This is a genomic window from Atlanticothrix silvestris CENA357, from assembly GCF_016056295.1.
Taxonomy (GTDB): Bacteria; Cyanobacteriota; Cyanobacteriia; order Cyanobacteriales; family Nostocaceae; genus Atlanticothrix; species Atlanticothrix silvestris.
Window position 1 is genome coordinate 1 of record NZ_JAECZB010000024.1, and the last position, 57,671, is coordinate 57,671.

At 41.6% G+C, this 57,671-nt stretch carries 44 protein-coding genes (1 of these 44 running past the window's edge); 31 read left to right on the forward strand and 13 right to left on the reverse strand.

Features of this window, described 5'->3' with window-relative positions; all coding sequences use genetic code 11:
• Window positions 1-98: 98 nt before the first annotated feature.
• On the reverse strand, window positions 99-491 hold the full coding sequence (gene gcvH, locus I8751_RS11820) for a glycine cleavage system protein GcvH (protein WP_214439352.1): 393 nt from the start codon (window positions 489-491) through the stop codon (window positions 99-101).
• A 125-nt stretch (window positions 492-616) separates the two neighbouring features.
• Window positions 617-1,753: a glycine cleavage system aminomethyltransferase GcvT gene (gcvT, locus tag I8751_RS11825; protein ID WP_214439353.1), complete on the reverse strand. Its 1,137-nt coding sequence runs from the start codon at window positions 1,751-1,753 to the stop codon at window positions 617-619.
• A gap of 1,179 nt (window positions 1,754-2,932) precedes the next feature.
• Between gcvT and I8751_RS11830 the strand changes: the two genes are divergently transcribed.
• Together I8751_RS11830 and I8751_RS11835 are read left to right on the forward strand one after the other, a co-directional pair.
• Complete coding sequence (locus I8751_RS11830; RefSeq protein ID WP_214439354.1) at window positions 2,933-3,427, forward strand: pentapeptide repeat-containing protein; 495 nt, start codon at window positions 2,933-2,935, stop codon at window positions 3,425-3,427.
• A 154-nt stretch (window positions 3,428-3,581) separates the two neighbouring features.
• Entirely contained in the window at window positions 3,582-4,448 is an 867-nt protein-coding gene (locus tag I8751_RS11835) for an aldo/keto reductase (RefSeq protein ID WP_214439355.1), read from the forward strand.
• Window positions 4,449-4,529: 81 nt separating this feature from the next.
• Here I8751_RS11835 and I8751_RS11840 read toward each other — a convergent pair whose 3' ends face one another.
• Together I8751_RS11840 and hslO are read right to left on the reverse strand one after the other, a co-directional pair.
• Window positions 4,530-6,626 (reverse strand): chromosome segregation ATPase, encoded by a 2,097-nt coding sequence (locus I8751_RS11840; RefSeq protein WP_214439356.1) that lies wholly within the window; start codon window positions 6,624-6,626, stop codon window positions 4,530-4,532.
• Between the two features lie 154 nt (window positions 6,627-6,780).
• Window positions 6,781-7,686, reverse strand: coding sequence for an Hsp33 family molecular chaperone HslO (gene hslO / locus I8751_RS11845; protein ID WP_214439357.1), 906 nt, complete (start codon window positions 7,684-7,686; stop codon window positions 6,781-6,783).
• Window positions 7,687-7,840: 154 nt separating this feature from the next.
• Between hslO and I8751_RS11850 the strand changes: the two genes are divergently transcribed.
• The 4 genes from I8751_RS11850 to I8751_RS11865 all read left to right on the forward strand — a co-directional run bounded on the left by I8751_RS11850 (window position 7,841) and on the right by I8751_RS11865 (window position 11,570).
• Window positions 7,841-8,227, forward strand: a complete 387-nt coding sequence (locus tag I8751_RS11850; RefSeq protein ID WP_214439358.1) for a hypothetical protein — start codon at window positions 7,841-7,843, stop codon at window positions 8,225-8,227.
• Window positions 8,228-8,841: 614 nt separating this feature from the next.
• Complete coding sequence (locus I8751_RS11855; RefSeq protein ID WP_214439359.1) at window positions 8,842-9,312, forward strand: hypothetical protein; 471 nt, start codon at window positions 8,842-8,844, stop codon at window positions 9,310-9,312.
• 328 nt (window positions 9,313-9,640) lie between these two features.
• Window positions 9,641-9,961, forward strand: a complete 321-nt coding sequence (locus I8751_RS11860; protein ID WP_214439360.1) for a hypothetical protein — start codon at window positions 9,641-9,643, stop codon at window positions 9,959-9,961.
• Between the two features lie 490 nt (window positions 9,962-10,451).
• Complete coding sequence (locus tag I8751_RS11865) at window positions 10,452-11,570, forward strand: hypothetical protein (RefSeq protein WP_214439361.1); 1,119 nt, start codon at window positions 10,452-10,454, stop codon at window positions 11,568-11,570.
• An 88-nt stretch (window positions 11,571-11,658) separates the two neighbouring features.
• On the opposite strand, the gene I8751_RS11870 is transcribed toward I8751_RS11865, so the two are convergent.
• Together I8751_RS11870 and hisD are read right to left on the reverse strand one after the other, a co-directional pair.
• Window positions 11,659-12,084, reverse strand: a complete 426-nt coding sequence (locus tag I8751_RS11870) for a universal stress protein (RefSeq protein ID WP_214439362.1) — start codon at window positions 12,082-12,084, stop codon at window positions 11,659-11,661.
• Window positions 12,085-12,302: 218 nt separating this feature from the next.
• Entirely contained in the window at window positions 12,303-13,604 is a 1,302-nt protein-coding gene (gene hisD / locus I8751_RS11875) for a histidinol dehydrogenase (RefSeq protein ID WP_214439363.1), read from the reverse strand.
• A gap of 670 nt (window positions 13,605-14,274) precedes the next feature.
• Between hisD and rpsT the strand changes: the two genes are divergently transcribed.
• The 12 genes from rpsT (at window position 14,275) to I8751_RS11935 (ending at window position 31,787) form a co-directional block, all read left to right on the forward strand.
• Window positions 14,275-14,571: a 30S ribosomal protein S20 gene (gene rpsT, locus I8751_RS11880; RefSeq protein WP_214439364.1), complete on the forward strand. Its 297-nt coding sequence runs from the start codon at window positions 14,275-14,277 to the stop codon at window positions 14,569-14,571.
• Window positions 14,572-14,637: 66 nt separating this feature from the next.
• On the forward strand, window positions 14,638-15,423 hold the full coding sequence (locus I8751_RS11885) for a TatD family hydrolase (protein WP_214439365.1): 786 nt from the start codon (window positions 14,638-14,640) through the stop codon (window positions 15,421-15,423).
• A gap of 743 nt (window positions 15,424-16,166) precedes the next feature.
• Window positions 16,167-19,466, forward strand: a complete 3,300-nt coding sequence (gene rpoB / locus I8751_RS11890) for a DNA-directed RNA polymerase subunit beta (protein ID WP_214439366.1) — start codon at window positions 16,167-16,169, stop codon at window positions 19,464-19,466.
• Between the two features lie 137 nt (window positions 19,467-19,603).
• Window positions 19,604-21,481 (forward strand): DNA-directed RNA polymerase subunit gamma, encoded by a 1,878-nt coding sequence (locus tag I8751_RS11895; RefSeq protein ID WP_214439367.1) that lies wholly within the window; start codon window positions 19,604-19,606, stop codon window positions 21,479-21,481.
• A 110-nt stretch (window positions 21,482-21,591) separates the two neighbouring features.
• Complete coding sequence (locus tag I8751_RS11900) at window positions 21,592-25,734, forward strand: DNA-directed RNA polymerase subunit beta'' (protein ID WP_214439368.1); 4,143 nt, start codon at window positions 21,592-21,594, stop codon at window positions 25,732-25,734.
• A gap of 91 nt (window positions 25,735-25,825) precedes the next feature.
• Complete coding sequence (locus I8751_RS11905) at window positions 25,826-26,149, forward strand: hypothetical protein (RefSeq protein ID WP_214439369.1); 324 nt, start codon at window positions 25,826-25,828, stop codon at window positions 26,147-26,149.
• Window positions 26,150-26,213: 64 nt separating this feature from the next.
• Window positions 26,214-26,759 carry a GIY-YIG nuclease family protein gene (locus tag I8751_RS11910; RefSeq protein WP_214439370.1) on the forward strand — a complete coding sequence of 182 codons (546 nt, stop codon included), beginning with the start codon at window positions 26,214-26,216 and terminating at the stop codon, window positions 26,757-26,759.
• 184 nt (window positions 26,760-26,943) lie between these two features.
• Window positions 26,944-28,437, forward strand: coding sequence for a protein kinase domain-containing protein (locus I8751_RS11915; protein ID WP_214439371.1), 1,494 nt, complete (start codon window positions 26,944-26,946; stop codon window positions 28,435-28,437).
• Between the two features lie 158 nt (window positions 28,438-28,595).
• A complete protein-coding gene (locus tag I8751_RS11920) occupies window positions 28,596-29,207 on the forward strand; it encodes a Uma2 family endonuclease (protein ID WP_214439372.1) in 612 nt (203 codons plus the stop codon).
• 208 nt (window positions 29,208-29,415) lie between these two features.
• Window positions 29,416-29,616: a hypothetical protein gene (locus tag I8751_RS11925; RefSeq protein ID WP_214439373.1), complete on the forward strand. Its 201-nt coding sequence runs from the start codon at window positions 29,416-29,418 to the stop codon at window positions 29,614-29,616.
• Window positions 29,613-29,873, forward strand: coding sequence for a ParE family toxin-like protein (locus I8751_RS11930; RefSeq protein WP_214439374.1), 261 nt, complete (start codon window positions 29,613-29,615; stop codon window positions 29,871-29,873). Before I8751_RS11925 ends, I8751_RS11930 begins: the two co-directional genes overlap by 4 nt.
• A gap of 150 nt (window positions 29,874-30,023) precedes the next feature.
• Complete coding sequence (locus tag I8751_RS11935) at window positions 30,024-31,787, forward strand: serine/threonine-protein kinase (protein ID WP_214439375.1); 1,764 nt, start codon at window positions 30,024-30,026, stop codon at window positions 31,785-31,787.
• Between the two features lie 6 nt (window positions 31,788-31,793).
• Here I8751_RS11935 and I8751_RS11940 read toward each other — a convergent pair whose 3' ends face one another.
• Window positions 31,794-34,088 carry a hybrid sensor histidine kinase/response regulator gene (locus I8751_RS11940; protein ID WP_214439376.1) on the reverse strand — a complete coding sequence of 765 codons (2,295 nt, stop codon included), beginning with the start codon at window positions 34,086-34,088 and terminating at the stop codon, window positions 31,794-31,796.
• A 463-nt stretch (window positions 34,089-34,551) separates the two neighbouring features.
• Here I8751_RS11940 and I8751_RS11945 point away from each other — a divergent pair, with 463 nt between their 5' ends.
• The 5 genes from I8751_RS11945 to I8751_RS11965 all read left to right on the forward strand — a co-directional run bounded on the left by I8751_RS11945 (window position 34,552) and on the right by I8751_RS11965 (window position 38,609).
• Window positions 34,552-34,941 (forward strand): response regulator, encoded by a 390-nt coding sequence (locus tag I8751_RS11945; protein WP_214439377.1) that lies wholly within the window; start codon window positions 34,552-34,554, stop codon window positions 34,939-34,941.
• A gap of 238 nt (window positions 34,942-35,179) precedes the next feature.
• A complete protein-coding gene (locus I8751_RS11950) occupies window positions 35,180-36,151 on the forward strand; it encodes a phosphate/phosphite/phosphonate ABC transporter substrate-binding protein (protein ID WP_214439378.1) in 972 nt (323 codons plus the stop codon).
• Window positions 36,152-36,252: 101 nt separating this feature from the next.
• Window positions 36,253-36,987 carry a phosphonate ABC transporter ATP-binding protein gene (locus I8751_RS11955; protein ID WP_214439379.1) on the forward strand — a complete coding sequence of 245 codons (735 nt, stop codon included), beginning with the start codon at window positions 36,253-36,255 and terminating at the stop codon, window positions 36,985-36,987.
• Between the two features lie 76 nt (window positions 36,988-37,063).
• On the forward strand, window positions 37,064-37,858 hold the full coding sequence (phnE, locus tag I8751_RS11960; RefSeq protein WP_214439380.1) for a phosphonate ABC transporter, permease protein PhnE: 795 nt from the start codon (window positions 37,064-37,066) through the stop codon (window positions 37,856-37,858).
• Between the two features lie 13 nt (window positions 37,859-37,871).
• A complete protein-coding gene (locus I8751_RS11965) occupies window positions 37,872-38,609 on the forward strand; it encodes a class I SAM-dependent DNA methyltransferase (protein ID WP_214439381.1) in 738 nt (245 codons plus the stop codon).
• A 364-nt stretch (window positions 38,610-38,973) separates the two neighbouring features.
• Here the strand turns inward: I8751_RS11965 and I8751_RS11970 are convergent, their stop codons facing one another.
• The 4 genes from I8751_RS11970 to I8751_RS11985 form a co-directional block, all read right to left on the reverse strand.
• Complete coding sequence (locus I8751_RS11970; protein ID WP_214439382.1) at window positions 38,974-42,213, reverse strand: efflux RND transporter permease subunit; 3,240 nt, start codon at window positions 42,211-42,213, stop codon at window positions 38,974-38,976.
• Between the two features lie 42 nt (window positions 42,214-42,255).
• Window positions 42,256-43,707: an efflux RND transporter periplasmic adaptor subunit gene (locus I8751_RS11975; protein ID WP_214439383.1), complete on the reverse strand. Its 1,452-nt coding sequence runs from the start codon at window positions 43,705-43,707 to the stop codon at window positions 42,256-42,258.
• Between the two features lie 1,036 nt (window positions 43,708-44,743).
• A complete protein-coding gene (locus I8751_RS11980; protein ID WP_214439384.1) occupies window positions 44,744-45,175 on the reverse strand; it encodes a hypothetical protein in 432 nt (143 codons plus the stop codon).
• Between the two features lie 447 nt (window positions 45,176-45,622).
• The gene (locus tag I8751_RS11985; RefSeq protein ID WP_214439385.1) at window positions 45,623-46,585 is read right to left on the reverse strand and encodes a M48 family metallopeptidase; all 963 of its coding nucleotides are present in this window, start codon (window positions 46,583-46,585) and stop codon (window positions 45,623-45,625) included.
• Window positions 46,586-46,774: 189 nt separating this feature from the next.
• On the opposite strand from I8751_RS11985, the gene I8751_RS11990 reads away from it, so the two are divergent.
• The 3 genes from I8751_RS11990 (at window position 46,775) to I8751_RS12000 (ending at window position 50,638) form a co-directional block, all read left to right on the forward strand.
• Complete coding sequence (locus tag I8751_RS11990; protein ID WP_214439386.1) at window positions 46,775-48,358, forward strand: helicase C-terminal domain-containing protein; 1,584 nt, start codon at window positions 46,775-46,777, stop codon at window positions 48,356-48,358.
• Window positions 48,359-48,565: 207 nt separating this feature from the next.
• Window positions 48,566-48,778: a DUF2839 domain-containing protein gene (locus I8751_RS11995; RefSeq protein ID WP_214439387.1), complete on the forward strand. Its 213-nt coding sequence runs from the start codon at window positions 48,566-48,568 to the stop codon at window positions 48,776-48,778.
• A gap of 1,518 nt (window positions 48,779-50,296) precedes the next feature.
• Entirely contained in the window at window positions 50,297-50,638 is a 342-nt protein-coding gene (locus tag I8751_RS12000) for a DUF1815 family protein (protein WP_214439388.1), read from the forward strand.
• Window positions 50,639-51,222: 584 nt separating this feature from the next.
• Here I8751_RS12000 and I8751_RS12005 read toward each other — a convergent pair.
• Window positions 51,223-51,780 carry an SRPBCC family protein gene (locus I8751_RS12005; RefSeq protein WP_214439389.1) on the reverse strand — a complete coding sequence of 186 codons (558 nt, stop codon included), beginning with the start codon at window positions 51,778-51,780 and terminating at the stop codon, window positions 51,223-51,225.
• 460 nt (window positions 51,781-52,240) lie between these two features.
• Between I8751_RS12005 and I8751_RS12010 the strand changes: the two genes are divergently transcribed.
• The 4 genes from I8751_RS12010 to I8751_RS12025 all read left to right on the forward strand — a co-directional run bounded on the left by I8751_RS12010 (window position 52,241) and on the right by I8751_RS12025 (window position 55,149).
• On the forward strand, window positions 52,241-52,435 hold the full coding sequence (locus tag I8751_RS12010) for a hypothetical protein (RefSeq protein WP_214439390.1): 195 nt from the start codon (window positions 52,241-52,243) through the stop codon (window positions 52,433-52,435).
• A 224-nt stretch (window positions 52,436-52,659) separates the two neighbouring features.
• Window positions 52,660-52,824 (forward strand): rubredoxin, encoded by a 165-nt coding sequence (gene rd, locus I8751_RS12015; protein WP_214439391.1) that lies wholly within the window; start codon window positions 52,660-52,662, stop codon window positions 52,822-52,824.
• A gap of 163 nt (window positions 52,825-52,987) precedes the next feature.
• Window positions 52,988-54,223, forward strand: coding sequence for a BaiN/RdsA family NAD(P)/FAD-dependent oxidoreductase (locus I8751_RS12020; protein ID WP_214439429.1), 1,236 nt, complete (start codon window positions 52,988-52,990; stop codon window positions 54,221-54,223).
• A gap of 305 nt (window positions 54,224-54,528) precedes the next feature.
• Window positions 54,529-55,149: a Uma2 family endonuclease gene (locus I8751_RS12025; protein WP_214439392.1), complete on the forward strand. Its 621-nt coding sequence runs from the start codon at window positions 54,529-54,531 to the stop codon at window positions 55,147-55,149.
• A gap of 31 nt (window positions 55,150-55,180) precedes the next feature.
• Here I8751_RS12025 and I8751_RS12030 read toward each other — a convergent pair whose 3' ends face one another.
• Window positions 55,181-57,262 (reverse strand): CHAT domain-containing protein, encoded by a 2,082-nt coding sequence (locus tag I8751_RS12030; RefSeq protein WP_214439393.1) that lies wholly within the window; start codon window positions 57,260-57,262, stop codon window positions 55,181-55,183.
• A gap of 115 nt (window positions 57,263-57,377) precedes the next feature.
• Here I8751_RS12030 and I8751_RS12035 point away from each other — a divergent pair, with 115 nt between their 5' ends.
• Window positions 57,378-57,671, forward strand: the 5' portion of a protein-coding gene (locus tag I8751_RS12035; protein ID WP_214439394.1) for an acyl-CoA thioesterase. It continues 198 nt past the right edge of the window; only the first 294 of its 492 coding nucleotides appear in the window; its start codon is at window positions 57,378-57,380; the stop codon falls past the right edge of the window.

The window sequence follows — 57,671 nt, forward strand, 5'->3', positions numbered from 1 at the left end:
GGAAGGTGGGGCCCCCTTTGGGGATAAGGGGCAGGGTTAAAGGGTTTGCTTCTTCATCCTTTACCCTTTTCCCCCTCTTCTTGCCTCCCTGCCTCTTCCTACTCCCCTTCTACCAGGGCGCGATACTCATCAGCCGTCAAGCCGTCATTCACCTCATCAGGATCATTGACGCGTACTTTTAAGAGCCACCCCTCAGCGTATGGATCTTCTGCCACTTCTTCAGGAGAGTCAATCAAAGCCTCATTTCGCTCTATAACTGTGCCGGTTACTGGTGAACTCAGGTCTTCAACAGCTTTTACCGATTCAATTGAGCCAAAGGTTTCTCCCTTAGCCAGGGCATCGCCAATCTCTGGCAATTCTAAAAACACGACATCACCCAATTGGTCTACGGCAAACTCAGTGATGCCAATGGTGGCAATTTCACCATCTAGCCGCACATATTCATGAGTATCCAGGTATCTCAAATCCTGAGGATATTCAAAAGACGACATATCAATTTCCCTTCCAGATCAAACAAATTATCGCCCCAAAAGTCATCTAGGTCATGTTTGTTAATTAAACATAGTGTAGATCCAGTAACTTAAAACACATTATTCCTTAAAAATTGGGAAAGTTATCAGTTGGTAGCACGATTCTTTGAGCGATAAAAGGGACGTTTAACTACAACTGCTGGGTAAGCTTTGCGCCGAATTTCCACTTCTAGCTGTTGACCAACAGCTGCTAGGTTACTAGGAACGTAGGCTAAGGCAACAGGATAACCAAGGGTAGGAGATATAGTCCCACTAGTTACTTCTCCGACTACTTGGCCTGCTGATAAAACTTGGTAGCCATGACGGGCAATGTTGCGTCCTGACGTTTGTAAACCTACCAGTCGGCGCTCAACTCCAGCGGCTTTTTGCTGCACCAAAACTTCCCGACCAATAAAATCACCTTTGGTATCAAGATGAACTAGCCATCCTAAACCTGCTTCTAAAGGGGTGGTGGTGTCGTCGATATCTTGCCCATAGAGTGCCATGGCTGCTTCTAAGCGCAGGGTATCTCTCGCACCAAGTCCACAGGGAATCACCCCAGCATTATAAAGATTTTGCCACAATTCCACCCCGACTTCCGGATCTACCATCACCTCAAAACCATCTTCGCCGGTGTAACCTGTGCGGGCAATAAAGCCGGGTTTACCTAGTACTGTTGCTGTTAAATGTCCGAATGCTTTGATTGGTTGTAAGTCTTCTTGCACAAAGGGCTGGAGATATTGAATCGCTTTTGGCCCTTGCACAGCAATCAGGGCTTTTTCTGGTGAAAGGTCTTGGAATTGCACCTCATCTAAGTCAAGATGTTGCAATAACCACGCTTTGTCTTTAGTAGTGGTGGCTGCATTGACTATGATTAATACCCACTGTAGGCCAGTGGTATCTTCACCTTGATAGTAAACAATAATGTCGTCAATAACGCCACCTTGGGGATTTAACAAAACGGTATATTGCGCTTCACTAGGTTGCAACCGATTCAAGTCTGATGGAACTAGACGCTGGAGTTGAGGAATCAAGTCTTTCCCGTGGAGAGTAAATTTACCCATGTGGGATATATCGAACATCCCGGCTGCATTTCTAACAGCCTCGTGTTCACGACTAATACCAGTAAACTGCACGGGCATTTCCCAACCACCAAAGCTGGTAAAGCGTGCTTTGATTTCTACACCCAGTTGATATAAAGGAGTCCGCATCAGAGACGAGGCGATATCTTCTTGATTAGCCACAGATATTTTTGCGATCGCATTTCAACATCTATATATCCTAAGGCAGTATTCTTTTATAAAAACAGACAGAAAAATTGTTATGGTCAGCAGCCTTTGTTATTACCGTGCAGCAGAGCAGTAGATTTTTAACCCTTTATTATGTCTAAATGTCAAGCAATTACCTCTAGAGTTGTCAGTATCTATAAAAGCTGTTTGTTGATTTTCATTGGTGGTAATTACTAAAATATGGAATAACACAGGTGTCCATATAGCAACACATACTATAGATAAAATTACTCTTACCTTGTTACTGTGAGTATTTTTTGGGCTTGTCTTTGGTCGTGATGCTTGTTTACAAACTGTCTCTGGTTTCCAAAAATGATCATTAAAGTTGTAATAACTCATTTATAAACTGGCTCCAAATTGAGAAATATTAAAATTTACCATAATTAAATAAGTAAAACAAATTAATACAAATGTTCTACTTATTAAACTGAATTTATCAATGATTGCAACAAAACAAAGTAGTTGTCTGTGTCTAACAAATGTTATGCCAGAAACAATAATTTTGTGGATAACCTTAATATAAGGAAATAGTAAGCAATCTTTAGTAATTTATTTCTCTCCCTAACGAAAGAAGTTATATCTCAAAAAAGATAGAAATTTTAATTAATTTGACTGTTCAAATTCCAGACAGATAAAGGCTCAGCGATCGCATAAGATTGCAACAAGTAGATTGCGTGCTGCTAGTAATGCCTTTGAATCTCTGTTTGTCCAGAAGACCGAACTTTTTTGGTTTGTTTTAACTACTTGTTTTACAATTTAGATATAAATCACTATAAGTCTTGATAGCGAAATTAAATTAATCTTCTTAAGATTCCACTAGATATAAAATTCATCAAAAAACTTGAAAAGCCTATCACCAAACAAATACAGACAACAGAAAAATCAGCACAGCAAAATTTTAAAGTTGATATCATTGATATTCAAGAGCTAAATACTTCTTCAATTAATCATCCTGTAGTTGAATCTGTTGGTAAATCAAGGTGGAAAATTTCTGAAATTTGCAAAGATATTCGATTGGATGATTTTTCATGGCATTTTTAAAGAAAACAGGTTTAGTCTCAGTAAATCAAAAAGACTCTCTAGTGCGGTTTAATAGTGAATGGCGGAAGTGTTGAGATTTATTAAGAAGAGATTATGAAGTATCGGCAACTATTGGCTAGCGCTGTCTTAGCTATGGTTCTTTTTTTGTTTCCCCTGTCGGCGCAGGCCGCAAGTTCTTCTAGTATTACCCGTTCTGCTGGTGATGAACTAAAAGGCAAGGATTATTCTGGTCAAAATCTAGTTGGCACTGAGTTTACCAATGTAAGTTTAGAAAATGCTAACTTTAGCAATGCTAACTTACGCGGTGGTGTGTTTAATGGTAGTCTTTTAGAGGGAGTAAATCTGCATGGTGTAGATTTTAGTGAAGGCATAGCCTATTTGGTAAGGTTCAAGGGCGCTGATTTGAGCGATGCAGTTTTTACAGATGCAATGATGCTGCGTTCTATATTTGATGATGTTGACATCACAGGCGCAGATTTTACAAACGCAATTTTAGATGGTTTGCAGGTGAAAAAACTCTGCACTCAAGCCAATGGTGTTAATTCTAAAACTGGTGTAGCTACTCGTGAATCTTTAGGATGTAAGTAGATAATCATCCCCTTCTTAGTCAGTAAAGAGGGGGATTATCTCATATTGAAATAGCTAATTGTTTCCCTTAAGCCCTATCCATAGGTAATTGTCAAAATAGATTTAAATTAGCTAAATACATTAGTTAATAGCCCTCTAAACTAAGATTAGAAGTATGGAAAGCAAACAGCTAGGAAAAACGGGTATTTCTGTAAGTGCCATTGGCTTAGGTGGAATGCCAATGTCAATTTCCAATCGTCCGCCCGAATCGCAATCTATCGCAGTTATTCATCATGCCTTGGATTTGGGTATTACATTTATTGATACCGCTGACTCTTATTGCCAAGATGAATTAGACAAACATCACAATGAGCGATTAATTCACAAGGCACTTAACAGTTATAAAGGCGACGTTAGCCGTATGATTGTAGCAACTAAAGGCGGTTTGATGCGTCCAAATGGTAGTTGGACACGTAATGGTAGTCCAGAACATTTGCGTCAAACAATTCGTGCCAGTTTTGAAGCTTTAGGTGGAAATAAACCCATCGATATTTGGCAATATCACGCTCCTGATTCCAATTACACAATTGAGAAATCTCTCGCACCAGCAAAAGAAGCAGTAGCAGATGGTTTAATTCGGTTTGTAGGAGTTTCTAATTTTTCTGTTGAACAAATTAAGCGATCGCGGGATGTGGTAGATATTGTCTCAGTGCAAAATCAATACAGTCCTTGGCAACGACAACCCGAAACTGATGGCGTGTTGAAGTATTGTGAACAGGAAGAATTAACCTTTTTACCTTGGAGTCCTTTTGGTGGTAGTCGCCGTCATAGTGATTTACAAGATATTCCCGTGATCGCTCAGTTAGCCAAAGAAAAAGGCGTATCGGTATACAATATTGTGTTGGCTTGGTTGCGTTCTAAATCGCCCTGTATTTTACCGATTCCTGGTGCTAGCAAGACTTCTAGTATTGAAGATTCAGTGCGTGCCATTGATGTAAAATTATCTGAGCAAGAAGTGGAAAAAATTAATCAAGCAACATAAAAAATAGGAGATCACAATTATCTATTGATAAACCTCCTACAAAGTAAATTTTGCAAGAGGTTAACTCCAACTGATTAAAAATCACCCTTCATTAATAGGAGTTATGGGCTGCAATTGCGGATACTCAGGCTGAGATGGAGGCGGAGGCGGAGGTTCAGGATTAAGAAACTGTTGCCAAGTCTTAATTTGATCTTGCGCTGCACTATAAGCAGAACTACCACGCGGAATCAACTTAGCAGTCTCAATGGCTTTGTAAAGATCAGAATTACCCTGAGAGCGTGCTATATCTAATAACTGCTGACTCCACTGATCAAGGGCTACATTCACATCCAAGCGCAACACACTATTATTTGACACCTTATCAGCTAGACGCATCGCCTCAACCAAAGCTTCTGGTGTACCAGCAAGTGCTAGTTCACGTGCTTTTTTCCAGTTTTCTCTGGCGCGGATTTGTCCTGACCAGTCATCTATAGCTGCTTGTGCTTCGCTAGAAAGCGATCGCCCTGACGATGCAATTGCTTGAGCCGCACTAATCGCAGCAGGTAAATTTCCACTCTGAGCTAGTTCTCGTGCTTGATCTAAGTATGGTTGGTCTTGAATGCGTTCAACTTTAGCTGTCCAAGTACCAATCCTTCTGCGTGCTTCTGGATACAACGCCCGACCCCGACCGATTTGACTAGCCTCAGCGATCGCAGCTTGTAAAGAATTAATATCCCCCATAAAAGCTATCTGTTCAGCACGTTCCAAGTAAGGTTGATCTTCGATTGTTTCTACTTGGGTACGCCAACGACTCGCCTCTTGCTTAGCTTCCGATGCACGGGGATTATTAACAGGAATCATCTGTACTTCCGCGATCGCTGCTGTTAATTCGTTCACTGTTCCTTGGCTAGCCAATGTTCGCGCTCTTTCTAAACGAGCTACGTCTTCAATTTCTAACTGCCAACGAGTAATTAATTGTTGTGCTTTGTCATAAACTGGTCTGGAAGGATCAATTTGTTGCGCCTGGGAGATTGCTGTTTCTAAACCAGCAACAGTACCTATCCATGCGCTTCTTTGAGCATCAGCCAAAGCAATAAAGTCTTCAACTTCTGTTTGTAATTTAGTACTGTCGGGAATTTGCCTAGCAATATCAAGAGCTGTATCAGCGTCGCGTGTATCTAATTTTGCTTGTGCTAACTCCAGCATTTTGCGCCCAAATGCCGGAACCAATTCCTGTGCTTTCTGATAAAGATAACTGTCTGACCCTATCGACTCAGCGATTTTGATCGCTTCTAGTAAGTTATCTACTACTTTGCTATCTGCTAAACCTTCAGCTTTGGCTAATTTTTCGCCATCTTCCCGTGCTGAGGTAATTAAGCGATTTAATTGATCATATTTAGTACTTGCCCAAAATTTATTATCTACACGTAGCAATTTAGCTGACAACATAAATGCTGATTGCCAACGCCTTTGCTTTAATTCTCCTTCGGCTTCTTGGTAGATACCTTCTGCTTTCGACCAAATTGACTGCCATTGAGAAACTTGATTGTCTACTAATTTATACGCTGCTAGGTCTTCGGGTATTTTACGTGCAGTGGCGATCGCTTCTTCTAAATTTCCCCCTTGAAAACTTTGATCAGCTAGGCGTAAAATATCTTTTGACCATTCCTCTAAGAAACGCTCAATTTCTCCATGCAGGGGATGATTTTGGGGCAGTTGTCTCACCATAGCGATCGCTTGTAGCAAGTCATCCACCTTCTGTTTAGAAGCTGCCAACTGAGCGCAATGTAATCGCACCGACGCACTAGCCAAAGGCCAAAAAATTGATGGGCAGTTGGGAGCAGATGGTAACTTGAACAGCATCGCCATCGCCAAAAACCCTATACTACCGGGAATTAACGTTAACAATACTGACCACAATACCCAGCTTTTCATCCAGCGTGGCAATCGCTGAGAATTTTTACTGGGTAAACTTGTATTTTCTGAGTTAGTATCTATAGGTAATCCTTCTGTACGAGACGCTCCGCTAACGGAATCCTTTTTGTTTCGCCGCTTCATTGACTTAGAGGTAGAACCAGTAGCTGGGGCACCAAATACTGGAGTTTCACCAAATTGTTGACTTTTGGATGATCCTCCGATTTTATCTGGCTCTCTCGCTTTGCCTGAGGACCAACTGTCTGGAATATCTCGCTCTGTCATTTCTCACACCAAAATAATTGAATAGCGATCTGTTTTAGGTCGATAATTCCATTGTTGCCATAGTAGCTTTCCCATAATTAAAAAGCTACTTTTTTACTTGATCTTGCTCCATAAATATCATTAATCTTTTGAAAACATAGTGTCGTTTTATACTTTATCCAGAAATAGAAGATTCCGTTTGCAAATCAACTATCAATTGAGCCAAATGATCACTGCTTGCCTGATAAACTCTGCCACAAAAGTCGCAAGTTGCCTCAGCACCATCATCTTGAATAATCATATCTTGCAACTCGGCTTCTCCTAGGATTTTCAATGCTCCTAAAACGCGATCAAAAGAGCAGCCACAGTGAAAGCGTAGCATTTGGCTTTCAGGAAAGATTGTTAGCCCCATGTCTCCTAGTAGATCATTCAAGATTTCCGTTAACGTCTTGCCAGCTTGCAACAACGGCGTAAATCCTGATAAAGCAGATACCCGTGATTCTAAGGTTGCTACCAATGCTTCATCTCTGGCAGCTTTAGGTAGCACTTGCACTAATAACCCCCCGGCAGCCGTAACTCCACCTGCTCCCACGAACACGCCTAAAACTAGTGCTGAAGGTGTTTGTTCGGAATTCATGAGGTAATGAGCCACATCGTCACCAATTTCGCCCGAAACGAGTTCTACGGTACTAGAGTAAGGGTAGCCGTAACCGATATCTCGCACCACATACAAATATCCGTCACCTACTGCACCACCGACATCGAGTTTACCTTTAGCATTAGGAGGCAATTCTATAGATGGGTTTCCTACATAGCCGCGTACAGTTCCATCCAAGCCTGCATCTACCAATATACCACCTAAAGGCCCATCGCCCTTGACCCGGACATTAACCCTAGATCCAACACGTTTCATGCTAGAAGCCATCAATAAACCAGCTGCCATAGTCCGTCCCAGTGCTGCTGTGGCCACATAAGAGAGCTTGTGGCGCTGCCGTGCATCTTCTGTTAAGCGTGTGGTGATCACACCCACTGCCCGAATTCCACCTTCGGCTGCTGCTGCACGAATTAACTGATCTGCCATGAAAAACCTTACATTTCTTAACAAGTTCACTTTTTCTATTCTAAGTTCTCATTTGCTAGAAAAGTGGACTGGCGATCGCTAGTGACTGGATTTGCAATACTAGAAACTACAATTCACTAAAAGTGATGTCTCACTGTTAAACAATACTAGAAACATGCTAGGTAATTTTCAACAAAGCCAACTGCGGATAGAAATCGAAGCGTCAGCCGATGCCATTCATGACAGTTTATTGCATCCAGAGCAATTAGGAAAATGGCTCTTAGGACAACGCTTTGCTCCAGGAATGCCAGAAGAACTGCATCCAGGGTTTAAGTTTACAACTTGGGCTGGGCTAGTTCCAGTTCATCATCAAGTCGACGTGGCAAAATCCAACTGTCTGCGCTTACTACTTAGTGGAGGTATTGATGGATTTCATGAATGGTATTGGGGAGAAGGCTGGGTGCAATCCCGCCTCGAAGGAGTTTCAATTTTGCCTTTAAATTTAGGACAAAGCTTAAATCTGTTGAGCTTGCGTCAGTTTCTTGCAACTCAAACACACTGAAAATATTTGATAATCTTCAGAATTAAGAAGGGTTGAAACTATAAATCTAAATTCCTCTCCACCATAAAAGTCAGGTCTGTAACTAAGCTTTATGAAACTGCTGATTACAGAACTAACTCGCGCTTTCAAACGCATCTTGATAACCACGACTGAAGCTTTTAGGGAGTGACAAATAATAAATACCCCAAAGTTTGTTGTGGTGCAGGTATCCTGTTGGCTAATCACCAAAGACGGGCAGGATGCCCACACCACAAAATGGGATAATTTGATTTTTTGAAAGTTATTTACTAGTGCTGCTGGTCTTGGCTTGGCTGGAATAAAGATTGCTCGCCCTGCTAGGTTGATACCATCTAACTTTAAAAATGATACAAATACGTTGGTAGGGAACAATGCCGTGCCCTTACGAGAAATCTATATGTATCAAGGTTTTGTGAATTGGTATGAGACTATGCTGCTTGCCCATACAAGCCTGTTAGCAAAAAACATAGTATTACTTCGTTAAATTTATATAATCTTTAATCCAGTAATTATACGATTTTTCATATTATAATTACACAACGCTGTTAAAACTACTTTATATATTATTAACAAGCAGTTAGCATAAAAAAGTTTATATGAAGCGAGAGATTATCACAAGGCGAGATATCGAAAAACAAATCCGAGATATTGAAACTGCTCAACCATATTTAGAAGATTCAACAGATTCTAACACTGCCAGAAATCTAATCCCAAAACAGGATGATTACCAGTCAAAATTACTTAAATACATTCCTACAGAAGTTGTAGCGCTATATATAACACTTGATGGCATTGTCAAAGCAGCATTTAATCCGCAACTATCACAAGAATATTGGCTTTGGCTTTGGATTATTTTTGCCATATTATTAATATCTACGCCGCTTTACCTTTGGCGCGTTACTAAGGTTAGAAAGAAAAAACAGCTAGTTATTTCAACTGTCGCCCTTGTGGTTTGGGTATTTGCCTTAGGTGGGGCTTTTGTTGCTTTCAGATGGTATAAACCCTTCTACGGTGCAATCATTCTTCCATTATATACATTTTTTATACCTATCCTAGAAGCTGATTAATTTAGTCATGCCAGTTTAGTGCCGACTAAATTGCTTACTCTAAAGACAACAACAATACAGTGCTTTTTTTGAGTAAGTTGACAATAAAAGATATTATGTATATAATTAGTTAGTTTACGGGTTTATATAAATAAAACTAAATTTTTTACAAAAGTTAAGCTATTTTTGAGTAAAAATAGATATTTTTTCTTGTAGCATCTACTGTTACTGTTATAGTGAGTTTTATTTCTTTAAAAGATTTAGTCTGGTACTGCTGACTGCCTTAGTAGTTAATATCCAGTTCAATTATGAGGGATAAAACAAAAAACAAATTGCAAGAGAGGAAAAAATGAAAAGTATTGCTAGTCCTTTAGAAAAAATGGTTACTCGTTTTTTAAAAAAAATAGTTACAGGAGAACCTAAACTTTTCCAAACTGACCGTAAAGAGATCCTTGACAAAGCTATACATGCTAGTGAAAAGGTATCTCATCTTTTAGAAGGAATAGAAGAAATTCAGGCAATAGGGGTATCTCGAAGTGACAAGGGTTATTCAGTTAAGATTAACTTGACTTCTCCCTTGCCCACAGAAGTAGCTAGTAAGGTTCCTGAGAAACTTGAAGGCGTACCTATAGAAACAGAAGTTGTGGGACAAGTTTTTGTACTGACTTAGATATGGCGCTATATCAACCTAGCGCTTCATTAACAAAAAACTATATTAAGAATTATACATAATTATTTATACTTTGTAATAATCTTTTATAAAATTTTTATGCCTCCAAGTATAGCTTGCTGAGGCTATTTTTTTTGCTTATGTTATGGCGATTGCTAGGTAGGTTAGGACATAAACTGATCATACAATCCTGACATCATGAGACTTTCAAGTCTGTCCCTGTCCCCTGCTATACTTCAATTTTTGTTTTGATTTGAGAAGTTTGGCATAAGAATTTAAGGAATACCCTAAATAATTGAAAAACGTAAAGTAATTTTTATACTTTTATTAAAATAAATGAGTTGCTGTACTTATTACTTTTGGTTATTTATTTTGTTTGATTCATACTCAGTGTTAGTATGTAGTAAAACTATTGCTCTATTTTGAGTAAGAATCAAAATTAGAAGAATAGCTATTAGTACCGCTTTGCTATGTTTGGAGTATTGTCTACATGGTGAGCAACTTAGAAGATCCCATAAGAATAGTACACTTTGAAGAAGCTGTAAAATTAAGAGATAAGGCTAACGAAATTTTATGGGACAGGTTACATGAGCCTCGTCCTTTTAGTCAATTAGTACCTACTTATGAAGGCAGACAGTTAAGATCTGTTCCAGTTTTAGGAGTTCATCAGCGGGAACAACAGGATTATCAAATTGCTATATATGTAGCAGAAGAGCGTGATCAAGAAATCATTGAGCCTATTTTTAAAGAAATACCTAAAGAAAAAATAGATTTTCAAGTAACAGGCCCTGTAATTCCATATAGCAGTTCTTCGGTGTGTATTGGTGATGCAATATCTCATTTTAGTTGTACTGGCAAAGGAACATTAGGCTGTTTTGTCCGAAAGAGTGGTCATCCAGACTTATTCATATTAAGCAATAATCATGTATTAGCAAATTTGAATAAAGGACAGCGAGGAAAAGATTACATTATTCTTCGTAATACTACTCATAAAGGTATTGATGAATTTAGACAGATTTTATGGACGAGGTTCTTATCGCTTTTTAAATTATTCCCTCTTCCTTATAGTGAGAATGCTACCAGTGAGGAAAAGAGGAATATTGGTGTAAATAAAATTGCAGTTTTGACAGATTATATTGAACTTACAGAAGATGGTATTAATTTAGTTGATGCAGCTATTGCCAAAGTTAATAACCCTAATTTAGTCAGGTTAGACGAAATTAAAGGAGTAGGTAAACTAAAGGGTTATTACAACAAAGATAATATTAAAAATATAAATCCCAATTTAAGATTTACTAAATTAGGGCAAAAAACTGGTCAAACCTGGGGAAAGCTGAGAACTTTTCCCACGAAATTTACTATGGGATATAGTGATGAATTAGTAAACTGTAAATTTGAAGATATTATTACATTTGAAGCTGCTGAAAATGATCGATTCGGCGCTCGTGGAGATAGCGGTTCGCTGATTGTAGATGAGAATGGTTACGCTGTAGCTCTGCTTTTTGCTGGAACCGAAGGAGGAGGACGTAAAAATCTTGGAATTACCTATGCCATTCCAATCTATACAATTTTAGAGAAGCTAGATGTTGATCTAGTGCTGACACTTTGACATAACTAGTAAAGTCAAAAAGTAATTACAGGCATAGCCAGTTTGACATCACCTAACCTAACAATCGATATCACGGCTATTCACTACTTTAATTGGGCTTGACCACCAATACCGAACAATTAGCTTCTTCCACAACTTGACTGCTTACCGAACCCTGAACAATTCGCTTCATGCCAGTTAACCCGCGACTACCAATAATTAGTAAGTCAGCTTGGTAGATATTGGCTAGGCGAATAATTTCGTCAGCAGGGTCGCCAGTTACCAATTCTAATTCACTTTCGATTGATAATTTTTCCTGATAAGATTGCAGTAATTTTTCAATATGAAAATAAGAAAATGTTGAGGACTCTGGATGAGGGAGATCGGCAGGTAGTTCCATTTCTGACTCTGGTGTAGCAAAAACATGGCAGAGAACGACTTTAGTATCTTCTGACAACACTAAATCATTGAAAGCTTGAATTACTTTCTCTGCGATTTCCGAACCGTCTAAAGCTACCAAAATATTTTTTAGCACCGATCTTGTCTCCTAAAGAGTAGACCCCTGAATATCAGTAAACTGGTGAAGATTATTGGTTCCTAAGCCAATAATTTTCCCAATAAAAAATTACTTTTTATAGTTGAGGCTGCAACTGAAAAAGAAAAGCTTCCTTGAGGCAAATGCCGCCTAAAATTTTAGTTTGACGTTACGAGTGACTTTTGCCAATAGTATAAGAAAAAATTAAGCATCCAAAATCACTCTTCTTGCTGAATTCGGCGGCGTACTGAATCGGCATGAGAAGGCAGTCCTTCAGCTGTTGCCAGGGCATCAATTGCTCCTGCCACTTTTTGCAGTGCGGTTTGTGAATATTGAATAATACTAGAGTGTTTGAGGAAAGTTTCTACCCCTAATGCTGAAGCATAGCGGGCAGCACCTGATGTAGGCAAAGTATGATTAGGGCCTGCCAAATAGTCTCCTACAGCCTCTGGTGTAGAGTAGCCTAAGAAGATCGCCCCAGCATGGCGAATATTAGGAAGTACTGCCCACGGATCTTTAACTTCTAACTCCAAATGTTCGGGAGCAAATTCATTTGAAAATTCTGCCGCTGCTTCTAAAGATTCTACGACCACAATTAAACCGTAATGAGCGATCGCTTTTTCGGTATCTATCCTTCGGGGGTGATCTACTAGCTGTCTTTCCACGGCTACTTGCACATTTTTTGCTAAAGCAGTATCTGTCGTTAACAAAATTGCCGCCGCCATTGGATCATGTTCAGCTTGTGCCAACAAGTCAGTAGCCACATGGACAGGATTGGCTGTTTCATCAGCAATAATCAGCACCTCGCTTGGCCCTGCCAAAGAATCAATACCGACGATACCATAAACAAGTTTTTTGGCTAAGGTGACATAAATATTACCAGGCCCAGTAATCACATTTACTTGAGGAATCGTTTCTGTGCCGTAGGCTAAAGCAGCGATTGCTTGCGCCCCCCCAACTCGATAAATTTCTTGCACCCCTGCTTCTTGGGCGGCTACCAAAACTGCTGGGTTAATGGCTTTACCTGCTCCTGGTGGTGTCACCATGACTATGTGGGGTACGCCAGCTACCTTCGCCGGAATTGCATTCATGAGTACCGTACTAGGATAAGCGGCACGACCACCGGGCACGTATAAACCTGCCCGATCTACAGGGGTGTAGCGTTTGCCTAGTACTACATCGTCATCGCCAAAGTGTACCCAGCTTTTTGGGACTCGCTGACGGTGAAATGCTTCAATTTGGCGGACAGCCAACTGAATTGCCTGGAGCAGCTCTTTCGACACCTGTTGGTAGGCCGCGTCCAGTTCCGAACCTGTCACCCGCAATTCTTCCGGCTTCAAGGTTTGGTTGTCAAATTCAGATGTATAATGCAACACAGCTTTGTCGCCTTGGCGTTTCACTGCTTGCAATACTTCCCGCACTGTGGCTTCTTTGTGAAGCACCTGTTCATCATGGGTGCGATCGCAGATACGTAGTAGTTCTGCTCTAACGTCTGCCTGCTGAGTAATGATTCGCAGCATGGAGTAAGGAGAATGCCAAAATTTTAGAATATTCCCACCTGAGAATTCAGTCTTGCTTTTGACTTATAAAGTATGCCAAGGCAATTTCAATTCTCTTCTCTAGCTTAACCTGGATTTTTTTGATACTCTCAAGGTCGCCCGCTGATGAGTTGCTTGAGAAGGCGAATCAATTATACTCAGTCCGACTGGCCTTGATTAGCTGGCGGCAGGGAGTGGATACGCCAATGCCACTACCCTTAAGTCTAAACCCTCTTTTCGGTCGGGTATATGGATGTTATTTTTGTCAGTCCATACACTAGTTATCCGAAATAAGGGCAGACTCTAAGTCTAATTCTTGTTGATTTTTTACTTTTATTAGCCAAAATTAGCACAAACACCATATATTGGGTCTATACATTTAAATCACAGCCTACATTGGCGGCAATACCACTTGATCAGATAGTGGGTAATTATTTAGGTTCACAATTTATTTATTAGAGTACCTAATTCTAACGCATTTCCTGGCTTGAGTACATACCAAGTAAGAGTTTGTCAAGTCTTCTTAATCAATGCAGTTAGTCCAAGGTAAAAGTGAGATTTTTTTTCAGAAATCCTCACATTGGCAATATGGATGCTATATTAGTAAGTCTAGTAGTGTGTGTACATATTAATAGTCTTTTTGGAATTGACTGTGGCGAATACAAAGTCTGCTCTTAAGCGCGCCCAAATCGCAGAACGTAACCGACTGCGTAATAAAGCTTACAAATCAGCAGTGAAAACGCTGATGAAAAAATATGTGAGTGCCGTAGAAAGCTATACAGCTAATCCTACACCAGAATCAAAAGAACAAGTAGAAGCGCGACTGTCCGAGGCTTACAGCAAAATTGATAAAGCTGTCAAGCGCGGTATTCTACACCCCAACAATGGGGCTAGAAAAAAGTCCAGATTGGCTCATAAACTCCAGCCAGTCGCCCAAACTGCTGAATAGTCCAAAGTCAAAAGTCCATAGTTAAGAGTTTGTACTTCAACTCTTGACTATTGATTCTTAACAAAAATGCAGCTGATTGACACCCACGTTCACCTCAACTTTGACTCATTCCAGCCAGATTTAGCCTCAGTGCGATCGCGTTGGCAAGAAGCAGGAGTAGTGCGTTTAGTACACTCTTGCGTTGAGCCAGCCGAGTTTACCAGCATCCAAGCTATAGCGCACCAGTTTCCTGAACTGAGCTTTGCCGTGGGATTGCATCCTTTAGATGCAGAAAAATGGTACAACGATTGGGCCGATAAAATCCGTTCTTTGGCTAGTTCAGAACCGAAAGTGGTAGCCATAGGGGAAATGGGACTGGATTTTTACAAAGCAGATAACTATGTAACCCAGCGCATGGTATTCGAGGCTCAATTAGCGATCGCATCTGAACTTCATTTACCAGTGATTATTCACTGCCGCGATGCGGCAAAAGAGGTAAGAGAAATATTGCAAAAATGGCAGGATTCTAAAGGAGAACCCCTGCGGGGTGTAATGCATTGTTGGGGAGGGACACCAGAAGAAACCCAATGGTTCCTAGACTTAGGCTTTTATATCAGCTTTAGTGGCACAGTAACATTCAAAAACGCTAAGGCTATCCACGCCTCAGCCGCAATGGTGCGAAGCGATCGCCTGTTAATTGAGACAGACTGCCCCTTCCTCGCTCCGGTACCCAAACGGGGCGAAAAACGTAACGAGCCTGCCTATGTCCGCTACGTAGCGGAGCAAGTGGCTTTGTTGCGCGGGGAAACAGTAGAGGCGATCGCTCATCAAACCACCCAAAATGCCTGTAAATTATTTAATTTAGTACTATAAATTACAAGTATTAAGGTTTGGTTTGTAGATTGGAAAAAATATAACCCTCTGGAATAGCAAAAATATGCTAAGATTATTCCCTCCAAAACATTTTGCTTACGTCATAATGATAAAGGAAGGAATTGAAAACTCCTAAAACTTGATTTTGTACTGTTATCAACTTGACCATCCTCCTCCTCTCTACATACGGATGCTCTCAAAGCATGATCCATTCTGGTAACTGGCCGTGAGTTGATTTAGGTAAAAATTACCTGATTACTCTGTATCTAAACCTATAGAAAATTGTTAAACGTAATTGTCTTGTGAGTAAAACCCACCAAAATCAAGCCATTCTGATACCAAGCCGACAAGGGACGGCTTATTTTCTCGATCCTAAAATATCACCGTGAGGATAAATGGTGTATTGAAGACACAAAAGTCTAGAGTGCGTAGGTTTATGAGCGCACTTTTGGGAGGGGAAATTGATCAAAGCAAATCAAATTCAGCCATATTTCAGGCATCTGTTGTTAAAACATCAAGTTAACAGCTGGATAATAGCTGCTCTGATCTTCCAGCAAGGGCGATTACCCCCTTGTCAAAACCGCTCTTTCCGGTTTAAATTGCTGCGTTTACCTGCATTTATAAAATAGCAGTTGGCATCAGGAGAAGTTCCCAAAAAGTTATAGACACTATTTTGCGGTAAAAAACTGCCAAAATCCAGTGTCTTAATCAATAAGTTTAACCAGGTTGACAAAGGTAGAGGCATGACTAGCGAAACATATATTGAACCCGCCTTTTTGTTGCCCGACTTGATTGAAATCCAGCGTTCAAGCTTTCGCTGGTTTTTGGAAGAAGGGTTGATAGAAGAACTTAACTCTTTTAGTCCGATCACAGATTACACTGGCAAGCTAGAACTGCACTTTCTCGGACATAACTACAAACTGAAAGAGCCAAAGTACAGTGTTGAAGAAGCTAAACGGCGGGATAGTACTTATGCAGTCCAAATGTATGTTCCCACACGCCTGTTGAATAAAGAAACAGGGGACATTAAAGAGCAAGAAGTATTTATTGGGGATCTGCCTTTAATGACTGATCGCGGCACGTTTATTATTAACGGAGCCGAGAGGGTGATCGTCAACCAAATAGTGCGATCGCCAGGAGTTTACTACAAATCCGAAATCGATAAAAACGGGCGGCGTACCTATTCTGCCAGTCTCATCCCCAACCGAGGGGCGTGGCTGAAATTTGAAACAGACCGTAACGATTTAGTTTGGGTACGCATTGACAAAACCCGCAAACTTTCAGCACAGGTGCTATTAAAAGCTCTGGGCTTATCAGATAACGAAATTTTTGACGCTCTACGTCACCCAGAATATTTCCAAAAAACTATTGAAAAAGAAGGGCAGTTTTCTGAAGAAGAAGCCCTAATGGAGTTGTATCGTAAACTGCGTCCTGGTGAACCACCTACGGTATTAGGTGGACAACAATTATTAGACTCTCGTTTCTTTGACCCGAAACGTTATGACTTAGGTCGTGTTGGACGATATAAGCTCAACAAAAAACTCCGGTTGTCTGTTCCCGATACCATGCGCGTATTGACTCCCGGCGACATTTTGGCGGCTGTCGATTATTTAATTAATCTGGAATACGACATTGGTAGTATAGATGACATTGATCACTTAGGTAATCGCCGGGTGAGAAGTGTTGGAGAGTTGCTACAAAACCAGGTGCGGGTAGGTTTAAACCGTCTAGAGCGCATCATTCGTGAACGGATGACCGTATCCGATGCCGAAGTCCTGACTCCTGCTTCCTTAGTTAACCCCAAACCATTAGTAGCGGCAATTAAGGAATTCTTTGGTTCCAGCCAGTTAAGTCAGTTCATGGATCAAACCAATCCCCTGGCAGAACTGACTCACAAACGCCGTCTCAGCGCCCTAGGCCCTGGTGGTTTAACCCGTGAACGTGCTGGCTTTGCAGTACGGGATATTCATCCTTCTCACTACGGACGCATTTGTCCGATTGAGACACCAGAAGGGCCTAACGCTGGTTTGATTGGCTCATTAGCAACCCATGCCAGAGTCAACCAATATGGATTCTTAGAAACGCCATTTAGACCCGTGGAAAATGGACGGGTGCGATTTGACGTTACGCCAGTGTACATGACAGCCGATGAAGAAGACGATCTACGGACTGCCACTGGTGATATCCCCGTAGATGAAAATGGTTACATCAAAGGCCCACTGGTTCCTGTGCGCTATCGTCAAGACTGGGCTACGACCACACCAGAACAAGTGGATTATGTAGCAGTTTCCCCAGTGCAAATCGTCTCAGTAGCTACGAGCATGATTCCCTTTTTGGAGCATGACGACGCTAACCGAGCGCTGATGGGTTCCAACATGCAACGGCAGGCAGTACCATTGCTCAAACCAGAGCGTCCTTTAGTGGGTACTGGTTTAGAAGCGCAAGGAGCAAGAGACTCCGGGATGGTAATCATATCGCGTACTGATGGCGATGTGACCTACGTTGATGCCACAGAAATTCGTGTACGTCCCAAATCTGGGGGTTCGGAACTGAAGTACCGACTTTCCAAGTATCAGAGATCTAATCAGGATACCTGTCTCAATCAAAAGCCCTTAGTTCGGATTGGTGAGCGTGTTGTTGCCGGTCAAGTGCTGGCTGATGGCTCCTCCACCGAAGGTGGTGAATTAGCATTGGGACAAAATATTGTTGTCGCTTATATGCCTTGGGAAGGCTATAACTACGAAGACGCAATTTTGATTTCTGAGCGACTGGTGCAGGATGATATCTACACCTCAATTCACATTGAGAAATATGAAATTGAAGCTAGGCAAACCAAGCTAGGCCCAGAAGAAATTACCAGAGAAATTCCTAACGTCGGGGAAGATGCCCTGCGCCAATTAGATGAACAGGGAATTATCAGGATTGGTGCGTGGGTGGAATCAGGAGATATTTTGGTAGGAAAAGTCACACCCAAAGGTGAATCAGACCAACCACCAGAAGAAAAACTGTTACGCGCCATCTTTGGTGAAAAAGCACGGGATGTACGGGATAATTCCCTGCGAGTACCAAACGGCGAAAAAGGGCGGGTAGTGGACGTGCGCCTATTTACCCGCGAGCAAGGCGATGAACTGCCACCAGGAGCCAATATGGTAGTCCGGGTGTATGTAGCGCAAAAGCGCAAAATTCAAGTAGGCGACAAAATGGCAGGACGGCACGGCAATAAAGGAATTATTTCGCGGATATTGCCAGCGGAAGATATGCCTTATTTGCCTGATGGTTCACCAGTAGATATCGTACTCAATCCCTTGGGCGTACCCAGCCGGATGAACGTTGGGCAGGTATTTGAGTGTCTTTTGGGTTGGGCTGGTCAAACCTTGGGAGTCCGATTTAAGATTACTCCCTTTGACGAAATGTACGGTGAAGAATCATCCCGCCGCATTGTACATGGCAAGTTGCAAGAAGCACGTGACGAAACTGGCAAAGACTGGGTATATAACCCCGATGACCCTGGTAAAATCTTGGTCTTTGATGGTCGTACTGGCGAACCCTTTGACCGCCCCGTTACCGTAGGTGTGGCTTATATGCTGAAGTTGGTGCATTTGGTGGACGATAAGATTCATGCTCGTTCCACAGGCCCATACTCTTTGGTAACTCAGCAACCTTTGGGTGGCAAAGCCCAACAAGGTGGTCAGCGATTTGGGGAAATGGAAGTGTGGGCATTGGAAGCCTTTGGTGCAGCTTACACCTTGCAGGAGTTGTTGACAGTCAAATCTGACGATATGCAAGGGCGCAATGAAGCGCTCAATGCGATCGTTAAAGGTAAGGCAATTCCCCGGCCTGGAACACCAGAGTCCTTTAAGGTGCTAATGCGAGAATTGCAATCATTAGGTTTAGACATTGCTGTACACAAAGTCGAAACCCAAACAGATGGTAGTTCTTTGGATGTGGAAGTCGATTTAATGGCAGACCAATCTGCTCGGCGTACACCTCCAAGGCCAACCTACGAATCTCTCTCTCGTGAATCCTTAGAAGAAGAAGAGTAGAGAGTGAGCAGTTAGGAGTTATAAAGTTAAAAACTTATAATTCCTAACTCACAATTGAAAATTAAATACTTTTCCAAGCACGGGCGTAGAACCTCGTGCATTTACTTACTCATAACTTAGAACTTAGTACTAAAGAAATGAGACCAGCCCAAACTAATCAGTTTGATTACGTCAAAATCGGCTTAGCATCGCCAGAACGCATTCGGCAGTGGGGTGAACGAACTCTGCCTAACGGCCAGTTAGTAGGCGAAGTTACTAAACCAGAGACAATTAATTACCGAACTCTCAAGCCGGAAATGGATGGCTTGTTTTGTGAACGTATCTTTGGCCCTGCAAAAGATTGGGAATGCCATTGCGGAAAGTATAAAAGAGTACGTCACCGTGGTATTGTATGCGAGCGCTGCGGTGTAGAAGTTACCGAGTCGCGGGTACGTCGTCACCGCATGGGATATATTAAACTTGCTGCTCCAGTAGCCCATGTTTGGTATCTCAAAGGCATCCCTAGCTATATTTCTATCTTGTTGGATATGCCTTTGCGGGATGTAGAGCAAATAGTATATTTCAACTCTTATGTTGTTCTCAGTCCTGGGAATGCCGAAACTTTAACCTATAAACAGCTACTCAGTGAAGACCAGTGGTTGGAAATTGAAGACCAAATTTATAGTGAAGACTCTGAGTTGCAGGGCGTTGAGGTAGGTATAGGTGCTGAAGCGCTGCTGCGTTTGCTTGCTGATATTAACTTAGAGCAAGAAGCTGAAAGCCTGCGTGAAGAAATTGGTAACGCTAAAGGGCAAAAACGGGCCAAGTTAATTAAGCGTTTGCGGGTGATTGACAACTTCATTGCCACAGGTTCTAAACCTGAATGGATGGTAATGGCAGTAATTCCTGTAATTCCCCCTGACCTGCGCCCGATGGTGCAGTTGGATGGTGGACGGTTTGCCACCAGTGACTTGAATGATTTATATCGGCGAGTAATTAACCGGAACAATCGTTTAGCACGCCTGCAAGAAATTTTGGCACCAGAGATTATCGTGCGGAACGAAAAGCGGATGCTACAAGAAGCAGTAGATGCTTTGATTGACAACGGTCGCCGGGGACGCACGGTAGTAGGGGCAAATAACCGACCCCTAAAGTCTTTGTCTGACATTATTGAGGGTAAGCAAGGTCGTTTCCGGCAAAACTTGTTAGGTAAACGAGTTGACTATTCTGGACGTTCTGTAATTGTGGTTGGGCCCAAGCTGAAAATTCACCAGTGCGGTTTGCCTAGAGAAATGGCAATTGAGCTATTTCAACCATTTGTGATTAACCGCCTGATTCGCAGTGGGATGGTCAATAACATCAAAGCGGCGAAAAAGCTAATATCTCGTAATGATCCCAGCGTATGGGATGTGCTAGAAGAGGTGATTGAAGGACACCCAGTGATGCTCAACCGAGCACCAACACTCCACCGCTTAGGTATTCAAGCTTTTGAACCGATTTTGGTGGAAGGTAGAGCAATTCAACTGCATCCTTTGGTTTGTCCCGCGTTTAACGCTGACTTTGACGGCGACCAAATGGCGGTACACGTTCCTTTGTCTCTGGAAAGTCAGGCAGAAGCACGGTTGTTGATGCTGGCTTCTAATAATATTCTCTCACCAGCTACAGGTAGACCCATTATCACACCTAGCCAAGACATGGTATTGGGGGCATATTATTTAACAGCAGAAAACCCTGGTGCGACAAAAGGTGCAGGTAATTACTTTGCTTCCTTGGATGACGTAATAATGGCTTTCCAGCAAGAGCAAATTGATTTACATGCCTACATCTATGTGCGCTTTGATGGTGAGGTTGAATCAGACCAACCAGATAAGGAGCCTCTGGAAGTCACAGAAAATAGTGATGGTACCCGGACACTGCTGTATAAATTCCGCCGAGTTAGAGAAGACGCTAAGGGAAATTTAATTTCTCAGTATGTACGCACAACGCCTGGTCGTGTTATTTACAACAAAGCAATTCAGGAAGCATTAGCAGTTTAGGAGCTAGGGATTAGGGACTAGGGACTGGGGAAAAGTTTTCCTCATACCCGATGCCCAATCCCCAATCTTAATGACTAATGACCAATGACTAAGGATGAAGGACTAAATAAATGACTAACGAAAACACGATTTTTCGCAATCGCGTAGTTGATAAAGGTCAACTGAGAAAATTAATTTCCTGGGCGTTTACGCACTATGGAACAGCGCGTACCGCAGTGATGGCGGACAAACTCAAAGAGTTAGGATTTCGCTACGCGACCAAAGCAGGGGTTTCTATTAGTGTTGACGACTTGATGATCCCGCCTACTAAGCGAGCGCTTCTAGATGCAGCAGAAGAAGAAATTCGTGCTACTGAAACCCGTTACCAACGGGGAGAAATCACAGAAGTGGAACGCTTTCAAAAAGTGATTGACACCTGGAATGGTACTAGTGAAGCACTCAAAGATGAAGTCGTTGTCCACTTTAAAAAGACTGATCCTTTGAACTCAGTGTACATGATGGCATTCTCCGGAGCGCGGGGTAATATTTCCCAGGTGCGGCAATTGGTGGGAATGCGGGGATTGATGGCAGATCCCCAAGGGGAAATTATTGATTTACCCATTAAAACCAACTTCCGCGAAGGACTAACCGTGACGGAATATATTATTTCGTCTTATGGTGCGCGAAAAGGATTGGTAGATACCGCCTTGCGGACTGCTGACTCTGGTTATCTCACCCGTCGTTTGGTAGACGTATCCCAGGATGTGATTATTCGGGAATTTGACTGTGGTACCACCAGAGGAATTCCTGTGCGGCCAATGACAGAAGGTGCCAAAACCTTGATTCCTCTGGGTCAGCGCTTACTAGGAAGGGTCGTTGGTGAAGATGTAGTGCATCCCACTACAAAAGAAGTGATTGCACCACGTAATACCCCAATTTCTGATGACTTAGCAGCAGAAATTCAAAAGGCTGGGGTTAGTGAAGTTGTCGTGCGATCGCCTCTGACTTGTGAAGCTGCACGTTCTGTTTGTCAACACTGCTACGGCTGGAGTTTGGCCCACGCTAAGATGGTGGACTTGGGTGAAGCAGTAGGGATTATTGCTGCCCAAAGTATTGGTGAACCTGGGACTCAGCTAACCATGCGGACATTCCACACAGGTGGTGTATTTACAGGGGAAGTCGCGCAACAAGTACGTTCCAAAACAGAAGGTACTATCCGTCTACCCCGTAAACTGCGGACTCGAACATATCGCACCCGCCACGGTGAAGATGCCTTGTATGTTGAGGTTAACGGGATCATCAATTTAGAGCCTAAAAAAGACGGTTCTGATACCCAACCTACCCAGGAAATTCATGTAACTCAAGGTTCCACACTTTATGTAGTTGATGGACAGCAGGTAAAAATCGGTCAATTGCTGGCAGAAGTTGCCTTAGGTGGACGCACAACTCGTGCTAACACAGAAAAAGCTGTAAAAGATGTAGCTTCTGACTTGGCAGGAGAAGTACAGTTTGCGGAAGTAGTTCCAGAACAAAAAACCGATCGCCAAGGTAACACCACAACCACAGCAGCCAGAGGTGGCTTGATTTGGATTTTGTCTGGGGAAGTTTATAACTTGCCCCCAGGTGCAGAATTGGTAGTTAAAAATGGTGATGCGATCGCCTCAAATGGTGTCTTAGCAGAAACCAAATTGACTACTTTGCATGGTGGTGTAGTACGTTTGCCAGAAGCTACCCCAGGCAAGAGTACCAGGGAAATTGAGATTATCACTGCTTCTGTGGTTTTAGACCAAGCAAAAGTCACAGTTCAAAGTTCTCAAGGTCGCAATAGCTACTTGGTTACTACTGGTAATAACCAAGTATTTAACCTCCGGGCTACCCCAGGTACTAAAGTCCAAAATGGTCAGGTTGTCGCTGAATTGATTGATGACCGCTATCGCACCACCACTGGTGGATTTTTAAAATTTGCTGGTATTGAAGTCCAGAAAAAAGGCAAAGCCAAGCTGGGCTACGAAGTTGTACAAGGTGGAACTCTGTTATGGATTCCCGAAGAAACCCATGAAGTCAATAAAGATATTTCCTTACTGTTGGTAGAAGACGGACAGTTTGTAGAAGCTGGGACTGAGGTAGTGAAAGATATCTTCTGTCAAACCAGTGGCGTGGTAGAAGTTACCCAGAAAAACGACATCCTGCGAGAAGTAGTTGTGAAGCCAGGGGAACTGCTGATGGTAGATGATCCAGAAGCAGTGATAGGACGAGATAACACTTTTGTCCAACCAGGTGAAGAATTACAAGGTAGTGTCGCTACCGAATTACGCTATATCCAGTATGTGGAGTCTCCAGAAGGGCCAGCCCTATTGAGCCGTCCAGTAGTAGAGTTTGCTGTACCTAATAATCCTGATGTGCCATCAACCACATCGATTAGTCAGCAAACAGGACGTTCGATTCAATTACGAGCAGTACAACGCTTGCCCTACAAAGATTCTGAACGCGTCAAGTCTGTTGAAGGGGTGGAGTTGCTGCGAACCCAGCTGGTGTTAGAAATTGAGCAAGAAGGTGAACAAGACCATAATGCCTCTCCCCTAGCAGCCGATATTGAATTGATCCCAGATGGTGAGGGCGAAACGTTAGCGATCGCAGGAGCGTCAAATTCAGAAGTTGAGACTACAGCTGCTGCAACAGAGGAAACCCCTACATCGGAGTCTCTGCGCTTGCAATTGGTGATTTTGGAATCTTTAGTAATTCGGCGGGACATTACTGCTGACGCTACCCAAGGTAGTACCCAAACAACCCTAAAAGTACAAGATGGGCAAACCATCGCTCCTGGTGCTGTGGTTGCAAGTACCCAAATCTTGTGTAAAGAAGGAGGTATTGTACGGGGCGTTCAAAAAGGTAGCGAAACTGTACGTCGTTGTTTAGTGTTGCGCCACAGTGACATGATTACAATGAATACTAGCGCCCAGCCCAAGGTGAAAAAGGGTGACTTGCTAGTAGAAGGTACAGAAATTACCCCTGGAGTTTTTGCTGAAGAATCTGGGCAAGTAGTAGAAGTCAAAGCTGCCGCAAATAATTCTACAACCCAAGAAACAGCCCTCAGTACGCAAAACTATTCTGTCACTATCCGGGTTGGTCGTCCCTACCGAGTCAGCCCTGGTGCTGTGTTACAGATAGAAGATGGCGATTTGGTACAACGGGGCGATAACTTGGTGTTGTTGGTGTTTGAACGTGCCAAAACCGGAGACATTATCCAAGGTTTGCCCCGGATTGAGGAATTACTCGAAGCACGTAAACCAAAAGAGGCATGTATTCTCTGTCGGCGAGCCGGAGAAGTTAAGGTAGTTTATGGTGATGGTGATGAAGCGATCGCCATTAAGGTTGTAGAATCCAATGGCGTAGTTACCGATTATCCTCTCGGCCCCGGACAAAATTTGATGGTTCCAGATGGCGCACAAGTATCAGTGGGAGAACCATTGAGCGATGGCCCATCCAATCCCCATGAAATTTTGGAAATTTTCTTTAGCCTGGGTTCTGAAGATGGAGTTTATGCTTGTGCTAGTCTTGCCTTGCAAAAAGTGCAAACATTTTTGGTGAACGAAGTGCAAATGGTTTATCAGTCTCAGGGAATTGATATTTCTGATAAGCACATTGAAGTGATTGTTCGCCAGATGACCAACAAAGTCCGGATTGATGATGGTGGAGACACTACTATGCTTCCGGGTGAATTGGTAGAGTTGCGCCAAGTTGAGCAGGTGAACGAAGCTATGGCGATTACAGGTGGTGCTAGGGCACAGTACACCCCCGTCTTGTTGGGTATCACCAAAGCATCATTAAACACAGACAGTTTCATTTCTGCCGCATCCTTCCAAGAGACAACACGGGTACTAACCGAAGCAGCAATTGAAGGCAAATCTGACTGGCTGCGGGGGCTAAAGGAAAATGTGATTATCGGAAGATTGATTCCGGCGGGTACTGGGTATAACACTTATGAAGAACCCGGTGCGATCGATGACTATACTGCTCTAGATAGTAGTAGCGTCTTAGATGAAGTCGATGATCCCTTGGATATGGTGTTAGATGATCGCACAGCTCGTGCCTATAATTTAGATTCTCCTGGGCTTGCGGAAACTGGATTTGGCGGTCGGCGTACAGAAAGGTCAATTTTAGATGACGACGATGAACTGCTGATTGCTGACGAAGTTACCGACCTCATCGAAGAAGACGAAGAGGAAGAAGACGATTATGAAGAAGACGACGGAGACGATTACGAAGAAGAGTAAAGCCGAAAGGTAAAAATTAAAATGTAAGATGTAGAAGGCAAAAGAATAATTTCTTTTGCCTTTTTACTTGTTGTCACTACCTTTATACAAAATGCCTCTTAAAATCGTTGATAACTTTGATAGTAGTTTTACTCTAGAATCGCAAGCTCAAGAAACTCTCTTTCAATTATTAGCGGGAGAATCTTTTCTCAAGCAAATTTGTCAGCAGTTGCAGTGGGAAAAAGTTGAATTTACTGAACTACTTTTTCAGCCTGTTCCCTATAGCTTAACTACTCCCAAGGGAATGCCAGCAGAATTTGAAAAATTTCATGACTCGGATGAGTACGCCATCATCAACGTGCCACCAAATTTTATGTTCAGTGCTAAAATTTTCAAACCCAGTCGCCTTTGCACAATTTTTAGAAAAATTAGTTAATAACTAAAAAAAACGTACTTTTTATCAATTGGCTAATTTCAAATAACAACTTTTGATTTGATGTATGACCACCGAAACTAATATTCCTGCCTTAGCAACCTTAGAATACGTTGCTTACATTGATGATAGCGGTCAATTACCTGAAAAATTTCAAGGAAAAATAGGAGTATACGCCATATTTGACCAAAAAAAAGTTTTGCAATTTGTAGGATATTCCCGTGATGTTTATCTCAGTTTAAGACAGCATTTGGTACGCCAACCACAAAAATGTTATTGGGTAAAAGTTCAAACAATTGAGCGCCCCAGCCGCACGATTTTAGCAAATATTGAGAATGCTTGGATTGCTCAAAATGGCAATGTTCCTTCAGGAAATGGGGAAAATCAAGAAACATGGACGCAACCAATAGATATTAAAAAAATAATGACACCTGAAGAACAGGCAAATTATCAAAAACCCACTAATGATGAATTAACACAAATCAAAATCATCAAAAATGTGGCACGGCGAGTAGAAACTGAAATTTTAGCATCATTAGAAGCGCGGGGTTTACAAACACAAATTCGTTTTAATCCTAAATTAAAAGAAGAGGGATTACTGGATCTAAAGTGAAGTTATAGTGGGCTAATACCAATTCGTAATTCGTAATGACGCTCCTGCGTCGCTCTAAGCGTAGCTATGCCGCAGGCTTTACGCTGCGCTAACGTAATTCGTAATTAAGGTTTCATCTGGGTTTCCAGGTTTGAATCTGTTGGCGAATTTTAGAAATTGGACTAACTATTGCTGATCACCTCTTATGACAACACAGCTACTAAATGATCGCTATCAAGTTATCCGCACACTGGGGGCTGGAGGATTCGGTGAAACCTTTCTAGCCGAAGATACTTATATGCCCTCCAAACGCCGTTGTGTAGTTAAACAATTAAGACCAATTCAAAACAATCCCCAAATTTACCAGCTGGTACAAGAACGGTTTCAACGGGAAGCAGCAATTTTAGAAGATTTGGGGGGATTTATTGACCAAATTCCCGCGTTGTATGCTTACTTTACATCGGGTGGGCAATTTTACTTAGTTCAAGAGTGGGTTGAAGGCGATACCCTGACTACAAAACTCCAAAAACAGGGGTTATTTAGTGAAAGTGCAATTACAGAATTATTGGTGGATTTGTTACCCGTCTTGGAGTACGTCCACTCTAAACATATTGTTCATCGTGATATTAAACCAGACAACATCATTGTCCGCGATCGCGATCGCAAATCAGTGTTAATTGATTTTGGTGCAGTGCGGGAATCTATGGGAACAGTAGTCAATTCCCAAGGAAATCCTACCAGTTCAATTGTAATTGGTACACCTGGATATATGCCGAGTGAACAAGCCGCAGGTAGACCAGTTTATTCTAGTGATTTGTATAGTTTAGGCGTTACAGCAATTTATCTGCTGACAGGAAAACAGCCACAACAATTAGAAACTGATCCGCAGACTGCTGAGATTATCTGGCGACAGTATGCAAGTCATGTCAGTCCCATGATATTAGGAATCATCGATAAAGCGATCGCCTATCATCCACGCGATCGCTACCCTAGCGCTAGAGCCATGCTGGATGCTTTGCAGAGCATAACAAATCCCATTCCACCCACGCAACCGCACTACATTCAGCAGCCCTTTACCCCCACACCTGTAGCATCCCCACCACCAATTATTTCAGTTAATTCCCCGCCTAGTGTGCCAAATCATCATCGCAATAATCTACTTCTTGGCGGTTTGATTGCAGGGGGGTTAATTGGTGCATCTGTAATTATTAGTCAAGTATTAACAAAATCTTCTCAACCTGTAGCAGATCCAAATATTACACCTTCGATAACATTGCCAACTGTCACGCCTTCAGTAATGACAACTCCGTTGATTATCCCATCTTCAGTTCCATCACCAACTGTCCCGCCCCAAATCATAAAAACTCCCCAAAAAATTGTCCAGACTCCAATTTATACTAATAATTCAACACAATTAGATAATTATTTCTGGCTTTCTAAAAGGCGGGTCACAAATGCCGATTTAGATGGTAAAGATGGTTTCACCTTAGATATCATGCGAAATTCCATTTTCGCTCGTCATGGTCGCCGTTTTGATACTCCTGGCTTACAAGATTACTTTAATAATCAACCTTGGTATAGTCCTAAATATTCACCAAAAGAATTTCCTTCTAAGTTACTTTCAAAATTAGAACAGCAGAATGTAGACGATATTGCTAAATATCAAAATACTTATAATCTGAGATATTTTAGAAAATAGATGATGCACTTCTATAATTAAGGCAAAACTAGGACTTACGCACTATTTACAGAATAACGTAGACACGCTAGTGGCTTGAGGCACAGAGGGCACTGAGGAATGAGAGTTTGAGAGATATTTTGCGTAAGTCCTGAAAACAAAATAATAATCAAAATGTTATGACACAAGCTTTATCCAAAATAGTTACTTTTGATGAATTTATTGCTTGGTATCCCAAAAACTCTGGGATACGCTACGAACTACATAATGGGGAAATTGTGGAAATGTCACAGCCTACAGGTAAACATGAAAAAATAAAAGGATTTTTGGTAAGAAAGTTATCTGTAGAGTTTGATCGATTAAATCTTCCCTACTTTATCCCCAATCAAGCAATAGTAAAACCACCTCAAAGAGAATCAGGCTATTTCCCAGATGTATTGATTGTCAATGAGATGGCTTTAACCTCAGAACCTCTGTGGGAGAAGTCTTCTACCCTTACAAATGGTGCATCAATACCTTTAGTTGTGGAAGTTGTAAGTACAAATTGGCGAGATGATTATTATTTAAAACTTGCTGATTATGAGGAAATGGGTATTGCTGAATATTGGGTGGTTGATTATGCAGCTTTGGGGGCTAGAAAATTTATTGGGAATCCGAAACAGCCTACTTTTTCACTTTATCAACTGATTGATGGAGAATATCAAGTTACTCTGTTTCGAGGTAGTGATAAAATTCAATTTCCAACATTACCTGAATTAAATTTGACCGTCGAGCAGCTATTTATAGGATGATAATGATAAAGAGCTTCAATGTTTTCTGTTCTCCAGTTCTTATCTCCCGAATAAATTTAATTTAGGTGAACTAATTATTTAAATTTCATTTAAATATTTGAAAAAATGTAATATTTTATGTGAGAAGACTTATTAAGTACTACAAGAAATAGCGCCATATACGGTATGATGAAACAAGTCTATACCTCACTTGGTTCCCATTACATGTATGAGTACCTTGCAAGATATTGAACGCGCTGTTAGCCAATTGTCTTCAGAGGAGCTTGCCGATTTTCGAGCTTGGTTTGCCGAGTTTGATGCAGAGATTTGGGATCGGCAGTTTGAGGAAGATGTAGCAGCCGGACGATTAGATGGGCTAGCTGAAAAAGCATTGAAACATTTACGGGAAGGGCGTTGTACTGATTTGTGAGATACCGCGCTACTCCTGATTTTTGTTATCACTATCGACAATTACCAAGCGAGATTCAGAAACTTGCTGATCGGTGCTATGAAATACTTAAGCAAGATTCCCGATATCCATCACTACACTTTAAGCAAGTAGGACAGTTTCGGTCAGTGCGAGTCGGGCTACATTATCGTGCATTAGCGGTAGAAGAAGAAGGTGAAATAGCATGGTTTTGGATTGGAACACACGCAGAATATGACCAATTATTACGAGGTGGTTAGGGCAAGCTAAGACTGCATTAGAGATGATGTTATTGAGTTTATTTGTGGGAGTCACAGGTTGTCTATAGGGGCGCGATCGCACAACATAAAATCGTTGTTCAAGTTAGTATCTGATGTACATTGGGAAAGGGCGCACGCTTGTAACTTTTCATGACAACAACGCTATTAAACAATCGTTATCAAGTTATTCAGGTACTAGGCGCTGGTGGGTTTAGTGAAACCTTCCTAGCAGAAGATACTCATATACCTTCTCGTCGTCGCTGTGTAATCAAGCAACTCAAACCCATCGCCGATGACCCTCAAACCTACCAAATGATTCAACAGCGGTTTGAGAGGGAAGCTGCAACCTTAGAGTATTTAGGCGACAGTAGTGATCAAATTCCTCAGCTCTATGCCTACTTTTCGGAAAATGGGCAGTTTTATCTTGTTCAAGAATGGATTCACGGCCAAACTCTGTCAAATATTGTGGCAGCTAAAGGCAATGAAAGCGAAGCTGCTGTGCGTGAAATTCTCTTGAGTCTGTTATTTGTCTTAGATTATGTCCACAGCAAAGGTATTATTCACCGCGATATCAAGCCAGATAACATTATTCTTCGTGCTGTTGATCAAAAGCCTGTTTTGATTGATTTTGGTGCGGTTAAAGAAACAATACGTTCTGTAGTCAGTTCTGCAAATTATCCCACGCGATCGCTCGTGATTGGTACGCCTGGTTATATGCCTAGTGAACAAGCTATAGGAAGACCAGTCTACGCCAGTGATATTTACAGTTTAGGTTTAACAGCAATTTATTTATTAACTGGTAAACACCCAGCAGAATTACAAACTAACCAGCAAACAGGCGAGATTATTTGGCAGAATCACGCGCCTCATGTCTCTTCTCATTTAGCAATGGTTATCAATCAAGCCATTAAACCCCACGCAGGCGATCGCTACAGTACTGCGAATAAAATGCTTTATGCTTTAAAATCTGCTAGTTATGTTGCTCCACAGCCAATTAACACTGCTGCGACAATCAGCCTCAGCCCTGTTGCGACTGCACAGACGCTACCAACTCAAATAGCTCCTGCTAAAAATCGGCAAAAATCGATTTTGATCGTCGGTGGTTTGTTAGTAGGTAGTTTGATTGGCGGGGTAGCACTTTCTAACCTCACTCGCCAGCAACAGACTGAAACATCTATCGTCAAAGATGACACTTCCATTGTATCCCCACAACCTACTGATTCGCCTGTTGATTCACAACCATCTTCGTCCTTAGTTACACCTAGTTCACCACCACAACAACCAGCAATTTCTACTCCTCCAACAGACAACAACCGCGAAGTAGATGCAGATTCCAACTTCCCAGATACAACAACGCCACAGCCTGACGAAGAACCTGTGACTTCAGATAATCCCGCACCTACAGTTACGTCAGCGCCCCAACCAGAACCAATAGATAAGCCGTCGCAAAAAAAACAAGATAATATAAACAGGCAAAGCGTTCCAGCATTTTCCACAGGCACACCAAGAAGCACGGTAGAAGCTGTTCTCGGTAAGCCGAAGAAGGATTTAAGGGGTTTGTGGGGCAATACGCGTGCTGTGACTTATCAGTTAGTCCCCAACCAAATTGACCTTGGTTACTTGTTTGACCGCGAATCTGGAGTGCTACGTCAAACAGAGGCCGCTTTTGCTCAAACGGTAGATTCACAAGTAATGCAAGCTACCTTAAGTGGAATTTTAAATGGGCAAGTAACCCCAGAAATTCAGCAAGGATTGCAACAAATCCAACAGCGCCAGAGAGAAGATTTTAGTTTTACGCAAGGTTCAGTGAAGGGTCAAATCGTGCGTCAAAACTGTGATTTTATTTACATCAGTGTTTGGGATGCAGACTTACATGATTTTGTGAAACCATCGTCAGCTAAAAAGTGCAGTTAAGCTAAATTAAAAGTTGCCACTACGTCCAGCAAGATTCGCCACTGTGATTACTAACTCATCTGGCTCAATTGGCTTAGTTATATAAACTTGGAATCCAGCTTCAAGGGCTAGCTGACATTCTTTATTTCTAGCAAATGCCGTCAGTGCTACAGCCGGAATTTTATCATCTTGTCCTGCTTCTTGCGATCGCACTTTTCTAATCAATGAATAACCGTCTTCATCTGGCATCCCAATATCACTAACTAAAATATCAGGTTTTAATTCTACTAACGCTGTGAGGGCTTCATTTACGGAACTAACGGCTGTCACCTGCGCTCCATGCTGTTCTAAGATAAAAGTTATTAACTCACAGGTATCGCTATTGTCATCTACAAAGAGTATTTGCAAGCCGTCAAGTGTTGGAAGATTATTGACTTTTACTTCACTTTGATCAACAAGCTGCTTTGATTGAAATTCTACAATGGGTAACTGTACTGTAAATGTTGCTCCCTTTCCTTCCCCGGCGCTAACTGCGTAAACTGTGCCTGAATGCATTTCTACTAAGTGGCGCACAATTGCTAATCCCAGCCCCAAGCCGCTTTCTGTTCTAGTAGTTGTACTATCAGCTTGCCGAAAGCGTTCAAAGATGTAAGGTAGAAACTTAGCACTAATTCCCTTACCTGTGTCAGAGACAGTAATCTGAGCATTTGATTTTACTTGCTCTAAACGCACTTCAACCCGCCCTCCACTAGGCGTAAATTTAATGGCATTAGAAAGTAAATTCCAAACAATTTGTTGTAAGCGTTCCGCATCACCCATAACTTCAACCATAGAAGGATTAAGGTAAGACTCAACTTGAATAGCTTTAATTTCTGCTGTTGGCAGCACAGTCTCAATTACTGCGTTAATTACAGATACAAGGTTAATTTTGCGAATATTTAGACGAATATGACCTTTGATAATGCGTGAGATATCCAGGATATCTTCAACAAGTTTCATTTGAAGTTTTGCATTCCGTTCGATTGTCTCCAGCGCCTTAAAGGTAGTTGTTTCGTCTAGTTTTCGCCTACATATTATTTGAATCCAACCCAATATAGAGTTGAGAGGTGTGCGGAGTTCATGAGAGATGGTTGCTAAAAACTCGTCTTTAATCCGGTTAGCTTCTTGGGCTTCTCGATAAAGCCGCGTATTCTCAATGGCTAAAGCTGCGCGTCTGGCAAGTTCTTCAAGCATTGCTAAATCTATTTTTGTATATTTACGTCCTGATTGGGCTGACGCAAATACAATTGTTCCCAGCTTTCGTTCACGCACCAACAGAGGTACGACCATATAAGACTTGATTTGGAGTTGGCGCAGTAGGCTGAGGTGTTCTTTGTTATCTGCAATTTTTATTAATAAGGATTCAGAAATCTCGGAAACCACTTCTGGCTCCCCTGTTCGTAAAACCTTTGCTAGTCCAATATCAGCATCGACAGCAATTGGGTAACGTTCTCGGATTTCTCTTACTAGTACTTCCTGTTGTGGTTCAGATGCAGCTACTATTGGGTTACTGAAGGGTAATAAATGATTTTCGACGATATCTACAATACACCAATCGGCTAGGGTCGGTACTGTCAATTGGGCAACCTTACCTAGGGTTGTGTAGTAGTCGAGAGATGATGCCATGACATAACTAGCTTCAGCTAAGAAATTAGAGCGTGTTGCAGCCCAAAAGGCTGCAACACGGCCAGCTCTTTCACGGATAATTAACTGCTCACGCTCTGACTCTAAACGCTTGCGTTGGGTAATATCACGCATTAACCAACGTAGAGCAACTACATTTCCTTGTTCGCTACGGACGGTAACTACTGTTAAAGCCGCATCAAAAGGAATCTGGGCGCGTGGTTTTAAAAGTACTTCCCATTCCTCGCCTCGGTCGAACTGCTGTAACTGAGTTAAATAAGCAAAAAAAGCCTGATGATCTGAGTGTGCGATGAAAGATACAAGCGGTTTGCGAGTTAAAAATCGCTGTGGAATATTAAGCATCACAGCAGCAGCACGGTTAGCTTCTTGAATATTGCCATAGATATCGGTCAGAAAGTAACCATCTGGTGCAAAATCAAACAATTCTTGGTAGCGTTGGCGCTCTTTTTCTACTATTGTTCGTGTTGCTTCTAATTCTTCACAAGCTATCTTCAATTCTTCTAAAGCAATTTGGAGTTCCTCAAAAGCTTCTGCTGTAAAGCTTTGTTGTGAATTCGGCTCGCTTAGATTAGATTGCAGGAGTATTGTAACCCGTGATCGCAATTTCTCTATCTGTTGACTTAATTCATCTACATTCATATTGCTCAATCCGCAAAACTATCCAGCTTATGCAGAGGCAGTAATAATTATTTAACACAAGTATTATGTGTACCTCAAATATTAATTTGAATTTAAGTAATTACTTCAAAACATACAAAATTCGCGTTTTTACTGCATCCTGCTGAGGTGTTACAAAAATGCTGAAAACTAAATTATTGATGCTTCTAAAGTATTAATTAGTAATATTTGATACTTACTAAACAATCAGTAATTGGATAATTATTTCTTTTTAAGACTACTAAGTACTTACTATGGTGTCTTTTTCTATACGTGCTTAATCTCTCTTATTCGCTTCGGATAGAAGTTAAAGGTGTCTCTTGTCGCTCCTAAAACACCCTTGGAAAAGAAAAATGCTATCACGCCATCATATTACTTTTGATAGTTGCATTACCAATTAATTTTTTAAAAAAATTAATTGAAAAGTAGTTGACTAACTAAACTTATGAATTTACATAATATTCAAGAAAAAAATGATGTTAAATATATTTTGGTTTGTGACGATATTCAAGAAATACTTGAGTTAATTCAAACTGTATTAGAATCAGAAGGCTATGAAGTTGAAACTGCTAATAGTGCTTTGGCAGCTATCTCAAAACTTAAAATTAGACAACCTGATTTATTAATTACAAACTTAATTATGCCAGAGATGAATGGCTATGATCTAATTTATTATGTTCGACAAAATTTAAAATTAAACACTTTTCCTGTTTTAATTGTATCAGCTACTAACGAACAATCTTTTAGACATAAAGACATAGCCGATTTTATTCCCAAGCCATTTTACGTTAATGAATTTTTAGAAAAAGTCAACTCAATTTTAGAATTAAATTGATTGATCAATATTTGATCATTAAATATGGGGTACTCCTCTGCTTGAGTGAAAATGAAGTCAAATATTATACTTACTTTTTTATAAAAATTCTGGCAAACTATGAAGTTAACTGCTTGTTTTACGAGTTTTCACACAACTTGTATTGACTTTTGTTCTTAAAAGTTATAAATCTTTTTAAGAGACTAATTGATATAAATTTGCAAAATTATTGCGAATAAATTTGAATGGAGAGTTGCAAGTGAGTGTGAGCAAAAAAAGCCTATTGGGTGCTGGCGCGGTATTTGTAGCGCTTACGGGTTTAGTAATTAGTTCCTTCGGGGAAATGCAGGCTGTTGCTAAACCCACAAACAATCAACAGGCATCAAACTTGATTGCCCAAAATCAGAAAACTTTAAGAATAGCTTTTCCTAAACGGGGTGAAATTACAGATGCCCAAAACAAAGCAAATGCTGTAGCGACTTTTCTATCTAAACAACTAGGAATGCCAGTTCAGGCAGTTGTATCAGATGAAACAGCAGCTGTCGAAGCCTTAAGAGCAGGTCGAGTTGATGCAGCTTTCGTGAGTAGTCGTCCGGCTTTGAAAGCTCAACAGTTGGCAAATGCTCGATTGTATTTGGCAGAAGTGCGTCCCAATTACTCTGGAGGACATACTTATAGCTCAATATTTGTAGTTCCAAAAAATAGTTCTTTAACATCCAAAGATTCTGCCAAAGCTACCCTAGAACAACTGCGGGGTAAACGAATGGCATTTGTTTCTCCAACTTCTGGCTCAGGGTTTATTTTCCCTGTTGGTGAACTAGTGAAACAGGGATTTGTGCCTAACCGCGATCGCTTGGATAATTTCTTTGGTCAAGTTTCTTACGGCAGTAATTACTCTGGTGCTTTGCAAGCAGTTTTGCGCGGTCAAGCAGATGCAGCTGTAGTATCAGAATATGCGCTCAATCCGCCTTATGTAACCGCGCAAGAAAAAAGTCAATTGCGAGTTCTTCATGCAATTACAGGGGTACCTGCCCACGGTATAGTCATTGATGACAGCGTTCCGGCTCCTATGCGAGAGAAATTGATCACTGCGTTAATGCAATTGAATCAATCATCAAATAACCAGCTGCTCAAAGATCTGTCTAATGCCACAAAGTTGGTGAAAGTTGATCATGATAGTCACTTAGCACCAATCCGGGATGCTCTCCAGCGTGTTGGAATCGAGCCATAAAAAAAGTGCTGAATGCGGAGTTAAGAGTTGGAAATGAATAACTCTTAACTCCTAACTTTTACAAACTACTAATGAACCGATGGAATTGACTGAGGTTGAGGATGAATGAGTGTGTTATTGAATGTCATAACCTAGAGACAGCTTACGCTGCATCTCTCAATCGTCCCATCCTCAACGGAATTAATTGCCAGATAAAACGAGGTGAATTTGTCGTTTTATTGGGACTTAATGGCGCAGGTAAGTCTACTTTATTGCGATCGCTGGTAGGGTTAATACAACCAGTGCGAGGAGAAATTCAGATTAATGGCATGACAGTAACTCCCCGAACCCTGCCTAAAATTCGCCGCGACATTGGCATGATGTTTCAAGGTGGCGGATTGATTCGGCAAGTATCAGCACTGGAAAATGTATTGTGTGGACGGTTGGGTATCAGGACAACTTGGCAAACTTTGTTAGGCTTTCCTAAACGCGATCGCCTATTAGCACTAGAGTTATTAGAGCAGTTGGGTTTAAGAGAACTAGCTGATCAAAAAACCAGTAAACTCAGTGGAGGACAGCAACAGAAAGTGGCGATCGCTCGTGCTTTAATTCAATCGCCGCAAATTCTCTTAGCCGATGAACCGATTACAGGATTAGATGTCGTGGCATCTCAACAAGTGATGCAGACTTTATCTAATTTGCACACCCAGCAAGGCATGACTATTGTGGCAGTGTTGCACGATTTGGGCATTGCTGCAAAATACGCCCAGCGAGCGATCGTCTTAGATGCTGGACGTATAGTTTATGACGGCATTTGTGACAATTTACAAGCTCAATTTGCTAATGCTTCGATGTAAAAGGGACTAGAGACTAGGGAGCAGGAACTAGAGAAAAAGAATAAGAATCAATGCCCAATGCCTTATTTTTTAAAATATGAGTTACTTGTTTAATTTAAAACTGCTGCGCCGCTATCCTTGGGTAATTCCCCTACTCATTCTCTTAATTGTATTTGGAGTTTATGGTTGGGCTTTGCAAGGTTTGAAAGTTGATTTTGAACTTTTAAAAACCAGTTGGCCTTACATGACCGATTTCATTTCTCGGTTATTTCCTCCAGATTTAACAGTTTTAGATATAGCAATAAAGGCATTAATTGAAACTGTACAGATGTCTATATGGGGAACTAGCCTTGGAGCAATCCTTTCTTTGCCCATTGCTGTAGCTAGTGCCACCAACATTGCTCCACAATGGTTGCGATCGCTGGCTAATTTACTGCAAAATGCTGTGCGTTCTGTCCCTTCGATTATTCTGGGGCTAATTTTTGTCGCCGCCACCGGATTAGGCGCACCCGCAGGTACTTTGGCCTTAGCAATCTATACCATCGGCTACCTTGCTAAATTTTATCAACAAGCAATTGAAGCAGTTGATTCTCGCTCTCTTGAATCTTTACAAGTTATCGGAGCCTCTAGATTACAAATTACCCAATACAGTATTTTGCCCCAAGTACTGCCCCTAGGATTAGGTTATACCTTGTGGATGTTTGAGTACAATATCCGTGCTGCTTCTGTATTAGGTGTAGTCGGTGCAGGTGGTATTGGCTTCGAGTTAAAAAATTATATTGACGGCTTTGAGTACACCAAGGCAACAACCATGATGTTGGTACTACTGGTAGTCGTTACGGTAATTGATTCTTTCAGCAGTCAATTACGTCGCCGCCTCGATTCTATGTAAAGAAACAGCACCTATGGAGCAAACAGGCCCAAACTTCTATGACGATGAAGCAGTTTTTGCAACCTACATGCACCATCGTCAAAGTACAGATACACCGAACGATACGCTTGAAAAGCCAGTAATTATGAGTCTTATTCGATCTATTACTGGCAAACGTATCCTTGATCTGGGGTGTGGCGATGCAGCAATTGGGCGAGAACTTCTTGATCGCGGTGCTGCGAGCTACACTGGTATCGAAGGTTCGCACAAGATGGCTGAAGTTGCGACCAAGAAACTTGCTGACACGACATGTCAGATCATTAAGCAAACAATTGAGAACTGGACGTATCCACACGCAGCATTTGATCTAGTAATTGCACGACTTTCCCTGCATTACGTCGCTGATCTCGCACCAATTTGCACTCAGATATTTAATTCACTCACACCTGCGGGACGGTTGGTTTTTTCGGTCGAGCATCCCGTTATTACTTCATGCGATCGAGGCTGGACTTCTGGGAAGATGCGTCAAGATTGGGTTGTCGATAACTATTTTACGACCGGAGTACGAGTCACACAGTGGCTCGGTGGCACAGTCCAAAAATATCATCGCACAATCGAAGACTATTTCCATTTTCTCAATGAAGTTGGATTTATCATTGAGGATCTGCGTGAAGCACGTCCACAACGGGAACATTTTCACGACGTGCAGACCTATGAACGGCGAAAGCGTATTCCACTGTTTTTGATTCTCGCAGCACACAAGCCCGAATAGCATAAGTCTATCCTTGTACTTAAGGAAGCAAATAACACCATGCAGTAGATAGGCATAAGGCTTGTTATCTATCAAAAAACCTTAAGCTAACCGCCTTCGGTAACAGAGTGTAGCCATACCCCTATGGGGAAGCAAACTACCTCAGCGTTTCGTAGCTACTGTTACAAATCCATACAGTTCAGTTAAGGCTAAAACTCTTTGCCAAAGTCAATTTTTTTAACGTAGACGCGTAGCGGTGAAGGGGTCAGAGTCTTGGCGGTTTTCGTCGAGTTTGAACCCCTGAACCCGGAGGGCTTCCCGCAGGGTAGGACGCAAAGAGAAGAAAGAAATGCTTAACTAAACCGTATTGTGTTATGCATGGTCTTTAATTAAATCTTTTCTTCAATACGCGTAACCAGATAAACACTGGCTTCGTCCAATTACCACTTAAAATATCGTGCAGCAGAGTATAAAAGCAGGGAATAATAAACAGCGTTAGCACTGTTGCTAAAGACAAACCAGAAAACACCACTACACCCAACGGTTGCAGAAATTCTGAACCTTCCCCAATTCCCAATGCTAGAGGAAACATACCTAAAACAGTAGTAATGGTAGTCATCAACACTGGACGTAAGCGTTGAGGAGCAGCTTTCAAAATTGCGGTTTTCCGGTCGACTTTTTCTCGCTCAAGAATTTGATTTGCCAGTTCTACCATGATAATGGCGTTATTAACTACAATACCTACCAACAACACCGCCCCGACGATTACAGTTGCACCAATAGCAGTATTGGTTATGTAAAGTCCGAATATACCCCCAGCTAATGCCAGAGGAATCGTAAACATAATTACTAAAGGATCAATCAGGGAATTGTATTGCACTGCCATGACCACAAAAACTAAAAAGGCAGCTAATCCCCCTAAAAGTCGCAGTGAGTTTTGCAGTTGCTGATTAGATTCTGCTGCCGAACTGGGTAAGACACTGACACCCTCAGGCAAATCTAAACTATTGAGTATTGTATTCACCTGTTCTAAAGCCGCGCTTAAGCTAGCTCCTTCAGTTAAATTACCAGCGAGTAAGAAAACCTGACGCTGATTAATTCGCTGAATCTCTCCTGGAGCTTGCGCCTCAACAATTTTAGCCACATCGCTCAAGCGGATTTGACGATTGTTACTCACAAACAAAGGCAACCTCTCTAATTGAGAAGGTGTTTGCACCGATTCTTCATTTAACTGTACGCGGACATCTACTAAACGATTGCCGCGTTGTAACTGAGTTGGTGTACTTCCTTCGAGTGCAGTTTGAATTGTCTCCCCAATATCTGTAGTAGTTAACCCCAAAGCCGAAACTCTCTCCCAATCCGGAAGAATCTGAACTTCTGGTTGACGCTCATCTGCATCGGGGCGGAATCTCACTAAATTAGCTTGCTCTTCTAAGGCTGCTAGTACCTGACGGCCTGCTTGTTGTAATACATCAGCATCATTACCCTGAAGGATCACGTCAACGTCAGCACCACGAACCGGAGAGTTACTCAGAATCAAACCTCGCACTTGGCCAGGAGAAACACGCAAGCGAATTCCGACTAGATTTAGCTTGTTAAACTCCTCGGTAACTCTTTCTACATAAGCTTCGACATCTGTACCTGGTTTTAAGGTAATGTTGCTAGTGCCTCTTTGAGCATTAGCACTAGTATTGGTACCAAAGAGCGCACCACCAGCTGTAGAAAAAACATATTCTGTTTCTGGCTGATTGCGGAGAATGTCATCGACCGCAGCCATGACTTTGCGGTTGGTTTCTAGAGGTGTACCGGGAGGAAACTGGGCGTTTAAGTTGGCTTGTCCAGTACTGATCCGGGGGAGGATTTCTTGGGGAATTTGCGGAGCCATCCACAAACTACTACCACCAAAAACGATAATAGCGATCGCTACTGTTACTAACCGCCAGCGCAATATTCCGCGCAAAAAGTTGCCATACCCTCTCGTCGCCGCATCAAAGCGCTCATTAAACTTTCGCAATAGCCAAAATTCATTTAAACGGCTGGAAAATTTCCATCCCAACATTCGGGATGAGAGCATAGGCACAACTGTCACCGCCATTAAAATCGAAGCTGCTACGGAAAAAGTGATGGTAAGAATTAATTCATTGAACAGTAATGATATAAAACCGCCGATCAGCAAAAACGGTAACACTGCCACCAAATTTGTACTAGTGGAAGCAATTAAAGCTGATTCTACTTCTTGACTACTTTGTTCAGCCTGAGAAATGACCTGCTGCTGATTTAAGCGGCTTCTACTATTCTTGCCGGGAGTCATACCAACACCCTCGGCAATGTTCTCCAACATGACGATGGAGTTATCTACCACAATACCCACACCTAAAGCCAAACCACCCAAGCTAAAAACGTTGAGGGATAAGCCAAATAGCCCCATAAAGATAATGGCGGAAAGAGTTGCTAGGGGGATAGCTAGAACGATAATAAAAGTTTGTCTTAAGGAACCAAGAAATAGTAAAACTGCGATCGCTGCCAATCCTGTACCAATCAACCCAGAAGTGGCAACATTCGAGATGGAATTGCTAATAAAACGCGACTCATCTAAGGTAGCTGTCAAAACCGTCCCTTCAGGAATTACCCCAGATTGTCGCAGTTCTTCAAGGCGTTTTTTTACACCTTCTACAACGTTGATTGTGTTAGCATCCGGCTGCTTTTGGATGCTAACTTTAATGGCTTCTTCCCCATTAAGCAAGACAAAAATCCGTTGTTGTTCTGAGCCATCAATAACTTCAGCAAAGTCTCGCAAATAAACGCGGCGGTTGAGGACTGGAGTCTGAGAACTCGAAGTTGAAGAAGTAGCAGAAGCGACTTCAAAAGAAAGATTGCTGATTTCATTGGCATTTTGGAAGCGCCCAACAGTACGGGTTAATGGTTCAGAATTTTGCCCCAAAATCCGACCGCCAGAAACATCTTGGTTGCGGTCTCGAAGCTCATCCAATACGTCTGTTAAACCCACGCCTAAAGCTTGCAATCGATCCAAATCAACGTTTACCCTAACTTCTTCTTGAACTCCTCCTGATACGTCTACCCCTGCGACTCCAGATACCACACTCAATTCGCGGGCTAGTTCTTCTTCGGCAAAAACCCGTAAATCAACGCCTGTTAAGGAGGGTGAAGTTAAGGCAAATTCGTAAACTGGTAATTGAGAAGGATCAACTTTGAATAAGCGCGGTTCTTCAATAGCGTCTGGTAAAGTGCTTCTAGCTCTGTTAAAAGCAGCTGTGGCATCGTTTAAGGCTTGGTCAATATTACCTCCCGGTTGAAAGTACAGATCCAAATTTACCTGTCCTTCGCGGGTTTGGGAAAAAATCTGTATTACACCTTCTGTGGCGGAAAAAGCTTCTTCTAGTGGTCTTGTGACTTCATCAACTCCTATCTCTGGAGCGATCCCAGGTGCTTCTATCCGCACCCCAATTCTTGGATAGGTAATTGATGGCAGTAAATCTACTGGTAATTTAGTAAGAAAAAATACTCCTAAAACAACCACTGCCAAAGTGAGCATGAGAGTGCCGATGTGTTGGCGAATCGAGATCCCACTAATACTAAATCCGCCACTGTTCTTTACCTGCTGCATTATGGTTGCTTTGCTCCAATTAAAAATGCCAGATTCAAAATTTTAATTAGTTTTTTTATCTGCTGTTTCTGACAAAATTGATAAATTTACAACATCGCCATCTTTTAAAGGTTTTGCACTACGAGCAACATAGCGATCGCCTGGTTGTAAGCCGGATAAAATTTCTACTCTGCCATCAACCTTTTTTCCTAGGGTTACAGGACGCGCTGCTACCTTTGCTTTGCCTTCTGTATCTGTAACCACAAATACTGTGCCATTTTGACTTTCTGGTTCACTTTTAGCTGCTGCGGACGAAGAAGTTTTCTGATTTCCTGCTGGCTTTTGCAGAGCTGTTTGCGGTACCACTACTCGCTGTGCTGTCTGGCTGCCAAACGTCACTCGCGCCAAAAGTCCGCTACCAATGTTGTTAGCAGTATTGGGAATCACAACCTCTACTGGTATCAAACGAGCCGTGGCATCCGCAGCAGGAGAAATACGTACCACTCTCCCAATAAATGATCGATTGGGAAAGGCATCTAAGCGAACTTGTACAGACTGCCCTACTTGGACTTGTGCGAGTTCTAATTCGGAAACTTGGACTACGACTTTGACACGGCTAAAGTCTCCAATTTGCAAGACTTCGTTACCTGGTTGGAGAAGATTACCTGGTTCTGTCACCCTTTCTGTAATCACACCAGTGATGGGGGATACAAGTCGAGCATAAGATCGGCGCTCTTTGGTTTGGGCAACTACTGCTTGTTGGGCAACTACTCTGCCTTGAGCTGCGGCGACAGCTTCTTGTTCTGTACGGACTTGCTCTTGAGCAGCTCGCAGTGCTTGGGCTGCTGTTTGTGCTTGAGTACGTGCTTGTTCAGCAGTTTGTTCGGCAATTGCACCTTCTTTAAAAAGGTTTTGTTGCCTTTGCGAGTCTGCTTGCGCTTGCACCACTTCTAATCGCGCCCGTTCTACATCAGCACGGGCATTACTTACCTGGGTTTGGGTTCTAGCTACTTCTGATTTCAGGGCTGCTAGTTCTGCTTCTGCTTGCTTTAGCTCTGTCAAAAGTATGGCATCATCCAATTGCCCGACGTTTTGCCCAAGCTTTACTGTGTCGCCCACATCTAGATTCAATGCCAATAGCCTAGCTTCTACCTGCGATCGCAATGATACTGTACGGAAAGCTGTAGTATTACCGGTGTATTCTGGCGATTTTTGGAGCAAATCAGTACGGGCGATCGCTACGTCCACAGGCGTTGCACTACCCCCAGTATTACTGGGGCGCTGAGATTGTGCTTTAGCTGATTCTCTCTGAAATGAGCCACAACTCGCTGTCATCAATCCAATACCCAAAAGGCAAACAATCAACAACTTCGATGGTGATATAAACAGACGGAAAAATATCTCTCTGTTTCCTTCTTGAACGGTGTGATATAACTTGGAGTTAATTATTTGGTCTGTGGCTGCGTCATCTTGCATTTTCAAGAGTTTCTGTGGCTTATTTCCGTCCAGAATCATTTATTTTGCTCCTAACAGGGCGGCTTTGAGCTAAAGCTGCCGTCTATAACCAAGTGTCTTTGATAGATATGACATAGATATGACTAACAAAGAATATAAATAGAGCCTAAGTAGGGTTCTCAAAAATTCTTTATTAGTATAAAAAGTACTATTCTTCAAAAAGATCAAAAAACTCCCAAGGGCATACTGCTTACGCAGAGTCAGAGAATTTTAAGATACTTGATGTAATTATAAGCTTAGTATACGTACATTTAGTTTTTCTAAACTCTTTCGCAGGGTATAAAACTTGATGCTCACTGAAAAAGCAGCATTTTCGTCTCGAATTTCTAGAACAACCGCAAATCAACAAATATTTTGATTCTCATGATTGTAGTGAGACAGGCAGTAATTCTAACAGTATCTAGTTTAGATTAAGAAAAGTAAATAAGTTTGATATTTGGAATAAATGTCAATATCGTTCAGCAAGCCAAAAAGACCCAATTTCTCGCGTCTGATAAGACCAACTATCTACACCTACACGAATAAAGCCTGCCTCAGCAAGCTTTAAAAATCTTAGCTTAGCCCGCAAAAGCATACTTCTCTAAGAGGTTGTTTGAAAAGTCTAATTTATTACTCGCCCTGGCGACTAGAAGTCGCGCGCCACTTGCTTCTCCCAAGGGTAGACGCTGCGCGAACAAGTCGGGGAACCGCAAGGGCGCAGTGGCTTGGCTACACGGACAGGACGCGTAGCGGCTTCCCTCCGGGAAGGCCACCTGCGTGGGTTTCAAACCCTTGTTTTTACATTAGTCCGCGCAGGCGGGCTTTGTTTGTGTAGTAGCGAATTATATTCGCCCAAAACTTTTCAAACATCCTCTAAGGGATGCTAAGCGAACATTTATGTAATCCTAGCGCTTACGCTTCAATTTTTCGCATACTCATTGCAGCAACTGCTCATGAGGTACAGCAAGCCCTAATTAACCGCCGATAAAAGATGATGAACGCGGATAAACAAGGCAGTACGTTGGGGAGGCAGTGGGGTGAACGAACTCTGCTAGAGTTATTTTTGTCCTACTTGTATCGAATGCTGAGATAAAATTGTTTTCATCTTCAGGTTTGTAAATTGCACGATCGCTTTTACCAGTTCTTGCTGTTCTGGCTGCAAATTGAGTGTTTCTAGAGCCTGACTGATATCATTACCAGAACGTAATTTGTGGGCAAGTTTAGTACGTTGAGATGAATTTAAGACGGCGTTAATTTCTTTATTTCTTCTTTGGCGTACTCCTTGAAGTTGTTGACGCTGTTGGGGAGTAAGATTAACGTCTGATAATGAGGCAAAGTTGCTGGCAGCATTTGTAACTTGAGCAAAAACAATATCAGAAGCCGCATAGAATTGTGTCGGTGTTGCCCAAGCGATTCCAGGTATAAAGGTGACTAAGGCAAAAATAGTAACAGTTAATACAGACAACCGTTTTGTAAATTTAACAACCATATTGATCAATGCCTAAATCACAACTTTGAGGGTTTAGTAGTCCAGCTAAAAAGTATTATCCGTTGTGAGGGAATCCTAAAAGATAAATTATGCTACAGCTAATGTTGGTAGGTAAGACATATACCCTACAAAAATCCGGGGTAGGAGATAAACAATCTTGGGTAAAGGATGAAGAAACAAACCCCTTAACCATTACTCTTTCCCCCTTGCCCCTTCTTTTCTATACCCCCTACCCTTCGGGAACGCTTTCAGCGAACGGGTGACGTTCGCAAGCTCACTCTAAGTGTAGCTATGCCGCAGGCTTTACGCAGTCGCCTGGGTGGGCTAACCCTCCCCGTTCGCGGAGCGTCTCCCCGAGTGAGAAGTTGCCACAACGCGGGGAACCCGCGCAAGGCACTTCTCTTTGCAGCGCTGTCTCACCATGCCCAAAAACTATAAGTAAACGAACTACTCTGACCTTTTCATTCTGTTAATTTCCCGTTGCAATTCTTCAATTTGCCGACGTAAATCTTCTGTTTCATTTTCAGGAGTTTCTGCTGCAACATTGACTGCTCCTGATGCGGGCGAGCGCTGATAATTTCCTCGGCGAATTTGCTGATATTCTTCTGATACTGACCACTGTCGTAGATATTGCAAACGTTCCACAGGAAAAGGATGAGTCAGCATTGCACCTTGAAAGCCAGTGTACATCAAAAATTTATACACTTGGTTGAGTCCGTCTTCATCAAGTGCCTGATAATTTTCTGACTGCTTGATAAACTCTTGTAAACTGCATTCATTGGCATATTTGATACTACCACCAGTTACATTCATCATTGAAGAGATTACCAAATTTAAATCATCTGTTACTAATAGAGCAGCACGATCAGCCGATAACTCGGCTTTACGTCGCCATTCATAAAAAGCCAGCAACAAACCTTGGCTGACAAAATCACCAATACCAAAGGTTAAGTCACCAACTCTAGCAGCAACACTCTTCGCCCATATTGCCATTTGAATTAGAATAGTATGACCACATTTAATATGTCCCAGTTCATGGGCTAGCACCGCCCTAATTTCGGCTTCGTTTAGTAAGTCTAATATCCCTGTATTTATGACAATGTAAGGATGTTCTTGCCCAAGTGCATAGCTATTCGCTTGGGGGTTTTGCTCAACAAAAAGTGCTGGTTCTGGGTAAATGTCCAAATCCCGCACGCATTCTCGAAAAATCTGGTAAATAGTGGAATATTGGCGTGGCCCGACTTGGATGGTGTTGCCCATTAGATAAACTAACTGAGGGCGTTCGGCGAAAAACTCCACGAATTTACGAGCTAAGAAATCAAATCCTGGCAAATTTCGTAAAGCTTCCTCGGCTTGGCGATCCAGTGGATGCCTAAAGGCTTCGCTGGAAATTCCTGTGTAAGTTGGCATAATTTAGATAATTGGTTAGTGGTCAGTGGTCAGTGGTCAGTGGTCAATGGTTAGTGGTCAATGGTTAGTGGTTAGTGGTGAGTAAAAAATAACTAACATAACAACTAACAACTGACAACTAACAACCGACAACATAATAGAAATGGGGCTATTGGAAGTAAAAGTCACTTTTTATGGGATTAAAAGCTTGTGATTGAGGCAGAAGTCCATTTGTCACTACATAACTTCCTGCGATCGCAGGAGGGGTTCCCTTCCTGGCCCCATCATTTGACGATGGCCCGGTTGGTAGCACGCGCCTTGCGCCTAGGACGTAGTGCCTTAATTCAAGTTGGGGCAGTTTGTGGCTATCAAGGGCGATATCGCACTAGTTTTGTAGCATCAGCGTTGATGTGGCAAGGTTCTGTAATTATTGTTACTCCTGAAGCAGTACAGCAACGTTTGTTGCAAGTAGAAATTCCCCGGCTACAGCAGTGGCTACAAGTCAATAAACCAATCAGAACAGGTGACGCTTGGCCGGGTTCTGAGTTCCAAGGACTATTCCTGATTTCCCCTGAGGCTTGGTTAAAAGGGCAACTCATATCTTCTGATTATTTTCCTCCAGCTATTCCTACTATTATTGATGGGGTAGACGATCTAGAAAGTTGGGTACGTCGTCAGCTGACTAAAGATATTCAACCCCATGATTGGGATCAACTCATGCTAGCTTGTCCCCAGCAAGCTGAGGCAATTCGCTCTGCACGGGTACAACTCACAAAAGAACTGTTCCAGCATCCTGCTAATCCCTATGAGTGCTATTTGATTTCTCAGCCAGAAACAGAAATTCTTAACCGTCTTTATTCAATCTTAAAAACAGCCGATAATATACCTGATAACTGGCAACAGTTCTGGCAGCAATTTGAATATATTTCTTCCCCTGCCTCCTCTACCCCCCCTGCTTCTCTTTCCTTCCCTGCCTCCCCTGCTCTCTTCTGGGGAACCATTTCCCGTCGCCAAGGTTTATTTTCTTTGCATTACGCCCCACTAGAATTAGGAAAAATACTTGCACCTATTTGGCAAAGACAACCTGTAGTGTTAGTTGGTAGCGCTTTGGAAACAGAGACTGAGGCTCCGCTGTTTCGTCAGCGTTTGGGATTAGATGATGTCACTTGTTTAAAATTTTCTTCTGATAGTCAAGCAGAAGCAGTTCAATTATATTTGCCCCATAAGTTACCCTTACCCAACACACCAGAATTTCAAGCAGCATTTATTCACCAAGTCCGTACACTACTTTGTCTTAGTGCTACAGCACCAGGATTAATTGTTGTACTAGTGGGGGATGTACCGCTGAAAGCCCAGGTTGGGGCGATTTTGGCTTCTGAGTTTGGTTCACGGGTGCAGGTGGAAAAAACTTGTTTGGATGAGAATGGTATTTTGATCAGTGGTTGGGAATTTTGGCGGGAGCATCAAACAGTTTTGCCTGCACCTCATTTGTTAATTATTGCTACCTTGCCTTTACCATCTTTAGAAAATCCTCTTGTGGCTGGTAGAGTCGCTCACTATAAGCGATCGCATCAAGACTGGTTTCGTTTATTTTTGTTACCAGCTGCTTTGAATGAATTGCAGCGAGCGATCGCTCCTGTACGAGAAAGTCAAGGTATCATTGCTTTACTCGATAGTCGTGTAATTAACCGTAGCTATGGCGCGCAAATCCTTGCTGCTCTCAGTCCTTTGGCACGGATTAATTATCTTGATCCGAGTTTATTTTCCCATGCTGGTGAAGAAAATTCTGCTTAGTTAAAGAGCAAAAATTCTTGATCTTTGACTATTTACGTTTTGTCAACCACAGTGCGATCGCTTCCTACCAGACGCTATTATCAGTTTATTCATAAATTCTCAGCTTTATAAGCTATCAGAATTTTATTTACACTTTTGGTGTAATTGACTTGACTACCAGTGCCATCTTAGAACTTGAGTTGAATTTTTAATTTTGAATTGCTGATTATGGGTGAAGCAAAGCGTCGGAAAACCACACTCCAAGAAAAATACGGGCAAGAAACTCGAATCTTGCCTTGGGTTCCCATCACTAAAAACCAAGCTGAACTATTTGTTGCTTGGACTACTCGTGGTGCTTGGATAGGTATCGGTATTATGGTTGCAGCTTGGGTAACTATCCGTTTTATTGGCCCGGCTTTTGGTTGGTGGCAAGTAGTATAGGAGGCAACAGGCTTAAAAGTCTCTAGGTATAAGGATTTTAGATTTAGTCTATATCCTAATTTGCCTGACAGCTGCCATATCTTAAAATTTTCAACGGTTTGTAAAAATTTATATCTTGAGTATGGGCTGTTCGGATAATAACGCCTAATGTATGCTCCGTACCCAAAGAAATAGATTTTGAATATCTAAGAAATTAAGTATTAGCTCAGCAAGCTAGTTCTGATATGGATGGTTATAGATTATCCAGCGGATGAATTAAGAGTATATGCAATAAGAGTAAAAGCGTACAAATTTTGCAAGTAATGCGATGTGCAACTTTATCTCAAACCTAACCCCCAGCCCTTTCCCTACTAGGGAAAAGGAGTAAAATTCAAAGCCTCTCCCCGAAGCGGAGAGAGGTTTGGAGAGGGGTTTTAAAAACAAATCGCACATCGCGTAAAGTAATCTATGTCAACTTGCGATCAATTTTTGAACAATCTCAACCTAACCTCGAAAAAATCTACGTATGAGATAGCTTATTTCGTGCATCTGTCTTTAAACATATTTTGAGTAAAATATCGAAATCTCATATATTTATCCCGATTTTGGAGTTTGCTCTATTCAATTTGTTATTTCTAACTTTCGTTAGAGTGACAAAGTTTTAGTCTCAAATACTATTGGTTAAATGAGTTTTGTAGAAACTAGGTTTTCCTCCCTTTTGAAAATTCAAAACTGAAAATTTACATCATAATACGTTCTACTCAAAATTGATTTTTTGGCTTTTGTATAACTGTGTTTGAAAATTATACGAAATGTTTTCAGATTTTAGGCAACTCTTTTAGCACAGTTTCCCAAAATTGAAAAATATTGCCGTAATGGCAACATGGTATTTCTAAGTTTAGTTATTCTCAGTGTTGAACCTATAGATGATTGAGATTATAAATTTAGCACTGCTACCTAAATAACTACGGAGTATAAAAAGTTATTAAAAGGCAGTTAATAACCCTGAATCTCAAATCTCAAATTTGCACTATTATCTACCAAACTTCATAGATCTAAAATTGCTTGACTTAGCACACTCAACTCTTGGATTAAGATCGACTTATCTACGAAGACACATAAGTTCATTCACTAGACAAAGGACATAAAAAATACTGAAGAGTTATCAAAACCTTTGACAGTAATGAGGTTTGCTGTACACATTCAGATAAAAAAATAGATCCGTAGCCTTTCTATGGTTGAATGATGTCAAATTTGGGTTACTCTTAAAGCGGATCGATCTAACTCAGCATCTACTCAGACGGAATCGTATAAATAAAATATTAAATTTAGAAATTCTGTCTGATAAACCGAATCTGCAAACTGAATAGTTTGATACGGCAAGCTAAACAGTTATTCGCTACCCTAAGCAAGGAAGTCAATTAATTGACTCTATCAATGTCTGGTAATTGTAATGGATAGTTTACAATACCAGTGGGTGAGAAAATCTAAAGAAAATATAAAAGAAACTGACATGACTGTGGTGTCTGGAGGGCAAACGTGTTTCTAAGACTAGCGCATCAACACCGACAATTCGTTCAAGACTTGGTAATGAACCTGCAAGCCTTAGCAATTGTCTTAGAACGGCGCGGGTATCCTGCGTCCTGTTATACGTGTGGCGACCAAATGAATAGTGCTTCGTTTATGGTCAGCTTGGGAGATAATCACCTGATTCGGTTCTTAGTATCCGATTATGGAATTACTTGGACTGAGATGCGGGATGACCGTGAACTCATGAAGTTGGAAGGTGCAGAGGCAATTAACCAGTTACAGGAACTGGCTAATCTTGTCAAAGAGTTTGCACCAGCCTCTTCAGGTAATAAAGCTCTAGCTAAGAAGTGATAAGGATTCCTGTATCTGATGGGTTACATCAAAAAAGGTTCCGATAGTCGATCTCGAATTGGAAATCGATTGTTGGTAATTGCTAATAGGTAATTGCGGCCGTGTTTATGAGCGCCCGTTACCTATTTGCCATTACCGTTATATCTGAGTTAGTAGTTATTGCTTTCGGTTTGCTTATTTGGACATAACAAAGTAAAGGCGCATCGGCATATTTTAGACTTGAGTACAGGGTGGTAAATTGGGGAAAAGAATTCTAGCAAGAGAATCAAGGGCGCATTGTCGGCTTCATGTTCTTACTTTTATGGGTGTTTATTCTTCTGGGGTTTGTCGTCCGACAAGCTCCACAGACATCTCAACAATAGCAATCAATTAAAATAATTATGGTTTAAAAGTAAACCAAATTTGCTTGAGCAATCACTCAATTTTTTAGAATAGGGGCAATTTTTTTAAGTTTTTAATTCAGCGATCGCCACGTTGAAAAACTACTGTTTGGTGTAATCGAATTTTATATGTATTGTGGCGATCGCAGCAGCGCAGAATTCAGTATTAAAATTCCCCAATAGCTTTCGCCTGTAGCAACATCTTTATTGAGCCTTACATAGCACTTGCCGCATTTTCCGCATATTCGCAGGCAACTCAAAGTTCATCGCTTGTTGAATGAAAATAGAAGGTATAGGGATATTAGGCGTAGCTTGCACGTTATAAGCTAATAAAGTACCGTTACCACAATCTTTTAGCTCTAAATTGGCTGTAAAATCGAGAAAGTTTCCCTTTTCCATCTTAAATTGAATTTTTTGCCCTACAACTTCCACAACGTTAAGATAAATTTCAACTTGAGCCGTGAAAAACAAAAAAGCTTTTTGTGCTACTTGATACAAACGCTTAACTTCGCCTTTATACAAAACTTCGCTTTTGTTGATGTCAGGAAAATATTGTACCCAACGAGGGTAATCGGTTAATTGCTGCCATACCTGCGATCGCACTAATGGTAAATACATGCAGGCAGTAACAGCACCGCCCCAGGCTGTATGCGATTGCGTTTGCACCAAAATTTCACCCTGTATCAGCAATCTTTGTTTTTCATTGCTCGAAGCCATATCTGAACCTGTAATAATTGAGTCTAAGATATGAGACGCAGACATACGATTTGTATTACTCCTCAAATTACCCACCTTCTAAGGTTGAGACTCCAAACTATCAAAATAAGTTCGAGTCTAGCCAACTAAATATTAATTCCAGTTTCACATCCAAATTTCCTGGAATTAATCATTTTCAGGTCATTATTCAGGCCTTCTACTTAAAGAAACTGTATTTAAAATTACATTTAATTAAAAATATATGCAAGTGGCTTTTAATATAGCACCACTTCATAAATGAAAAATCGAGTTGATAACAGCTAGAATGGCACAAATGTAATCTCAGATGCAAGTTGCAATTAAGCCTAGATATTCACATCAGGTGAGAGTTCTGGAGAGTTTTTTCCTAGCAATACACCTGTAGTTAGCAACTCTTTATATTTGAGTTATGTTAATCATTGAACACTAGCTTGATCTTGTCAACATATCGATTAGTAGTACATTTTGAGTTAGAGAGGTAATTAAGATGAGACAATCTTCCTTAAATCGTTTACTGATGCAAGCTTTTGGTGTATTTCTGGGTATTGGCATAGCAGTCTGGGTACTCAGGGGTTTTGGCATTCTCACGTTTATTCCAGGTGGAATTATTTGGCTATTTTTATTAGGAGCGATCGCTATCGGGATCATCAATTATGCCCAAAGAACTTGGTGGCGTTTCTAAAATTGTTCTCAGTGATTTTGTTACACAGAGATAAAATTACTACTTAAAGGCACACCACTAAATTTATGCGACATATCTTCCCAAAAAGATAAAATTTCAAGGATATTTAGCTACATCAAACCTTTATACAATAACCTCTATTGATAAATTTATGAGTGTATCAATTATCACTCATCGTTCAAAGTATGTAGAGCAATAGCAATAACTGATCAGGAGAAAAAATCATGGAACTTTATGTGTGTACAGTCTGCGGCTATGAATATGATCCAGAAGTAGGCGATCCAGATGGCGGTATAGCTCCAGGAACGCCCTTTGAAGAGATACCAGAAGATTGGGTATGTCCAGTTTGCGGCGCAACAAAAGATGAATTTGAACCAGCAGATATGTGAAGATAACAATATAATTCGTAATTCGTAATACTCGCCCTTGGCGAGAAGTAAGCCACGTAATTAAATTTTTGTAAGATTTTCAGACATTTGGAATAGTTGGTTTGCTTACACCGTGAGAGACTAGCCTAGAAAGTAGGTGCTATACAAAGAGACATTTTTGAAATTGCTACCGTTACAGATTGTAGTTATTGGAGGTGGGGCTGCGGGATTTTTCGGTGCGATCGCTTGCGCTGAATCCAATCTTTATGCCCAAGTTACTTTACTCGAAGCTGGCCGTCAACCGCTGGCCAAAGTTCGTATTTCTGGTGGAGGACGCTGCAACGTCACTCATGCTTGCTTTGAAGCAGGTGAATTGGTACAAAATTATCCCAGAGGCGGAAAAGCTCTCCAGGGTGCTTTCACGCGCTTTCAACCCCAAGACACAATAGCTTGGTTTGCGGATCACGCAGTCAATTTAAAAACTGAAGCAGATGGACGGATGTTTCCGATTACAGATAGTTCCGAAACAATTGTGAACTGTCTGATGAATGCGGCAAAAGTATCGGAGGTAGAAGTTTGTACGGGAACATCTGTTGTTGCAGTCAAACGACTACCCAGTAATGAATTTGAGATACTTTTGAAGTCGGGAGAAATAAAGAAGTGTGATCGCTTGCTCTTGGCAACGGGAAGCAGCCCTGTAGGTTATAAAATAGCTCAGGAGTTTGGCCATCAAATTGAACCGCCTGTCCCCTCACTATTTACCTTCAACATTTGCGATCCTCATCTTAGGGCTTTAGCTGGAATTAGCGTTAACTCTGTGCAATTACGTTTATCTGTTGGTGGAAAGCCCCAAATAGCCCAAACAGGGCCATTACTCATTACTCACTGGGGTTTGAGTGGCCCGGCTGTTTTAAAGCTTTCGGCTTGGGGTGCAAGACTTTTGCATGAAAGCCGCTATCAAGCCACATTGTTAGTCAATTGGCTACCGCATTTACAACAAGAACAGGTACGACAAAAAATCTTAGCAGTTAAAACTGAATGGGCTAATAAAGCGATCGCATTGCATCGTGGAGTTGATCTACCTCACCGCCTTTGGCAATATATTATTGCTCGTGCAGATATTACTACAGAAGACCGCTGGGCAGGAATCTCTAACAAAACGTTAAATCAATTAGTGCAAGAACTTACACAGGGACAATATTTAATTACTGGTAAGGGAGTTTTTAAAGAAGAATTTGTCACCTGTGGTGGTGTCAGCCTCAAAGAAGTCAACTTCAAGACAATGGAAAGTAAATTAGTTCCGGGACTTTACTTTGCTGGAGAAATCTTGGATATTGATGGCATTACTGGTGGATTTAACTTCCAGAGCGCTTGGACAACAGCTTATTTAGCTGGTAATGCAATGGGAACTAATTCGTAATAGTTACGACGCGATCGCCTCGCACTTTGGCAAAGCGTTAGAATTTGCAAGAGCGATCGCTCTCAAAACCCAACACACCCCGAATATAATAAGTAGGTCGGCGTAAATAATTATTGTTGGGATAAGGCAGGGAGCAGGGAGCAGAGAGCAGGGGGAGAAAGAGTTTGAGCCTTATTTACTTTTATTCACACAGTTTGGTTTTATTGCACTGACTTAACTTAATTTTTAGGTTGGGTTGAGGAACAAAACTCAATATAATATCGCCCTATTTCGTTGCCTTTCACTCTCTTGTAAAGCATAAATCCATGATTTCAGCTACTACTAATACAGGTTCTCTTAGCTTTGAGGCATTCGTAGCTGCCTATCTGGAGGATGTACGCTACGAGTTAATTGATGGAGAACTAATTGACTTGGAACCTACTGGACTCCATGAACAGGTTACTGGCCTAATTAATCGTAAGCTGAATGTGGCAATTGACCTGCTAGATTTGCCTTGGTTTATTCCAATGAAATGTCTGATTAAACCATTAGGTTTAAATTCGGCTTTTAGACCTGATGTTGTAATTCTTGATCGTACTGCTTTGGCGAATGAGCCATTATGGCAAAATGAGCCAGTAATTACGCTAAGTAACTCTGTTAAATTAGTAGTTGAAGTTGTCAGTACCAATTGGCAAAATGACTATGCCCGTAAAGTAGAAGATTACGAAGTACTTGGCATTCGGGAGTATTGGATTGCAGATTATTTAGGGCTAGGAGGGAAACGTTACATTGGCTCATCTAAACAACCTGTGATGACAATTTATCATTTAGTAGATAGCGTTTATCAAATACAGCAGTTTAGGGGAACCGACCAAATTATCTCCCCAACTTTTCCAAATTTAAATTTAACTGCTGAACAGATATTTGCTGCTAGTCGTATTTATTGAAGAATACAGAATCTAGTGGGTGGCTTATTGGCTACAATCCATTACCAATCAAAATAAAGGATGCCCAATAGTAAGGGTGAGCGAGGTTACTGCTGACCGCTGCCGAGATATCGGGATTTTTTGTCTGTGAGTCTCCAGTAATTAAAGCAATTTGGGCTTGCCGTAAAGCTTCGGTTTTGGTAAACTTCCCTGATGAGAGCGTGGTATAAAAAGCATTCATCAACGCCTGGGTTCCACCATCATCTACAGCCCACAAAGAGGCGATCGCAGCTCTTGCGCCAGTTTTTTGAATTTGGTAGCCAAAGCCCAAAATTTCTTCACCATTGCCCAGTTTGCCCCCCAAGCCAGTTTCGCAGGCACTCAAGACTACCAAGTCTACACGGGGGAGTGACCAAGTGGCAATATCTGTAAGGTCAATGCGATCGCCATTGCCAAATAAAATAAACGAATCTTCTGGTTTTCCCACCACGAAAGCTGCATGAGTCGCTAAATGAACAATTGGATAATCATCCATTTGCGGTATAGTAACTTGGGGACTAAAAGCATCGTCTAAAAGTTTTTTTGTTTCGGGAACGATCGCGGCTAAACTTTCCACTTCTCGTGCTGCAAAGGGCAATCCAGAAAAGGCAACTTGTCGATTACCTAATGCAACTTCAAAATTACCTCTAGTAAAAGCACCAGCTAAAACTCGCAAAGTAGATGCTCGTGGGCTATTTAAGTTAGTTAGACTCGTAGCAGTAATGTGATTGACATTAAAGCGCTCTACTAGCCATTTTTTGCCATCGTATAGGGCTGCTAAAGGAATATAGCGTAACTGGTCATCTGGTGCATAAATCAGAGTTTGTGTCCCTGCTTGTTGCAAGTCATTTGCTATGGGTTTAATTAACCATGCATACAACTGACTGGCAGGGTTTTTAATATTCCGGCTGGGATTTGTTAAAGCTTCACGGAAGGTAGCAATAGTTTGGTTGAGTTGCTCACGCGTGACAGCAACCGGGCGATGAATTGGCGGGGAATCAGGAGTTACCAGTACCAATTCTAAGCGATCTTCGAGAACTAATGGATAAAGAAGTGCAGATTTTTGAGGTAATCGCGCCAAATTATCGCGGATTTCGTTAATATTTTCTAAATCTAAATTTTGTCGTTTGGCTGTACGGCTAATTTGATCTATCTGTGCTGTAACTGCGGGACTAGTAATAAATTTGTTAAAGGCTTCTAGGAGTTGTTGCTGATTGGCTACCAGTTGAGTGATGCGTTGATTTTGTTGTGGCGATCGCTTCTGCGGAGGAATGTTACGTAATTTTGTCAGTTCTTTACCTAAGACAACGGCATTATCCAGAGTTTGATCCAACTGTTGTTTAATTGGTTTTTCTATGGGCAATATATTAATGCCTTTAGCAGTCCGCTGATTACCAGGTACATTGTGGAGATAGTCCTCAAGTTCTTCAACTTTGAGTAAATCTATAGTCCGTTGCGCCTCTGCAACACGTCCTAGTTTAAGCAAGCGTTCACCCAAAATGCGATATGTCTGGGCAACAGTTATGCTGTAAGCATCTGGTTGTGGTAAAGAAAATACTGATGGATTCAAGCGAACTTTTTCGCGGTTAATTAAGCAATGCTTGTAAAAGAAAACTGCTAACTCTGGTTTATTTTGGATATCAAATAAGTAAGCTATATTACTATAGGTTTTACCCAAGTCGGTGTAAGCCTGCCCAGGTGTACTTTCTTTAACACTAAGTTCTTTATTAATGCGTAAAGCTGTGAGATAAAAGCTGAGTGCTTGGGAATACTTCCCGTGATTTTGATACACTCTACCTAAATTATTCAGGGTGACAGCTTCCCAGGAAGAGTCTGCAACTTCTTTGCTAATGACTAATGCTTTCTGTAATCTCTGCAATGCTGCTGAAAACCTACCTTGCACAGATTCTGCGATCGCTTCTGCGTTTAGCCGCCTAATTTCTGATTGTTGAGTATTCTGTGGTTGTTGTGCATGGTTGTGTTGTTCTTTAGTATTTAAATTTACTAAATTACTTTTGGGATATGCGATCGCAGCACTGAAGAAAAACAGTACATTTATTGCAAAAATACTACAATATCGAAGATGAGGGTACATAAAAAACCCCTCGTGTTTGCGAGAGTTCAATACTAATGGAGTAGATTTTACAGCGCAACTCTTTTTTATGCTAATCCAGATCAAGAAAGTTTATAGTTGCTAAAAAAATTTGAAGATGTTTGAAGAACAAGCAAAACTACCACCAACTAACGCCCTTGATATTCCATCAAATCGGAACTTTGACAGTTGGTTTGAATATCCTGTGAGAGTGCAACCTCATCATACTGATTATGCAGGTATTGTCTGGCATGGTACTTATTTAACTTGGTTAGAAGAAGCACGCATAGAATGTTTGCGCTCAATAGGTATTGAGTTTGCTGATTTAGTAACTTTAGGCTGTGATTTACCAGTTGTAGAACTTTCTGTGCGTTATCACCGTTCTATTCAGCTAGGAATGGCAGTAGTAGTA

Excerpts from the sequence above, each read along its gene's own strand:
- I8751_RS12005 (WP_214439389.1), bottom strand. The coding sequence starts at position 51,780 with ATGTCTGCGTCTCATATCTTAGACTCAATTATTACAGGTTCAGATATG.
- rpoB (WP_214439366.1), top strand. The coding sequence starts at position 16,167 with ATGACTAGCGAAACATATATTGAACCCGCCTTTTTGTTGCCCGACTTG.
- I8751_RS11830 (WP_214439354.1), top strand. The coding sequence starts at position 2,933 with ATGAAGTATCGGCAACTATTGGCTAGCGCTGTCTTAGCTATGGTTCTT.
- I8751_RS11905 (WP_214439369.1), top strand. The coding sequence starts at position 25,826 with ATGCCTCTTAAAATCGTTGATAACTTTGATAGTAGTTTTACTCTAGAA.
- I8751_RS11940 (WP_214439376.1), bottom strand. The coding sequence starts at position 34,088 with ATGAATGTAGATGAATTAAGTCAACAGATAGAGAAATTGCGATCACGG.
- I8751_RS11915 (WP_214439371.1), top strand. The coding sequence starts at position 26,944 with ATGACAACACAGCTACTAAATGATCGCTATCAAGTTATCCGCACACTG.
- I8751_RS11995 (WP_214439387.1), top strand. The coding sequence starts at position 48,566 with ATGGGTGAAGCAAAGCGTCGGAAAACCACACTCCAAGAAAAATACGGG.
- I8751_RS11860 (WP_214439360.1), top strand. The coding sequence starts at position 9,641 with ATGAAAAGTATTGCTAGTCCTTTAGAAAAAATGGTTACTCGTTTTTTA.
- hisD (WP_214439363.1), bottom strand. The coding sequence starts at position 13,604 with ATGCTGCGAATCATTACTCAGCAGGCAGACGTTAGAGCAGAACTACTA.
- I8751_RS11865 (WP_214439361.1), top strand. The coding sequence starts at position 10,452 with ATGGTGAGCAACTTAGAAGATCCCATAAGAATAGTACACTTTGAAGAA.
- I8751_RS11855 (WP_214439359.1), top strand. The coding sequence starts at position 8,842 with ATGAAGCGAGAGATTATCACAAGGCGAGATATCGAAAAACAAATCCGA.
- I8751_RS11980 (WP_214439384.1), bottom strand. The coding sequence starts at position 45,175 with ATGGTTGTTAAATTTACAAAACGGTTGTCTGTATTAACTGTTACTATT.
- phnE (WP_214439380.1), top strand. The coding sequence starts at position 37,064 with ATGAGTTACTTGTTTAATTTAAAACTGCTGCGCCGCTATCCTTGGGTA.
- I8751_RS11920 (WP_214439372.1), top strand. The coding sequence starts at position 28,596 with ATGACACAAGCTTTATCCAAAATAGTTACTTTTGATGAATTTATTGCT.
- I8751_RS11925 (WP_214439373.1), top strand. The coding sequence starts at position 29,416 with ATGAGTACCTTGCAAGATATTGAACGCGCTGTTAGCCAATTGTCTTCA.
- I8751_RS11955 (WP_214439379.1), top strand. The coding sequence starts at position 36,253 with ATGAATGAGTGTGTTATTGAATGTCATAACCTAGAGACAGCTTACGCT.
- rd (WP_214439391.1), top strand. The coding sequence starts at position 52,660 with ATGGAACTTTATGTGTGTACAGTCTGCGGCTATGAATATGATCCAGAA.
- I8751_RS11910 (WP_214439370.1), top strand. The coding sequence starts at position 26,214 with ATGACCACCGAAACTAATATTCCTGCCTTAGCAACCTTAGAATACGTT.
- I8751_RS11885 (WP_214439365.1), top strand. The coding sequence starts at position 14,638 with ATGCAGCTGATTGACACCCACGTTCACCTCAACTTTGACTCATTCCAG.
- I8751_RS12010 (WP_214439390.1), top strand. The coding sequence starts at position 52,241 with ATGAGACAATCTTCCTTAAATCGTTTACTGATGCAAGCTTTTGGTGTA.
- hslO (WP_214439357.1), bottom strand. The coding sequence starts at position 7,686 with ATGGCAGATCAGTTAATTCGTGCAGCAGCAGCCGAAGGTGGAATTCGG.
- I8751_RS11935 (WP_214439375.1), top strand. The coding sequence starts at position 30,024 with ATGACAACAACGCTATTAAACAATCGTTATCAAGTTATTCAGGTACTA.
- I8751_RS11945 (WP_214439377.1), top strand. The coding sequence starts at position 34,552 with ATGAATTTACATAATATTCAAGAAAAAAATGATGTTAAATATATTTTG.
- I8751_RS11970 (WP_214439382.1), bottom strand. The coding sequence starts at position 42,213 with ATGCAGCAGGTAAAGAACAGTGGCGGATTTAGTATTAGTGGGATCTCG.
- I8751_RS12030 (WP_214439393.1), bottom strand. The coding sequence starts at position 57,262 with ATGTACCCTCATCTTCGATATTGTAGTATTTTTGCAATAAATGTACTG.
- I8751_RS11850 (WP_214439358.1), top strand. The coding sequence starts at position 7,841 with ATGCTAGGTAATTTTCAACAAAGCCAACTGCGGATAGAAATCGAAGCG.
- gcvH (WP_214439352.1), bottom strand. The coding sequence starts at position 491 with ATGTCGTCTTTTGAATATCCTCAGGATTTGAGATACCTGGATACTCAT.
- I8751_RS11835 (WP_214439355.1), top strand. The coding sequence starts at position 3,582 with ATGGAAAGCAAACAGCTAGGAAAAACGGGTATTTCTGTAAGTGCCATT.
- I8751_RS11895 (WP_214439367.1), top strand. The coding sequence starts at position 19,604 with ATGAGACCAGCCCAAACTAATCAGTTTGATTACGTCAAAATCGGCTTA.
- I8751_RS11975 (WP_214439383.1), bottom strand. The coding sequence starts at position 43,707 with ATGATTCTGGACGGAAATAAGCCACAGAAACTCTTGAAAATGCAAGAT.
- I8751_RS11985 (WP_214439385.1), bottom strand. The coding sequence starts at position 46,585 with ATGCCAACTTACACAGGAATTTCCAGCGAAGCCTTTAGGCATCCACTG.
- I8751_RS11900 (WP_214439368.1), top strand. The coding sequence starts at position 21,592 with ATGACTAACGAAAACACGATTTTTCGCAATCGCGTAGTTGATAAAGGT.
- I8751_RS12025 (WP_214439392.1), top strand. The coding sequence starts at position 54,529 with ATGATTTCAGCTACTACTAATACAGGTTCTCTTAGCTTTGAGGCATTC.
- I8751_RS11965 (WP_214439381.1), top strand. The coding sequence starts at position 37,872 with ATGGAGCAAACAGGCCCAAACTTCTATGACGATGAAGCAGTTTTTGCA.
- I8751_RS11840 (WP_214439356.1), bottom strand. The coding sequence starts at position 6,626 with ATGACAGAGCGAGATATTCCAGACAGTTGGTCCTCAGGCAAAGCGAGA.